The organism is Mesorhizobium sp. M0016 (assembly GCF_040324035.1).
GTDB lineage: Bacteria > Pseudomonadota > Alphaproteobacteria > Rhizobiales > Rhizobiaceae > Mesorhizobium.
The window spans coordinates 166740-221226 of the sequence record NZ_JAMYVM010000006.1; the positions used below are offsets into that span (position 1 = coordinate 166740).

Sequence of the window (54487 nt, forward strand, 5' to 3'; positions counted from 1 at the left end):
AATTTCGGCTTCTCAGGCTCCTTGGTCGCGGCAGTGAACAGCGCGCCGGCAGCGGCCTGGACGCCGAAGGCGACCGATCCGCCGAAGGACGAGATGGTGGTGACGCCGTCCTTGGCGGCCCCTCCGTCTGCGGCCGAGCGGAGCGACAGCGACAAGGTGCCGACGGTGCGGGCAAGCGCCACTTTCTGCGCGCCTTCGGTCGTCACCTCGATGGTGACGGAATTGGCGATCTGCGGTGCGGTCTGGCGCTCGTCGGCGCCCTGCCCCACGGTCAGCACCTTAGCGTCGGAGACGACGATCTCGGAGGTAACGGTCGATCCGGCAGCGCCCTGCGCGTTCTTGGCCACTTCCTGGATTTCGCCCGCATCGCGTGTCAGCACCACGTCGACCCGGTCGCCCGGCATGACGAAGCCGCCGACACCGGCGATCTCGTCGGTGCGGATTGTCACCGCCCGCATGCCGGGCGTCATCATGTTGGACAGCGTCGCGCGGCCGTTCGGCCCCGACAATTTGCTGATCAGCACCGGCTCGTTGATCTCGATCGGCGACAATACCACGCGGCTGCCTTCGGCGAGCAATGCATTGACTGTGGTGAACGCGCCCTGCGGCACCGAATCCTCGGACCATGGGATTTCGCTGAGCTGCGCCCGGTCAAGCTCCATGCCGTAACGCAGCGGCGCGTTGGCCACCACGATGGTCTTGAAGACGACCTTGGGGACGGCGGGCGCCGGGATCGACGCCGTTTTCTCTTCGGCATCGGCCTTGGCCTGGCTTTTCACCCAGAAATCCGCGGCAAAGATTGAAATCGCGCCGAAGACGGCAGCGATGCCAATCATCGTTATGGCCTTGCCCCTCACAACCAACCCCTGACATTCGTGGTCTTTTGTTTTGTTGAGGCGACGCTAGGCCGCTTTGTTAAAGATTCAGGAATCGCGCCCGCTCCGCACGGACCTATTTCCGCCGGCTTGGTTATCGAAAGGTTTTAGGATAAGAAGGGTTTAATCCCCGAACGTAACAGGAACTTCCGTCGCTTGGCGCCGAAAAGCGTGGCAGTATCGACGGGTGATTCGCGGCACCGGATTCTATGGCAGGCATGGACGACAACAACGATCTTTTCGGCAATCTGGAAAAGCAGCCCCAACCGGCTCGGACACCTTCGCGCCCGGCCGACCCGCTGGTGCAGGCCACGAAGCGTCCTGCCGCGACCAAGGACGGCAGCGAGGGCTATAGCGCCGCCGACATCGAGGTGCTGGAGGGGCTGGAGCCGGTGCGGCGCCGTCCCGGCATGTATATTGGCGGCACCGACGACAAGGCGATGCACCATCTGTTTGCCGAGGTCATCGATAATTCGATGGACGAGGCGGTCGCCGGCCATGCCACCTTCATCGATGTCGAGCTGTCGGCCGACGGATTTCTGACCGTCACCGACAATGGCCGCGGCATTCCGGTCGATCCGCATCCGAAATTCAAGAAACCGGCGCTCGAAGTCATCATGACGACGCTGCATTCGGGCGGCAAGTTCGATAGCAAGGTCTATGAGACCTCCGGCGGTCTGCACGGTGTCGGCGTCTCGGTCGTCAATGCGCTGTCGGACCATCTCGAAGTCGAGGTCGCGCGCGGTCGCCAGCTTTACCGCCAAAGGTTCTCGCGCGGCGTTCCGGTGAGCGGGCTGGAGCAGCTCGGCGAAGTGCACAACCGGCGCGGCACCAAAATCCGCTTCCATCCCGACGAGCAGATTTTCGGCAAGGGCGCCGCCTTCGAGCCGGCGCGGCTCTATCGCATGACCCGCTCGAAAGCCTATCTGTTCGGCGGCGTCGAGATCCGCTGGAGCTGCGACCCATCGCTGATCAAGGAAAAGGACCAGACGCCGGCCAAGGCGGAGTTCCATTTCCCCGGCGGCTTGAAGGACTATCTCAAGGCATCGCTCGGCGATGATTTCCAGGTGACCCGCGAAATCTTCGCCGGCAAGAGCGAGAAGCAGGGCGGCCACGGTTCGCTGGAATGGGCGGTGACCTGGTTCGGCGGTGACGGCTTCGTCAACTCCTACTGCAACACAATCCCGACCGGCGAAGGCGGCACGCATGAGGCCGGCTTTCGCAATGTGCTGACGCGCGGGCTTCGGGCCTATGCCGACCTGGTCGGCAACAAGCGCGCCTCGATCGTCACCTCCGAAGACGTGATGATCTCGGCGGCAGGCATGCTGTCGGTGTTTATTCGCGAGCCGGAATTCGTCGGCCAGACCAAGGACAGGCTGGCAACGATCGAAGCCATTCGCATTGTCGAGACCGCCATCCGCGATCCCTTCGACCACTGGCTGGCCGACAATCCGCAGGAAGCCTCCAAGCTGCTGGAATGGGTGATTGCGCGCGCCGACGAGCGGGTGCGCCGGCGCCAGGAAAAGGAAGTGTCGCGCAAGAGCGCGGTGCGCAAGCTGCGCCTTCCCGGCAAGCTCGCCGACTGCACGCAGAATGCCGCCGCGGGCGCCGAACTGTTCATCGTCGAAGGCGACTCGGCCGGCGGCTCGGCCAAGCAGGCGCGCGACCGCGCCAGCCAGGCGGTGCTGCCGCTGCGCGGAAAAATCCTCAACGTCGCCAGCGCCGGCAACGACAAGCTAGCCGCCAACCAGCAGATTTCGGACCTGATTCAGGCGCTCGGTTGCGGCACGCGCTCGAAATACCGCGACGAGGATTTGCGCTACGACCGCGTGATCATCATGACCGACGCCGACGTCGACGGCGCTCACATAGCCTCGCTGCTGATCACCTTCTTCTACCAGGAAATGCCGAACCTGGTGAATGGCGGCCATCTCTATCTGGCGGTGCCGCCGCTCTATTCGATCCGGCAAGGCGGCAAGGTTGCCTATGCCAGGGACGATGCGCACAAGGACGAGCTGTTGCGCACCGAATTCACCGGCCGCGCCAAAGTCGAGATCGGCCGTTTCAAGGGCTTGGGCGAAATGATGGCCGCGCAGCTCAAGGAAACCACCATGGACCCGAGGAAGCGCACGCTGCTCCGGGTCGATGTCATCGACGCCGTGGCGGCGACCAAGGATGCTGTCGACGCGCTGATGGGCACCAAGCCGGAAGCCCGCTTCCGCTTCATCCAGGAACGCGCCGAATTCGCCGCGACGGAAGTGCTGGATATCTGAGCGCTGGCCAACTCTTCGTTTTGACGCAGTTCCGGGCGGAAAACCGTTTCACACTTTTCCTGGAACTGCTCTAGCCTGCGCTTCCGATACGGAGACCAGCTTATGATCTGGGCGCGGCTGAAGAGCTACTTCGAAACCAGTTTGGCGGGCCTGACGCAGCCGACGCGCTCGGATTGGATTTTCGCCCTGCGCACGGTTTCGGCCGGTCTGATCGCGCTTCTCGCTGCTTACGCGCTAAAACTCGACCACCCGCAATGGGCGATGATGACGGTCTTCATCGTCGCCCAGCCGGTCGCCGGCATGGTGCTGGCGAAAGGTTTTTACCGGCTGCTCGGCACGCTGGCCGGTGGACTTGCGGCGATCGGCATCACCTCGGTTTTCGGCACCAATCCCTGGCTGCTGGTCACGGCGCTGTCCGTCTGGATTGGGCTGTGCACGCTGGTTTCGTCGCTGCTGCGCAATCCGGAAGCCTATGGCGCCGCACTTGCCGGCTATACCGCGATGATCATTGGGCTGCCGGCTTTCGGCCAGCCGCATGTGATCGTCGATCTCGCTGTCGCGCGCTGCGCCGAGATCGTGCTCGGCATCGTCTGCGCCGGCCTGACCAGCCGGCTGATCCTGCCCAAGCTGGCCGCTGACGCCATCATCTCCAGGCTGAAGCGCAGCATCCTCGACCTTGCAACCTATGCGGGCGGCGCTTTTTCCGGCGGCGACCCGGCGAGACTGGCCGGCCTGCACGGCAAGCTGATCACGGACGCCCAGATGCTGGCCGAGATGCGCACCTATGCCCGGCTCGAAGCCCCGAGCTTCGCCACCCGCGCCCATCCGGTCCGCCTCACCATCGGTCAGCTTCTGTCGGCGCTGTCGGCGGCACGCGCGCTGCATTCTCACGCCGCGCCGAAAAACGCAGCGCTCATTCCGGTGCGCTCGGAACTGCAGTCGCTGGTCAGCGAACTGGCAGCCACGCCCGAGGCGCTGGAGGACACGTCGCCCTGGGTGACGCGGCTCGACGCGATTGCCGGCAAGGCCCGGCAAATGCCCGACGCCTCGACCGATCAGGGCGACGACAGGGTCGGCACCATCACGCGCCTCACCATCGCCGCCGATTTCGCCGAAGCCTTCAAGCAGGTGCTGCGCGGCCTCGACGCCCTGCGCGCACCGGTGACGCGCCCTATCCGGAGCAACAGGCAGCCGCCTGCGCTGGTGGTGCACCGCGATTATCCCGGGGCTTCGCGCAATGCCATACGCGCCGCCCTTGCCACGTTGGCGGTCGCCGCCTTCTGGCTGACGACGAAATGGTCCGATGCGGCCGGCACCGTCATCCTCGTTGCCGTCGTCTCCAGTCTTTTCGCCGCGCGGCCTGACCCGGTGCGGGTGTCCTGGGGCTTCTTCAAGGGAACGCTGCTGGCTTTGCCCTTTGCCTTCCTTGTCGGCCAGGTCGCGCTGCCTGCCCTGCCCGGCTTCGGCTGGTTCACGCTGTTTGTCGTGCCGATCCTGGTACCGACGGCGCTGGGCATGGCCAATCCACGCACCGTCGGCGTGGCGACGGCGTTTGCAATCAATTTCCTCGCCTTCCTCAGCCCGCATCAGGCGATGACCTATGCCCCAGGCCCGTTCTTCGCCGGCTCGGCGTCGGTGCTGGTCGGCATCCTGCTGGCCATCGGCGTCTTCATCGTGGTGCTGCCGGTCGATCCATGGCGCGCGGCCAACCGCATCGTGCGCGCCATGCGCGAGGATCTGGCGCGGCTGTGTCTGCACGAGCGGGTACCGCGGCGTTCGGCCTTCGAGAGCCTGGCCTATGACCGCATCAACCAGCTGATGCCGCTCTTGCAGAATGCCGGCAGGAAAGGCGATGCGATCCTGGGCGGCGGGGTCGCCGCCGTTACCGTCGGCCTCGAAATCCTGCGCCTGCGCGCCGCGCAGCAGAGGCCGTCCACTCCTACCGACACCGCGCTCTCGATCGCCAATTTCCTGCGCGGCCTCGCGCGTGAACTGCTCTTTCGCGCAACCGGCGATCCACAGACGGCGACCATCACTGTGGCCCGGCAATATGCAGCCGGCCTCTCAGAGCGCAGCGGTAGTGCCGACACGCTGCAGATCGCAGCCTCGCTGCGCATCATCGCCGCCGCGATCGAGGATTTCCCGGATTTCTTCACCAGGGACCGTGGCTAGGGCGTCAGGCCGCGGCTATCGCCAGCGCATGCCCGCGCGCGTTTTCCCGCAGCGCGTCGAGGTGGATCGACTTGACCAGGCCGGCGAGATCGCCCTCGGTGGCCGGACCGCCGAGGTCCTTCAGCATCAGCCAGCTGACTTCCTGCACGCCGGCGAGGCGCTTGCCGTTGGCGACTTCGCGCCAGATCTTGAGCGCGCGCAGGATGATGGCATGGGTGGAAGCGGCAAGGCCGGCGCTGCGGAACAGCGCCTGCAACGCAAGGTCCTGGCCGCCGGCGAGCAAGGCCCGCACCCGCTGCTCCGACTGCTGGCTGAGCGCGACCAGGGCCGAGCCGAAAAAGTCGACCTTGCCGTGGGCAATGGTGCGGATGATGAAACTTGCGGTCAGGTCGCCGCGCAGGCGCAGATGTTCGATGAGTGCCGCATGTTCCTCCGCGCGCGTGCCTTCGACCAGCCGCACCGAAGCCTTGACGCAAGCATCGCGCGTGACGCGCTCGGCTCTGGCCGCCCCCATCAGCGCCATCACCAGCGGCGAAGCCTTCAGCGTTTCGCCGAGCTTGACCAGTAGCATGTGCCGGCAGTCGGCCGGCAGCCGCACATCCGTGACCATTGCCTCGCGCAAATGAGCGATATGGCCATGCCGCTCGGCCATGCGGCGGAAGCTGAGCGACGCGATATCGGCGCCGTCATTGGCGAGCAGCGCCGCACACGCTTCCGGTTCGCCGATCTCGGCGATCGCCGCGGCAACCGCCATCGAAACGACCGGCCGGTCGGCGATCAGTTTTTGCGTCGCCTTGTGCCCGGCCGCGACGCGGTCGATCAGGTCGGCGTCCGTCAGCAGCGGGGAGCGCGCCAGCACCAGGGCTGCCACTTCCGGCTGATCGGAGGCAAGCGCGCTGATGATCTGCAGCGGCGCGTGATGGCTCATCGACAGCGCTTCGGCCATAGCCAGCCGCACCTTCGACGAGGCGTCGTCGAGCAGCAGCGTCAGCGCCGCTTCGGCCGCGCAACGGTCTTCGAAAGGCAGGTCGGAATTGACGTAGGCGCGGGCCAGCGCGCTTGCCGCCGCGGCGCGCTCCGAAACTCTCGCGGTGTAGATCCATTTGAGAAAATGCGAGACAACCATACTGCCTGCTACGCCCCTTGCCGGAAAACTTCCGGCCCCAGGAATGACCCTAGGCAGAAATGGTTTACGAACGGTTCACCATGTTTATTAACTGGCTTGCGGGTGGCATGGGCAGCGCCTATCAACCGTCAGGCAGCGGAGGAGAAAAACGATGCCCGGGCTTTATCTCGAAGAGTTCGTCGTCGGACATGTCTTTCGGCACACGCTGCGCAAGACCGTCACCGAAAGCGATAACATGCTGTTCTCGGTGATGACGCTGAACCCGCAGCCGCTGCACATCGACTTCGACTTCGCCGCCAAGAGCGAATGGGGCAGACCGCTGGTCAATTCGCTGTTCACGCTCGGCCTGATGATCGGCATTTCCGTCAATGACATCACCGTCGGCACCACAATTGCCAATCTCGGCATGAGGGAGACAGTGTTTCCGCACCCGGTCTTCCATGGCGACACCATCCGTGTCGAAACGACTGTGATCTCGGTCAGGGAATCGAAATCCAAGCCGGACCGCGGCATCGTCGAGTTCGAGCATCGCGCCTACAATCAGAACGATGTGCTCGTCGCCAAATGCACGCGCCAGGCGATGATGATGAAAAAGGCGGCCTGATGCGCTCGCTGCTGTTTGTGCCCGGCGATTCCGAAAAGAAGCTGGACAAAGGCTTTGGCGCCGGCGCCGACGTGGTCATCGTCGACCTTGAGGATTCCGTGGCGCCACAAAACAAGGCGTCGGCACGCGACATCGCGGCACGCTTTATCGGCGGCAACCGGCAGCAGACAAGCTCCGCCATCTATATCCGCGTCAACGATCTCTCGACCGGGTTGACCGATGACGATCTGGCCGCCCTGGTTCCGGTCAAACCCGACGGCATCATGCTGCCGAAGTCGAACAGCGGCCAGGATGTCCAGCAGCTATCCGTAAAGCTCCGCGTACATGAGGCCGAAAACGGATTGCCGGATGGCGCGATCAAGATCCTGCCGATCATTACCGAGACCGCTGCTGGGTTGCTGGCCGCCGGGACCTATGCCGGGGCAAGCGCCCGGCTTGCCGGCCTCACCTGGGGTGCCGAAGATCTGTCCGCGGCGATCGGTGCGCGGGCTGCGCGCGACGACAACGGTCGATACACCGATGTCTTCCGCCTTGCCCGCACCATGACCATCCTCGCCGCCGGCGCAGCCGAAGTCGCGGCGATCGATACGGTCTTCCCTGCCTTTCGCGACATGGCCGCCTTCGAAGCCGAATGCACGGAGGCCGAGCGTGACGGCTTTACCGGCAAGATGGCAATCCATCCGGCGCAAGTGCCGGTCATCAACGCCGCCTTCACGCCATCGGCGGAGGCAGTGCAACGCTCGCAGGCCATCGTCGCGGCCTTCGAGGCGGCCGGAAATCCCGGCGTGGTCGGCATTGACGGCAAGATGTATGACCGGCCGCATCTCAGGCTCGCCGAACGGCTTCTGGCTCGCGCCAAGGCAGCCGGGGTTTAGTCCCGCGCCAGCACGATGACCCGGTCCTCCGGCAGGTAGGCCAGCGCTTGCGACTTCAACGGGTTGACGGTGACGCCGCCCAGAGCCCGCTCATCATTCTGCGCAGCGCGAACGCGCCTATGCCCGATGGCGATCTCGCCGCGCAGACGCGCCGATTCCGCGATCGTCCAGAACGTCACCGGATGGTCGATGGCGACATAGTCGCCGACCGGACGCATGTAGATTTCGGAGCCCTCCTCGTCGAGCAGATCATCGAAGATCGCGGCGAGATGCTGGTTCTCCGATGCCTGCGCCAGCATCAGGCTGACCAGCCGGTTGCTGACGACGAAATCATCGGCCTTAGTCACCGCCGCCAGCTCGCGGTTGCGCACGTCGATCATCTCGCTGACGATCGAGATGTGCGTGCCGGCATCGTCTGCGATTTTGCGCAGATGCAGCAGCGTCACCAGCGTGCGCGTATCGGCGGGCTGCGCTGCCATGGTCTCGCTGTAGCCAAGGACGAGCACGTGGTCGTAGGAAGGCACGTCCAGGCTTGCCAGTGCTGTGCTGCTCGACGTGTCGGTGATGCGGCAGGAAACCGACAGATTGTCGCCGACGACCGGCAGGCCGGCAACTTCCTGCTCGAGGCCTGGCGTATCGGCGGCGATGGTCAGGATCGAACCCGGCGCGACGTAGCGCGACAGTTCATAGGTGATGATCGGACCGCGCCGGTTCCAGCCAAGGATCAGCGTGCGCTCCGGCTTCGCGTCGACAAGCTGATGGCGAAGGATTGCCGCGGTATCGATCTTGGCCCCCGCGCCTCCCAGCTTGATAGCGGCATCGTCCTCGGCAATGATGATGGCGCGCATGTCCTTGCCGATCACCAGATCCGACGGCGGGTTGAGATTGACGCGCCCGGTTTGGTCGCAGAGCCCGATCAGCGTGCAATGCTCATACGCCATCACCGCCTCACCGAAGGTCTTGCCGGTGAGATCAGGCTGCTCGGTCGTGTAGATTTCGCAGCCGTCGAAATCGAGCAGTTCCGAATAGACGCCGCTGAGACCCGACTGCCGGCTCGAATGCACGACGATGCGCGAGATCAGCTGGTCGGCCAGCACAAGCTGCACCTCGGCCCCGCCAACGACGCGGGCGACCTCGGCGTTCTTGCCGTCGCGGATCTCGGCGGCGATGTTGTAGGCCGCCGTGCGCCGGTTCGGGTCGTTGGCCAGCGCGAGCACTGTCTTGATGACCTGCGAATCCGGGTCGTCGCCCTCCGGCGACAGCACGATGATCGAGCGCGAGCTCTGCGGGTTGACGATGGCTAGGTCGTAGAGGTCGGTCGGGTCGCCGCTGCGGCAGATGATGCGCGTATTGCCCAGTTTGTCGACCTTGGCCGCGATCTCGTCCTCCATCGCCACCTTGTCCATATTGGCCATGACGACAATGCGCGGATGGCGGCGGCTGGCATTGGCAATGACGAGTTCGGAGATGACGTCGAAGATCGACGGCGACCAGTTGAGGATGATGGTGTGGTCGCTCTCAAGCACCCGAGAACGACCCTTGCGCAATTCATCGAGCTTGCTGTCGACGCCGGCGCTGAGCACGCCGATGAGGGCCGACACGACGAAGATGCCGGCAAGCGTGACAAACAACATGACGAGACGGAAGGCCCAGCCGGTGTCGCCGCCCATCGTGCCCGAATCGAGCGTGCGCATCAGCGATTCCCAGAACGCTTCGAAGAAGTTCAGCGGTTCGCCGCCCTCCGGCGCGATGCGGGTCACCGCAAGGAAAGCCGCGGCGGCGATGATGATCAGCAGGGAAGCGACGGCGAGCCAGCCGATCAGCGCGATAGGGCCGGCGGCCATGCTCTTGTCAAACCCGTAGCGCAGCCGGGTTCCCAGCGAGTCTCGTTTCTTCATGTCGCCGGCGACCCCCAATATCCTATGATCGATACGCCAACCCCACGCATCGCCAAGCCGCCGTCTTAGCCTGTGTTTAAATAAAGGGGAATCGCTTTCGGGTGTCAGCCGTTCCACGGCCCAGTATAATCGGCATAGAGCTTTGCCGGATCGGGCCGCGGCCGTTCCGGCGCCGGGCCCTGGTAGGAGCCGACATGGATGAAGCCGACGACGCGCTCCTGCGGCGCCAGCCCCAGGATCGCCCTGCCCTCCGCGACGTCGGAATACCAGTTGCTGATCATGTTGGTGCCATAGCCCAGCGCGTTGGCCGCGATCATCAGGTTCAGCGCCGCCATGCCGCCGGACAGGAACATTTCCCATTGCGGGATTTTTGGATTGTCCTTCGGAACCGACACCACGCCGATCACCAGCGGCGCGCGGGAAAACCGCGCAAGCTCCTGGTTGCGGCGGTTTTCCGGCAGCGGCCCTTCGCGCTGTTCGGCGAGCGCCGCCAGCTTCCTGCCGATCTCGAATCGCGCCTCGCCGCGATAAAGGATGAAGCGCCACGGCTCCAGTCGGCCGTGATCGGGCACACGGCTTGCAGCCGCGATCATGGTCGCGATATCGGCATCGCTGGGCGCCGGTTCCTTCAATTCAGGAATAGGTGCGGAGTTTCGGGTCAGCAGGAAGTCGATGATCGGCGACGCCATGGGGGCCAGGTCTCCTAAAGCACTCGATTTTGAGCTGAAGCGCGCCATTGCGGATCGGGGCGGCTCGGGCATTGGCGCGGGCGCGCCGGACGAAAGAACCTGTTGCCAAGGCGGTCGGACTCTTAAGCCTTGAAATTGCCACCGCCTTGGGCTTCAACGCAAGGCATGTTTGAGGGGACATCGCGCCTTTTCCTGATTTGGCTCGCCGTAGCGCTGTTTGCGCCGGCCTCGATGGCCATGGCGCAGAATGCCGACGGCATCGGCAATCTGAAACTCCCCGATATTTCGAGCTATGCACCGCCCAAGGGCGAGACGCCGCTGGCACTCGGTGGCGGCGGTGCCATAACGCTGTCGGCGCAGTTGACCGACAAGGGCGCCGACATCACGCGCGGCATCGTCTGGCGCGTCTTCAAGCCCGAGGCCGCGAGCGACGGCAAGCTGCCGATGGTGGCTTCCGCGCATGGCGGCAGCGCCGTGTTCCAGCTCGAACCCGGCAGCTATCTGGTCCACGCCTCATACGGACGCGCCGGCGCCACCAAGCGCATCACCGTCGGCAAGGACGCCAAGCGTGAAAGCCTGGTGCTCGATGCCGGCGGCCTCAAGCTCGACGCGGTGCTGTCGGGCGGCGTGCGCATTCCGCCGAAAAAGCTGCGCTTTTCCATCTATGAGGGCACCGCCGAGGCCAATGGCGACCGCGCTCTGATCATCCCCGATGTCGAGCCGAACAGCGTCGTGCGGCTCAACGCCGGCGTTTATCATGTCGTCTCCACCTATGGCGCGGTCAATGCCGTTATTCGCTCTGACATCCGTGTCGAAGCCGGCAAGCTGACCGAAGCCACCGTCGAGCATCGCGCGGCGGAGGAGACCATGAAGCTGGTGCGCGAGACCGGCGGCGAAGCGATCGCCGATACATCCTGGTCGCTACTCAACGAATCCGGCGACCCGATCAAGGAAGCCGTCGGCGCCTTCGCCTCGATGGTGCTGGCCGAAGGTCAGTACACCATCATCGCCAAGAACCGCGACCGCATCTACCAGAAGGATTTCACCGTCGTCGCCGGCCAGAACCAGGAGATCGAGGTTCTGGCCACCGAAGCCTCGGCGATCGATCCCGAGGAAGGCGCCGACTAACCGGCGCGTTTGCCGCTCTATTGAAGTGGTACCCGTTTCGTCAGGCTGCCTTGCGCATACGGCGCGGCAGGAAGTGGACGCGGCTGCGCGGTGCGTCGGGCGCCAGATCGAAGACGCCGCGATGAAGGCGATCAAGCAAGGTCTTGCGGTCGCGCAGCGGCTCCAGCTCATCCCAGCGCAGTACGTTGCCGACGCGAACGTCGATCGCTTTGCCGGACAGCCGCGCGAATTCGCGGATGAGCATTGAAAGGCGCAACGTCAGCGACGCCTTGCCGACTAATTTCGCCAGCCTTCCTTCGCGCTCCCCCATGTTCATCGGGCCGCTGACCAGATGGAACAGCCGGCCGTTCTGCCCGGAAAAATGCATCGGCACCACCGACGCCTTGGCGTCCTGCACGAGGCGCGCCGGAAACATCTTCCACGGCAGGTCTCGCGCCCGGCCAAAGCCTCTCGGCGCGGTGGCGACGCCGCCGGCCGGAAATACCACGATGGTGACGCCCTCTTTCAACAGCCGCACTGCCTCGTGGCGCACCGCCATGTTGTTCTTCACCGCGTCCTTGGTCTCGGAAAAGTCGATCGGCAGCGAGTACGGTTCCATTTCGCGGACCTTCAGCAGATCCTTGTGGATCATGACGCGGAACGGACGCCCGAGCTGCTCGACCAGCGACAGCACGGCAATGCCGTCGCCAATGCCGAACGGGTGGTTGGCGACGATCACCAGCGGCGTGTCCGGCAGCCCCGCCGGCGGCCACCGATCGGTGCTGCGCACCTTGACGTCGATCAGCTCCAGCATGCGGCTGAACACCCGCTCGCCCGTCGGCGCCACCTGGCGGCGCCAGAAATCGTAGAGCGCGGCATACCGGTCGCGCCCCGAGAGGCCTTCAATGGAATGGATGAACCAGCGCGTCAGCGCCGGTTGGCTCGCATTGGCATAGGAGAGTTCGGGAAACGGTCTTTCCCGTATCTTCAGCTTGAGCATGGGGGCTCGTTACAAGGTTCGCGTGACAGGCATGTGAAAATGGCGGTGGATCGCTCCACCGCCATTTCTCCGAAACATTGTTTGCTCAGGCCGCGCTTCGCCTGCGGTCGGGCGAAACAGCCTCGTCAGAAAGCAGCTTCAGCGCCTCCGCCAGCTTGAGCGATTCCTGATCGCGCGAGCCGAGCCGGCGGATGTTGACCGTCTCCTCCTCCGCCTCGCGCTTGCCGCAGACGAGGATCACAGGAACCTTGGCCAGCGAATGCTCACGCACTTTGTAGTTGATCTTCTCGTTGCGCAGATCCGGTTCGGCCAAAAGTCCTGCCGCCTTCATCTGTGCGACAACCTTTCGCGCATAATCGTCAGCATCCGAGGTGATCGTGGCCACAACCACCTGCAGCGGCGCGAACCACAGCGGGAAATGGCCGGAATAATGCTCGATCAGGATGCCGAGAAAGCGTTCCATCGAACCGCAGATGGCGCGATGCACCATCACCGGCTGCTTCTTTTCCGAATCCGAACCTATGTAGAAGGCGCCAAAGCGTTCCGGCAGATTGAAGTCGACCTGCGTGGTGCCGCACTGCCATTCGCGGCCGATGGCGTCCTTCAGCACATATTCGAATTTCGGCCCATAGAAAGCGCCCTCGCCCGGATTGATCGAGGTCTTGATGCGGTTTCCCGAGCGCGTCCTGATTGTATCCAGCACGTTGCCCATGATCGCCTCGGCATGATCCCAGGCCTCGTCGGTGCCGACGCGCTTATCCGGCCGCGTCGACAGCTTCACGCTGACATCGTCGAAGCCGAAATCGGCGTAGGTCGACAGGATCAGATCGTTGATGCGCAGGCACTCCGCGGCCAGCTGCTCCTCGGTGCAGAAGATGTGCGCATCGTCCTGCGTGAAGCCGCGCACGCGCATCAGCCCGTGCAAGGCGCCGGACGGTTCGTAACGATGCACATTGCCGAATTCCGCAAGCTTTACGGGCAGATCGCGATAGGATTTCAACCCATGCTTGAATATCTGCACGTGGCCCGGACAATTCATCGGCTTCAGCGCGAACACGCGGTCGTCGTCGGTGTCGTCGCCGGCCACCGTCACCTTGAACATGGCATCGCGATACCAGCCCCAGTGGCCTGACGTCTCCCACAGGCTCTTGTCGAGAACCTGCGGTGCGTTGACCTCCTGGTAGCCTTGCTCGTCGAGGCGGCGGCGCATGTAGTTGACCAGATTCTGGAACATCTTCCAGCCCTTGGCGTGCCAGAAGACGACGCCCGGCCCCTCTTCTTGGAAATGGAACAGGTCCATCTCGCGGCCGAGTTTGCGGTGGTCGCGCTTCTCTGCCTCTTCCAGCATAGTCTGGTAGGCATCGAGTTCAGCTTGCTCGGCCCAGGCCGTGCCGTAGATGCGGGTCAGCATCGGGTTGTTCGAATCGCCTCGCCAATAGGCGCCGGCCACCTTCATCAGCTTGAACGCGTTGCCGATCTGGCCGGTCGAGGCCATGTGTGGGCCGCGGCAGAGATCGAACCAGTCACCCTGGGAATAGATCTTGAGATCCTGGTCTTCGGGAATGGCGTCGATCAGTTCCAGCTTGTAGCGCTCGCCCTTGTTGCCAAAGACCTTTTTCGCCTTGTCGCGCGACCAGACTTCCTTGGTGAACGGCTTGTTGCGCGCAATGATCTCGCGCATCTTCTTTTCGATCACCGGGAAATCGTCAGGCGTGAACGGCTCGTTGCGGGCGAAGTCGTAATAGAATCCGTTCTCGATCACCGGCCCGATGGTCACTTGCGTTCCCGGCCACAGTTCCTGCACGGCCTCCGCCAGCACGTGTGCTGCATCATGACGGATGAGCTCCAGCGCGCGCGGATCGCTGCGGGTGATGATCTCGACCTTGCCGGACTTGCCAAGCGGGTCGGAAAGATCGCGGACGGTGCCGTCGATGGCATAGGCGACAGCCTTCTTGGCCAGCGACTTCGAGATCGATTCGGCGAGGCCCGCACCGGTCATCGCCGCGTCATAGTCGCGGACGGAGCCATCGGGAAATGTCAGGGAAACGGAATTCAGCATCGGGTATCTCCTATCCAGTCCCGCAAACGAGCGCGGGTGGTCGTGGTGTGAAGCCGGAGGCATCCGGCAGCGGGCGGGTTTTAGAGGCCACGCGGCATCAGGTAAAGAGCCGTCGTTGGCGCAGCTGTCAGGAAATGGCGCGACAGATGTCGCAGGCCAGTCGCACAGGCTTGCGAATTTCCCCGACACGAGGTTGGAATCCCCGGCATGGAAGACGCAAAACCCAGCCGAACCGCCTTGGGCGTCGCGCGTATGCGAGCCCTCCACCAGTTCTCGCAACAGGCGGCGCTGTTTCGCGACCCATATGCGAGTGCGATACTGGGCGATGCCGCACCGACGGCGCAGGAACTCGAGCAGGAAGATGAGCGCAGCCAGCGCATGCGCCTATTCGTGGCGGCGCGTGCCCGTCTCGCCGAGGACTGGCTTGCAGCGGCGGTGTGCCGGGGCGTTCGGCAAGTGGTGGTGCTCGGCGCCGGCCTCGACACTTTCTCGCTGCGCAATCCGTACCCTGATGTCGCGGTGTTCGAAGTCGATCACCCGGCGACACAGGCCTGGAAACGGAAATGCATCGCCGATGCTGGTCTTGCCGAACCGCGGGCCACCATGTTCGTGCCGGTCAACTTCGAGCGCCAGCGCCCCGCGGATGAACTGGCATCGGCCGGTTTGCGGCAGACCGAGCCCAGTTTCTTCATCTGGCTGGGTGTCGTTCCGTATCTGAGCCAGGACGCAATCTTCAGCACCCTGTCCTGGATTGCCGGCATGCCCGGTTCGGAGGTCGTCTTCGACTACAGCGAGCCGGCCGAGAACCGCGATGCGGCTGGACAGGCTGCCCTCTCTTTCCATGCGGCGCGCGTCGCCGCTGCCGGAGAGCCCTGGATCAGCTTCTTCGTGCCCGCGGCACTGGCGCAATCGCTGCGCGAGCTCGGCTTCGATGAGATCGAAGATCTGGAAAGCAGCGACATCGCCGCCCGCTTCTCCAGGACGCCAAAGGCGGAGACAAGGAATTCCGGCGGCCACATCCTTCGTGCCCGCCGGAGCACTTGAAGCTAAAGCAAGTTCACTTCACCAGTTGCGGCAACTCCCTCAGTAACGCCGCGCGTGTCGCCGGGCCTTTCGGCATGTCGATCGGCTTGGGGTCGACGACCAGCCGGGCGAAGACGATCCGCCGGCCGCCCTTTTCGGCCCAGCCGACGAACCAGCCCAGCGCGCGCTTGTCCTTGCTGTTTCCCAGCCTGGTGCTGCCGGTCTTGCCCTGCACCGTCCAGCCGTCGGCCTGGAAACTCGGCAGGATGGCTCGGGTCATCTCATGTGCCTTGGCAGAAACCGGCATCTTGCCGGCGAGCAGCCGGCGCAGGAAGGCTGTCTGTTCGACCGGCGATATCTCAAGCGAGGAATTTATCCAGGACTGCGTGAGCCCGTTGTCCTTGTCGGCATCGCCCGAGACATCCATGTTGCCGTAGCCGAATTTCGAGACGTAGAGGGCAAAGCTTTTTGCGCCGAGCCGGCGCACGATCTCGCGCGAATACCATACGATCGAGTCGCGCTCCCAGATCGTCGGGTCGACGGCCTTGTGGTCGCGCTTCACGGCGTTGAACTCAGGCTTGTAATCCCAGCTCGGTGTATGCGCGTCGCTGAGGACACCGCTGTCGTAGCCGATCAGCGCCAGCGGCACCTTGAAGGTCGACGCCGGGCTGACGCGTTGGTCGCAGACGCCGCTTTGATAGAGCGTCTCGCCGCTCGCCGCGTCCTGGATAAGCGTGCAGGCGAAATCGCCAAGCGGCGCCGATTGCGCCCGCATCGGAAATCCCAGAAACCAGGCCAGCAGGAAGAGGACCGCGGCAATGATGAAGGGATGGGTTTCGATCCGACGCATGTGGGCTCTCCTGGGAATGACAGGAGGCGCTTAGCGAAGTGTCTTGGCCCGATTTTGACTCAAATGCGCAGTCTTTGTGCAGGTCGTTGTTAACCTTACCGGATTGTAAAGAAATGCCGCGCTGGCGACCTGGATCAGGGACCAGCGCACCCGCCGTCAGGCCTCGCCGCGCTTCCTGCCGATCTGCCAATAACGCCATGGCGTGAACCAGACGTAGCGCGGGGCGAGCACCTCCGGCACGCGGTCGATGCCGTGCGTTCCGAACGGCCCGCAGCGCAGCACGCGAAAAAGCCCCATCCAGCTGCCGGCCCACAGGCCATGGCGGGCGATCGCCTCATGCGCGTATTCGGAACAGGTCGGCAGATGCCGGCAGGAATTGCCGACAAAACCGGACAATGTCAGTTGATAGAGGCGCACCAGCAACGTGCCGAAAACGCGGCTGGGTGTTTTGCGCCAGGGACCGGGCCAGTTGCGCCCGCGCTGGATCCGTCCGGCGGCATGCACATGCCGATGCTGGTCGCCCACCGCAGTCTCTTTCCGAACGCGACCCCGAAACCGGCTTCCGGGTCAGCTTGCGTTTCCAAACTGATAGATGTGAGCTTCGGCCGGCAAACGCAATCCTCTTCACTCACTCGCCTCTGTGTCGGCTTCAGGGTCGCGAGCGGCGAAAGGGATGCCGCTCCGATGGAGCCGCCCAGCGGGTGGCCGGCCTTTGCTCGGTGCGCTGCACATGATGCCGCCTGTGGCCATGCCACTGAAACGTCGCGATCCGCATCACATCGCAAAAGATTTCCAGTAACTGGATCATGGCCGCATCTCCTTTGAGGCGGATTAGACGCCCGCTGGCCTTCGCCTTCAAACGAGTATAATTTCCGGTTCGGATAACTTCGGGTTATGCGAAATGAAGCGCGGACGGTTGCCCCTGACGGCGTTGCGAAGTTTCGAGGCAGCCGGCCGGCAATTGAGCTTTAGCCGGGCCGCCGAGGAGCTGTTCGTCTCCCAGGCCGCCATCAGCCGGCAGATCCGCGAACTCGAGCAGTTCCTGCACCAGCCCTTGTTCCACCGTCATCACCGTCGCGTCGAGTTGACCTAGGCCGGCCAGCGCCTGCTCGATCAGCTGGTCAGGAGTTTCGATGACATCGACAGGCTGGTTTCGGACCTGGTGGCGGCCCCGGCACAGTCGGTGGTTCGCGTCAGTGTCGAGCCGTCGCTGGCCTCGGTATGGCTGTTGCCGCGGCTCAACCGGTTCAGCCAGTTGCGGCCTGATATCGACGTTTCCCTCGAAGTCGACCCAAGGCCGATCGAGTTCCGCAGCGATCAGCCTGAACTCGCCTTGCGCTTCAGCGCGCGCGCCACCTCGTGGCCGCGCAGCGAGGCCGAATGGCTCGCCTCGACCGTCGATTCACCGGTCCTGTCGCCCGCCTTGCTGGCATCGGGCCCTGCCCTCGAAAAGCCGCTCGACCTTGCCCGCTACACGCTGTTGCACGAGGAGAATCGTCAAGGCTGGGCGCGCTGGTTCGAGGCAGCCGGCGTCGCCGCCGACACCATTCCGGCGCGCGGCCCTATGCTGGCGGATGTGTCGCTGTCGAAGCAGGCGGCCCTGCTCGGCCACGGCGTGGCGCTGGGCGACCTCTTGCAGATCGGCGAGGAGATTGCATCCGGCGCGCTGATCAAGCCGTTCGACATTGATGTCGCATCGGGCGCCTACTGGCTGGTCGCCAGGAGTTTGAAGGACCTGGCGGAGCCGGCCAAGGCCTTCGCCGACTGGGTGAGAAGCGAATTTGCCGAAAGCAGACGGGCGCAGCAAACCAAGGCATGAGCCCGGTTACGTGAGAAGCTCCTCGACGTGTTCAGCGCCCAATTTTGACAATTCACCGGCTGTTGGAGGAGCCGTCATGTACCAACATCACGCTGCTTCTTCTGCGCGTTTCTTCTCGATCTGACCGATGGCATCGACGACCGCATCGAAGGTCAGCATGGTCGAGGCATGGCGCGCCTTGTAGTCGCGCACCGGCTCCAGATATCTCAGATCGGCAAAGCGGCCTTGCGGCGGCGCGCCGTTTTCCTTGAGCATCTTCAGCACGGTGTCGCGCACCGCCCGCAATTCGTCGGCGCTGGCGCCGATGACATGTTGAGCCATGATCGAGGACGAAGCCTGGCCGAGGGCGCAGGCCTTCACGTCATGAGCGAAATCGGTGACGACGCCATTGTCCATCTTGAGGTCGACGGTTACCGTCGAGCCGCACAATTTGGAATGAGCCTTGGCGCTCGCATCCGGATGATCGAGCCGGCCTATGCGGGCGATGTTTCCGGCAAAACCCAGAATTTTCGCATTGTAGACGTCGTCAATCATATTTTTCCAATCCGTCGCCGCCAAGCGAACAGCGATTGCCGCTGTGGCGTCTTTCATTCGCTGCGCACGACCATATATAATGCTGGCAGTCGGGTATCGACAAGGCAACGCAGAGCCATCGTCCTTGCCCATTTCGTTCACGCCGCTTGCGGGCTGGAAACCGGGCGAGTTTTCAGCACCCGAAAGGTCGTGGTCCGTTCAACTCGTTCCTCCTGAGAGAGGAACTACGGGAGACGCCTTTATGGATGCCGTCATCAAGAAAATCATGCCCCCTTCCGACTATCTGGACAAGCCGGTCACCGACAGGCCGAGCGAAGCCGAGGTCGAGGCCGCCGTGCGCACGCTGTTGCGCTGGACCGGCGACAATCCGGACCGCGAGGGCCTGATCGACACGCCCAAGCGCGTCACCAAGGCCTTTCTCGAAATGTTCAACGGCTATGACATGTGCCCGGCCGAAGAACTCGGCCGCACCTTCGAGGAAGTCGCCGGCTATGACGATCTCGTCATCGTCAGGGACATCCAGTTCCACTCGCATTGCGAGCACCACATGGTGCCGATCATCGGCAAGGCGCATGTCGGCTACCTCCCGGACGGCAAGGTCGTCGGCCTGTCCAAGATCGCGCGCGTCGTCGATATCTTCGCCCATCGCCTGCAGACTCAGGAGGCCATGACCGCACAGATCGCCGGCGTCATCCAGGACGTGCTCAATCCGCGCGGTGTCGCCGTCATGATCGAGGCCGAGCATATGTGCATGGCCATGCGCGGCATCCGCAAGCAGGGCTCCACCACGCTGACCTCGACCTTCACCGGCGTGTTCAAGGACACGCCCGAGGAACAGGTCCGTTTCGTCACCATGGTGCGCGGCCTCGGGGCGTAAGCCCCTCGCCGGCATCGCTAGATCAAGGACCCGCGATGTCGGCACTAACATTTCCCACGGCTCCATCAGACAAGAAGGCTCTCGAAGAAGGCGCGGTGTTTTCCCCGCGCTTCGATGCTGCCGGGCTGGTCACCGTCGTCGTCACCGACGCCGCTGACGGTATGCTGCTGATGGTCGCGCATATGAATCCCGAGGCGCTGGCGCTGACGCTCGAAACCGGCATCGCGCACTACTGGTCGCGCTCGCGCAGCACGCTGTGGAAGAAGGGCGAAACATCAGGCAATTTTCAGACGGTCGTCGAGATGCTCACGGATTGTGACCAGGACGCCATATGGTTGCGCGTCAAAGTGTTGGGCCACGACGCAACTTGTCACACCGGCCGGCGTTCATGTTTTTATCGGACGGTGGGGCTAATCGGCGGCAAGGCAACGCTTGCCGGCGATGGCAGCACGCCGCTGTTCGATGCGGAAAAAACGTATCGGAAGCCCGCGTGAACCATTCAACAGTCGCAAACCACTCATATTCACTATTCTCAAACGTCCTTCCTGTAGAACGGACGCGGGACAAGGGAGATCATGATGCTCGAGTGGGCGTCATTGCGTAGCAGACCGGACGTGCGGGAGGCCAATGGCCCCTCATCGTCCGGCGGCGTGCCTGACCCGCAACCTGCGGGCAAGACAGGCATTTCGCTCGCGCTGGGCGGCGGCTGCGCACGCGGCTGGGCGCACATTGGCGTGCTGCGCGCGCTCGACGAAGCCGGCATCGAAGTCTCAATGATCGCCGGCACCTCGATCGGCGCGCTGGTTGGCGGCTGCTATCTCGCCGGCAAGCTGGACGAACTCGAGGAGTTCGCCCGCAGCCTGACCAAGCGGCGCATCTTCGGCCTGCTCGATCTCAATCTGCGCGGCAGCGGCCTGTTCGGCGGTATGAAACTGGACGTCAGGCTGCGCGAGCACATGGCAGGCATCCGCTTCGAGGATCTGACGAAACCGTTCGTCGCCGTTGGCGCCGAAATTCGCACCGGCCATGAGATCTGGCTGTCCAGCGGTTCGCTGATCACCGCGATGCGGGCTTCCTATGCGCTGCCCGGGGTGTTCGAACCGGTGAATTGCAACGGCCGCATTCTGGTCGACGGCGCGCTGGTCAACCCGGTTCCGGTTTCGGTCTGCCGCGCCTACGAGCAGCCGCTGGTCGTCGCGGTCAACCTTCACTACGATCTGTTCGGCCGCGCCGCCGTCATCAAGCACAGCGCCGGCGAACTGCTCATCGAGAAGGACGCGCCCCGGCCAGGCCAGGCCAGCCCCGACCACCAGCCGCACCAAAGCCGTCTCGGCATCACCGGCGTCATGGTCGAAGCTTTCAACATCATCCAGGACCGGATTTCACGCGCAAGGCTGGCGGGCGATCCGCCCGACATGTCGCTCCAACCGAAACTCAGCCATATCGGCTTGACCGAATTCCACCGCGCGGATGAGGCGATCAGCGTCGGTTACCAGGCGACGATGGCGCAGATCAGCGAGTTGAAGCGGCTGCAGACGGTTCTCGCTTAAACCAATTCGGCAATGTCAGGCTTTGGCCGCATCGGTGATGCGGAACTGCACCGTGCGGTTGCCGTTCCAATAATTCCCCGACAGCGAGCCGGCTACATGGATCGTGTTGCCCCTGTTCTTGAACAGGAATTCGCCCAGCGCGGTATCGACGGATCGAAAGGCGATGCCCTGGATGCGGCCGCCGCTTTCCGACTGCAGATCAGCCCGGATGTGGTTGGTGCCGACGGCCCGCGCGTCGGCCAGCCGATGGCGCGGCAGCGCGAACACCGGCGCGACATGGCCGGCGCCGAAAGGCCCGGCCTTTTCCAATGCATCGAGCAAAGCAATCGTCGCGCCCTCGGCGGCGAGCGCGCCGTCGACGGCCAGACTTTCTTCGTCCTGCAGCCGGAACACTTCGGTCGCCGCGCGCTCCTCGAAGAAAGCACGGAGTTCGCCGAGCTTGGCGCGTTCCACCGTGATGCCGGCGGCCATGCCGTGGCCGCCGCCCTTGACGATCAGCCCGGCATCGGCGGCTGCGCGCACCAGCCGTCCGAGATCGAAGCCCGACACCGAACGGCCAGAGCCGGTGCCGATGCCATTGGCGTTGAAGGCGATGGCGAAGGCCGGCCGCCGCGCATGGTCCTTCAGCCGCGAGGCGATCAAGCCGACAATGCCGGGATGCCAATTGGTGCTGGCGGTGACGATGATGGCCGGCCCGTTGCCGCCGGCAAGTTCGGCGTCAGCCTCGGCGCGCGCCGCTGCCAGCATCTCCAGCTCCATCTGCTGGCGTTCCTGGTTGAGCCGGTCGAGTGTCTCGGCAATGGTCCCGGCCTCAACCGGATCGTCGGTGGCGAGCAGCCGGCTGCCAAGTGCTGCATCGCCGATGCGGCCGCCGGCATTGATGCGCGGCCCAATCAGATAGGCGAGATGAAAGGTGCTTATCGGCTCACCGATGCGGGACACCCGCGCCAGTGCGGCGAGCCCCTCATTCTTCTGCTGCCGCGCCATCTGTAGTCCCTTGACGACGAAAGCGCGGTTCACGCCGATGAGCGGCACCACATCGCAAACCGTGGCCAGCGCCGCCAAGTCGAGCAACGACAACAGGTCCGGTGGCGCTGCGTCGGGCAATCGGCTGCGCAGGACCCTCGCCGTCTGCACCAGAGTGAGGAAGACGACACCGGCGGCGCACAGATGGCCTTGCCCGGAAAGGTCGTCCTCGCGATTGGGATTGACGACCGCGGTCGCCTCCGGTAGCGGGCCGCCGACCTGATGGTGGTCGAGCACCACCACATCGGCGCCTGCGGCCTTGGCGGCATCGATGGAGACAGCGCTGTTGGTGCCGCAATCGACGGTGACGATCAGCGTCGCGCCGCGCGAGACCAGTTCGCGCATAGCCTCCGGATTGGGGCCGTAGCCCTCGAAGATGCGGTCGGGAATGTAGATCTCCGAAGGCACCGAGAAATGCGTCAGGAAGCGCTTGAGCAACGCCGAAGAGGCGGCGCCGTCGACATCGTAGTCGCCGAAGATTGCCACCTTCTCCTTGGCCATGACCGCTTCGGCGATGCGGGTCGCAGCCTTGCCCATGTCGGTCAGCGAAGCCGGATCCGGCAACAGATTGCGAATCGTCGGATCGAGGAAGCGCTCGGCCTGGTCGGCGGTGACGCCTCGCCCGGCGAGCACGCGAGCCACAATGTCGGGCACGCCGTGGCCCTGCGCTATGGCAAGCGCGGTCATGTCCTGCCGCTCGCTCAACCGGTGTTCCCAGGAAACACCGGTCGCCGACTGCCTGATATCGAGGAAGAGGCGTTTGTCGCCCGTCATAGGAGGCGTAGTCTACAGATTGTCATTTCCGGCAATATGCGACGGCTAAACAGGAAAGTCTCAAAACTTTTCCACATCCTGGTGACGCGCCTTGATCTCGCGGCTCACGCCTCCGCCAGAGCCCGATGATGATTGGTGGGTTCGACCTGAAATCTCAATCCGGCTCCAAATCAAAGAGATAGAGCACTATGGCGTCTGAACCACTTTTCAGCAGGAATATCAAATCGGTTAAGGAGAAAAATGACTTGGCCTAGCCAGCGCGCTCAATGCGGATAACCTGCGGCTTGTCTGTGAGGTGGCCGTCCTTGGTGATGCCGTCGACAGCCTTGCGCACCGCTGCTTCCGTCGTCTCGTGGGTGACCAGGATCACCGTCTTTTGCGCGTCCGTCTCGCCGCTGACGGCATGCTGGACGATCGATTCCAGCGAAATGTCGTTGTCCGCCATGCGCTTGGCGATCGCGGCGAAGACGCCGATGCGGTCGTGCACGGTCAGCCGGATGAAATAGCCGCCGGCATGGCTGCGCATCTGCGCCTTCTTGTAGGGACGCAATTCCTTGGCCGGCAGGCCGAACACCGGACCGTGCTGGAAGCCCGGCCGGCTCTTTGCGATGTCGGCGATATCGCCGACCACGGCGGACGCGGTGGCGTTGCCGCCGGCACCGGGGCCGGAGAGCAGCAGTTCGCCCAAAATGTCGGTTTCGATGGCCACCGCATTGGTGACGCCATGCACCTGTGCGATCACCGAAGCGGTCGGCACCATGGTCGGGTGCACGCGCTGCTCGATGCCGCTGTCGGTGCGCTGCGCGACACCGAGCAATTTTATCCGGTAGCCGAGATCGGCGGCAGCGCGGATATCGGCCTGGCTGATATTGGAAATGCCTTCCATGTAGATGTCATTGGCGGCGATCCTGGTGCCGAAGGCCAGGCTGGTCAGGATCGACAATTTATGCGCCGTGTCATGGCCCTCGATATCGAAAGTCGGATCGGCCTCTGCATAACCCAGCCGTTGCGCGTCCTTCAGGCACTCGTCGAAGGAGATGCCCTCGGCCTCCATGCGGGTCAGAATGTAGTTGCAGGTGCCGTTGAGGATGCCGAAGACGCGGGTGACCGAATTGCCGGCCATCGCCTCGCGCATCGTCTTGATGACCGGGATGCCGCCGGCAACCGCCGCCTCGTAGTTGAGCAGCACGCCCTTCTTCTCGGCGATTTCGGCAAGCGCCACGCCGTGCTTGGCCAACAGCGCCTTGTTGGCGGTGACGACATGACGTCCGGCTTCAAGTGCTGCCTTGACCGACGCGCGCGCTGCCCCTTCGTCGCCGCCGATCAGTTCGACGAAGAGGTCGATATCGGCGGTCTGCGCCATCTTGATCGGATCGTCGAACCATTTGGCGGCGCTGAGGTCGACGCTGCGGTCGCGCTTGGCATTGCGAGCCGAAACAGCGGTGACGATGACATCGCGTCCGCACTGGCGCGTCAGTTCCGCTGCCTTGTCGCGCAGCACGCGCGCCACCGAGGCGCCAACCGTACCCAGACCCGCAATTCCAACACGCAACGCTTCAGCCATGTCCGGCGACGCCCCTCAAAAAATCTGCTCGAAAAAGATGTGCGGCGACTTTAGCGATGCGCGGCGAGCGGCACCACATTGTTCGGCTGCTTGGCGCTGGACGCCAGGAAGCGCTTGATGTTGCGCGCCGCCTGCCGGATCCGGTGCTCGTTCTCGACCAGCGCGATGCGGACATGATCGTCGCCATGCTCGCCAAAGCCGATGCCCGGCGCCACCGCCACGTCGGCGTGCTCGATCAGGAGCTTGGAAAACTCAAGCGAGCCGAGATGCTTGAACGGCTCCGGGATCGGCGCCCAGGCGAACATCGAGGCAGCCGGTGCCGGAATGGTCCAGCCGGCGCGGCTGAAGGCGTGGACCATGACGTCGCGGCGCTTCAAATAGACCTCGCGCACTTCGGCGATGTCGGCGCCGTCGCCATTCAGCGCATGCGCCGCCGCCACCTGGATCGGCGTGAAGGCGCCGTAATCGAGATAGGACTTCACCCGCGTCAACGCCGAGATCAGCCGCTCATTGCCGACGGCGAAGCCCATGCGCCAGCCAGGCATGGAGAAGGTCTTCGACATCGAGGTGAACTCGACGCAGACATCGATGGCGCCCGGCACCTGCAGCACCGAAGGCGGCGGATTGCCGTCGAAATAGATCTCCGAATAGGCAAGGTCCGACAGGATGATGATGTCGTTCTTCTTGGCGAAGGCGACCACGTCCTTGTAGAAATCGAGCGAGGCGACCAGCGCCGTCGGGTTCGACGGATAGTTGAGGATCAATGCCAGCGGCTTCGGGATCGAATGACGGACACCGCGCTCGAGCGCCGGGATGAAGCCGTCATCCGGCTCGACCTGCAGCGAACGGATGACGCCGCCCGACATGATGAAGCCGAAAGCATGGATCGGATAGGTCGGGTTGGGGCACAGGATCACGTCGCCCGGCGCGGTGATCGCCTGCGCCATATTGGCGAAGCCTTCCTTCGAACCGAGCGTCGCCACCACCTGCGTGTCGGGATTGAGCTTCACGCCGAAGCGGCGCTGATAATAGGCGGCCTGGGCGCGGCGCAGACCTGGGATGCCGCGGGAGGAGGAATAGCGATGCGTGCGCGGATCGCGCACCACTTCGCACAATTTGTCGACGATCGCCTTCGGAGTCGGCAGGTCGGGATTGCCCATGCCAAGGTCGATAATGTCAGCGCCGCGCGAACGGGCGCTGGCCTTCAGCCGGTTGACCTGCTCGAACACGTAGGGCGGAAGCCGGCGGACCTTGTGAAATTCTTCCATGTCAGTTCCAGACGATTTAAGATTGGCTTCAGCACAGTTGGCTTGGCTAGGCGCCCTTGGCAAAGACCGCTTTCGGCGCGCGATATAGCCTTATTTGCAGGTAGGGTCGAGGGCGGGATCGCATTTGGCTTCGATCTGCTTCAGCGTGTCCTTGCCATGGTTCTTCGCCAGCGAATTCAGCGCCGCCGGGCTGGTGGACGGGGCACCGCCGCCGCCCTTGGCCACTTGCCCCTGCTGTTCGCCCTTCAACTGGGCAAGCTTGGCCTGCGTCTCCTCAGGGGTGAGTTGCTTTGCCGCCACCTGCGGTGGGATGTTGAGATTGGGATAAGAGCCGGTGTCCTGCGCGCCCTGGGTCAGGCCGACATTCATCCCGTTGCCGGTGTTGGCGCTCGTGCAGCCACTTGCCGCCAGCAGCCCTGGCGCCAGACAGGCGATTGCAACCGCGATGCGGCAAAAGCGGCCTGCCCCCGAAAAAATGGTCTCGCCGGTGTTAATCGTCATATTGTTTTCCTGGCAGCCGGGGTACAGCGCATTGGACCCGGTCAGATGTCCCATGATAATATGTCAAGAAAACGCCTCGGGAGGAACCCCGCGAGCCATGTCCAAAACACCTGATTCGAGCAAAGCGGAAGATGATCAATCTTCGACCGTCGAGCAATATCTGGTGAAAGACCCGGAACGCTTCGCGTTGAACATGGCGCGTATGGTCGAACAGGCCGGCAAAGCCGCCTCCGCCTGGGCCGAGCCGCGCGAAAAAGGCGAGGTGCGCGATCATGTCGCCGAACCCGTGGTCGACATGGTCAAAACCTTTTCCAAGCTCAGCGAATATTGGCTGGCCGACCCGCAACGCGCGCTGGAAGCGCAGACGCGACTGTTCGCCGGCTACATGACGGTCTGGGGCAACGCCATCCAGAAGGTTAGCCCGAATGCTGAAGCGCCGGACGATGCGGTCAAGCCCGAGCGCGGCGACAAGCGTTTTCAAGACCCCGAATGGGGTCGCAACGCTTTCTTCGATTTCCTCAAACAGGCCTATCTCGTCACCTCGCGCTGGGCGGCCGACCTGGTCGAGCACGCCGAAGGCCTCGACGACCACACCCGCCACAAGGCGAGCTTCTACGTCAAGCAGGTGTCCAATGCCATCTCGCCGTCGAACTTCATCCTGACCAATCCGGAGCTGTTTCGAGAAACCGTCGCCTCGAATGGAGAAAACCTGGTGCGCGGCATGAAGATGCTGGCCGAAGACATCGCCGCCGGCAAGGGCGACCTGAAGCTGAGACAAGCTGACTATTCGCCCTTCGAGATCGGCAAGAACGTCGCGACATCTCCCGGCAAGGTGGTCGGCCGCAGCGATGTCGCCGAAATCATCCAGTACGATCCGACGACGGAGACGGTGCTCAAGCGCCCGCTGCTGATCTGCCCGCCCTGGATCAACAAGTTCTACATCCTCGATCTCAACCCGCAAAAGTCCTTCATCCGCTGGGCGATCGAGCAAGGCCATACCGTGTTCGTCATCTCCTGGATCAATCCCGACGAGCGGCACGGCGCCAAGGGCTGGGAAGCTTACATACGGGAGGGCCTGCAATACGGCCTCGACACGATCGAGAAGGCGACCGGCGAGAAAGAGGTCAACGCCATCGGCTATTGCGTCGGCGGCACGCTGCTGGCGGCCGCACTCGCACTGCTGGCACAGGAAGGCGACAACCGCATCAAATCGGCGACCTTCTTCACCACGCAGGTCGACTTCACCCATGCCGGCGACCTGAAAGTCTTCGTCGACGAGGACCAGGTGGCAGCGGTCGAGAAATCGATGAACGAAAAGGGCTACCTCGACGGCACCAAGATGGCGACCGCCTTCAACATGCTGCGCTCGGGCGACCTGATCTGGCCTTATGTCATCAACAATTACATGCGCGGCAAGGATCCCCTTCCCTTCGACCTGCTCTACTGGAACGCCGATTCCACCCGCATGGCGGCCGCCAACCACTCCTTCTACCTGCGCAACTGTTATCTCGAGAACAATCTGACGCGTGGCGTGATGGAACTCGCCGGCCGCACTTTGTCGCTGGCCGACGTCACCATCCCGGTTTACAACCTGGCGTCGAAGGAAGATCACATCGCGCCGGCCCTTTCCGTGTTTCTCGGCTCGCAATATTTCGGCGGTGACGTCGAGTTTGTGATGGCTGGTTCCGGCCACATTGCCGGTGTCGTCAACCCGCCGGCAGCCAAGAAATACCAGTACTGGACCGGCGGCAAACCGACAGGCGATTTTGACCAGTGGCTCGCCTCCGCGGTGGAGCATCCCGGCTCCTGGTGGACGCATTGGCAGCACTGGATCGAGACCCAGGACGACACCCTCGTTCCGGCCCGCAAACCGGGCAAGCACATGAAAACCCTGGGTGATGCCCCCGGCACCTATGTGAAGGTGCGTGTGTAACGGCCGGCACCTTTTGCAGGTGCCTGTGTGTAACGGAATGTAATGTCTGGTGAGTTGACGAGCCGGCAAAACGGGGCGAAATGGTGTCGTCAACCTTCAAGAAGCCTCAATTGGCCTCCAACGAGCAAATAATTCAGAGGCTTGCAGAATTGACACAAGTCTCGTTTCCGGTTTGGGAACACAAGGTTATTGGATGTGAACGTTTCGACGCCGCACCAATAGCATGCCGACCGGACACCGAGGGGGAATTTAGTTTTGAAATCAGTAGGATCGCGTCTCGCGGGGAGAGAAGGTCGCACTATAGCGGCAGCGCTTTTCTCCGTGCTTCTGGCGTCCTGCACCTCCGCTGGCGACCCCACAATGTCCGTCGGCATGCCTGGCTACAACGCGACCGCTTCTGACATCGCCGCGGCTTCCGGCGCCAGCCCTGCGGCGCCGGGCGATTCGACCGTGCAGGTCACATCCACCGGGCCGCAGATGATGATGACGGCAGCGGGCGATGCGACACTGCCCGAGCAGGTCGCCTATGTGCCGGTGGCCAAGCCCGGCACCGGCTTCCCGGTCAATGTTCCCGCCGGCTCCGAAACCATTGTCGGCCAGACGCCGCAGTCGCTGCAGCAGTCAGCACAGACCGCGGCCGCAACGGACGCCGTGGCGCAGAAGATCGCCGCCGCCGATGCCGGCGTGACCGCGCCGAAACCGACTGCCGCGGCACCCGCGCCCGGCGAGGTCTACGTGACCGCCGCGCCCCAGCAGATCGACACGCCGAAGAAGGGCTTCCTGGCCTCACTGTTCAGCACCACGCCAACCTCGGCGGCACCTGCTCCGCTGGTCAACTCGCGCTCGGGCGAACAGCCTGCGGTTGCTGCCCAGAAGGCCGCCCCGGCAAAGCCGATCATCACGTTGGCCTCAGCCAGTTCGGCCGACAAGCCCTTGCAGCTTGCCTCGCTTGGCAACGAGAGCAACCACATCACCGGCAGCGATGCCTTGCCCGGCGTGCGCCAGACGGCGCTGTTCGAGATCAAGCGCAAATCCGGCCTCGACGACGAAAGCGACGTCGACCTGAACGAGGACGAGGGTTCGGGCGGCGCCTATCAGGTGGCTTCCGCCGCCGGCCTCGCCCGGCTGGCGCCCAACGGCCTGTTGAAGCAAAACGAGAGCGTCGACGTCGCCTGCCTGAAGCCGTCGCTGGTGCGTGTGCTGAAGACCATCGAAGGCCATTACGGCCGCAAGATGATGGTCACATCAGGCTACCGCGACCCGGCCCGCAACCGGCGCGCCAACGGCGCCAAGAATTCGCTGCACATGTATTGCGCCGCCGCCGACATCCAGGTTCCCGGCGTCTCCAAATGGGAACTGGCGAGCTACATCCGAACCATGCCCGGCCGCGGTGGCGTCGGCACCTACTGCCATACCGAATCCGTTCACGTCGACGTCGGCCCCGAGCGCGACTGGAATTGGCGCTGCCGCCGGCGGGGGTAGCATCCCCATTCGGCAAACGGGCCGAGGGGCTGTTAGCAGCCCGCCGTTTTTTCCGATTACCTATCAGCGACGTTCGAGATTAGCCGAGGCACCCGCGACTTCGTCATCTTATGGCGAAGCAAGGAGCGCAGCGACGCAGCGCAGACGCGAGGATGACGACTGCGCGGCGCATTCGTCCAAAGATGTGCAACGACGCGAGGCCAGAAAACCTGCGCTTGCTCACCAAACTGGCCGTTTTCGCCCCTCTTGAAAAAAGTTTCCGCATCTGGCGGCTGATGGGTTGCCGGTTGGCAACAACGCAATTATAAGCCGCTTCGTCTGAGCGCGCCCATCGTCTAGCGGTTAGGACACCGCCCTTTCACGGCGGTAACAGGGGTTCGATTCCCCTTGGGCGTACCAGATATTTCAAGCACTTAGCGACATTCCTCCCTTCCATGTCCAATATTTGGCCAATATCCGGGTTTGAAAATGGCGACGAAGCTCGAATCAGATCAGGAAGCCATCGGGCGAATCCTGGAGGCTCTGCTCGATAATGGGCTCGGCAGCGCTCGCTTCGATTCATCGAGAGACGGCTTGAAATTGCTCCACATGGACGACGAGCAAAAGGCAATGGACATTTTTGACGACGTCCTCACATGGATGGCCGACGAGGGCCTGATTCGAGTTGCGAACAGATATCCCACCCTTTCCAGCGGCACCACTTGGATGGGAGTCCAATTAAGTTCCAAGGGGCTCGCTGCCCTGAAGAAAAAGCCGTCCGAAAACGAGAAGTCGGTCGCCGAGACACTCTCCGAAAAGGACGGTGATCTCGCACCGGCTGCCTACTCCAGGCTTGGCGCCTTGTTTGGCGGCTTTGTTGGCGGTGCTATCCAGACATTGAGTTAGGCCCGCCACCGTGAGGCAGCGCCTTGCCGTCCGGTGCCAATTGCGGCGCCAGTTCAATCCTGCGATTGTCCAAAGTCCGGGACGTTGGGGAGAGGCGGACAATGGACGTAAACCCAGACTTGCTGAACCTTGCAGTCGCAACTGTCGCACTGATCGTCTCGGCGGTGGCCTTAGGTTTTTCCATCTTCTTTTGGTACCGTCAGTTTCGCCCAATCATCACGGCGATGGTTGAGACGCACCACGGCGGCAACGAGGCGATCGCGTACGACCTGATCATCCTTAACTCCGGATCGATCCCGGCAAAGAATATCAAGCTCTTCGTTAGCGATCAGACAGCGCTTGAGGCGGCGCTTGGCGCCGGAGCCAACGACGAGAACAAGGGCCTTTGGTTGGCTTGTTTCGAGCCTTCCAGGGTGATCCGTCTCCTCCACAACGGTGCTCGGACGTCATGCTCTTTTGGTCTAACCCATAGAGATCCGCGTCAAAGCTTTTGGATCGCGCAGGCCGAGTTTCCGATTGAGATCGAATATGAAAGTTGGTTCGGAAAGAAATATCCAAGAGAGGTGAACGTTTTGCAGATCGCCGATTCTGACAGTTTTACAGGCGGTATGTGGGGACCACCCAAAACACTCGCATTAGTCCGGCCCAGTAAATGAAAAGCCCGCCACCGTGAGGCAGCGCGCCAAAAAAAAGCGGGGAGTAGGTCGTTTGCCAATCGCAATGCAATGGAGCGTACTAGCTGTCGCCGCGCGGCTGTGATTGTGTTCAGCGCGAGCTTCCTTTCGTTCACGGAAAACGACAATGTTCTCGACAATCATACTGCACGTGCTGGCGTCGCCGTTCTTGCCCCTTACCTTCGTACTACTGCTCGTTTGGGGGGTGTATCGCTTGCAGCGTAAATTCAAACGTGATGAACGGGCACGTATTGAGGCGTTGTGGCGTGATCAGCGGAACGACATCGAACCAGGCTCCAAGAGCTCCGGCCCAGTCCTTGAGAAAAAGTGTCCCGATTGTGCCGAGATGGTGAAGGCGGACGCCCGCATCTGCCGGTTCTGCCGACACGAGTTCTGATTGGAGGTTCTAGCAGATGGTCATTCCGTATCTTTCAATTGCCACCAGCTTTGTCGCGGCAGGCCTTGGCATCAGAGCTGCAACCATCCCTATAAGAGACAGCATTGACGACATGATGCCCGACATCGGCCGGCAGGGAAAATGGGCAAGCTGGGCAGCAGTCGCGGCCGGCGTGTCCGTGGTGCTGCAGTCCCTGGATAGGCTTTGGCAGTAGCTCTCTACATCGCCGCCATCACCTCCTCGATGCTTGCCGGCGCGATCTGGCGCTACCGGCAGCGTGACATGATCGGTATGGCCGCAAGCTTGATCATGGCTGGTTTGGGGCTGTATCTGCTGCTGCTCTGAAAGTGAGGATTTGCTGTGAGTTTTTTGCCGCCGCCGGACAAATCCATAAAAGTTACCAAGCAATCAGGAGCGTTTTGGCAAGTCGAAGCGGCTATTGAAGCCTTCGAATTGGGGCGCTTTGAGTGCGCCGTAACTTTGGCTGGCGCGGCAGAAGGGATGCTTCCGGAGAATCCCAATCAGGCGATTTTTAGCGGGTTAGTTGACCACCCCAAAAAACCGACATCAATTACGCGCAAGGATTTTATTGCGGTCATCAATCTGGAGCGCGATTGGCTAAAGCACCTAACGCCTGATGTTGCCGCTGAAATGGAAATCACTCTATTTGACGCGGCCTTCATGGTGGTTCGGGCGATGGCTCGCTTGGAACAGTGGTCCCCCAAAATGGAGGATTTCAAGTCTTGGTACATGGCCTTTATCCGTCCTTTGTAAACCAAAGATAGCGGGCGACGGAGATGCCCCAAGCCTACTAGCGTAGATCTGCCCCGGCGATGCGCCGCGTGAATGCCCGCTCGACTCCAGCAACAGCCTCATCCTTCATTTCGACTGTTCCGCGCGCGCCGCCGTCATGGCAGGTCCAGAACCAAGTGCCTGCGGCTGGGCCGTGCATCGTCTTCATGATGCGGCCGACCTTTTCCTGCTGGAACGCTGCGGCGAAATCGAAGGGCGCCGTCTGCCCTCCTATGACGGTCCGCGACCATGCCAGCCACACGCGAGCACCCCGCTCGAGCACGAACTTGAACGCCTCGTCCTGTTTCTCGAACGTCTGGAGGATCGCGCTTCCGTCGAGGACCTGAAAGCCGATTTGATAGGCGAAGCGGACGGTAAGGCGATCTGCTGGCATGGCTTCGATATACCGTTCAATCTTCCTCGCGGAAATCCTGCAGCGAGGCATGCCTAAGGTCTTCCTCGCCGCGCAAGTGCTTCACGCGGCCAATCAGCCCCGACTTAACCCATTGCGTTGCCGGTCGCTTCATTCCCTTCGGCGCCGGCCCGGCGTGCTCCTGGACGCGCTTCCATAGGCGTTCGCGAATAGGGCGGCTGGAGTTGATGAACGCCGAGCCGACATACTGCCCGGTCTTCCGATCGGCCATGAGCGCAAAGGCCGGCTTGCCCGGTTCCCGCTCGACACCGAGCAGGTCGTATTCCTCCACCATGTAGCTTTTGATCTTCAGCCAGGCGGTCGACCGGCCGCTGCGGTATTTGCTGTCACGGCGCTTCGATACCATGCCCTCAAGGCCGGCTTCATCGATCAGGTGGAATATGGCTTTAGCGTCTCCGGGCAGCGCCTGGCTGAATTGGATGCGAATGTTGGCAGGGATCATGCTTTCAAGGATCTCACGCCGTTCCTCCAGTGCCATGTCGCGCAGATCGTGGCCGTTGAGGTGAAGGAGATCGAAGGCGACGAAATAGAGGTCGTGCTGCCGGCGTGTGATCGCCTTGCGCAGCGCGGCGAAATCGGAAAGGCCGGCTTCGTTCAGGACGATGATTTCTCCGTCTATGATTGCGCTCTCGGCTCCGAGCTCTGCGCTTGCGGCCACGATGTCGCGGTATTTGGTTGTCCAGGCGAGCCCGCGACGGGTGTAGATCCGCGTCGCGTCCTCGTCGATGATCATCTGGGAACGGTAGCCGTCAAACTTCACCTCGTGAGTCCATCCATCGCCCTCGGGAGGCTTCTCCACCAAGGTCGGCATCAAAGGCTCGATGAACTTCAAACGCATGCACTGACCCACACCCGGCGATTCAAGCCGCGAGCTCGAAATCGGTTCCGGAACATTTTAGCTCAAATGCATGTTTCAATGGTTATGAAGATCGAAGCCGACGAATGCCGGGCAGCGTTGACGCTCATCCGGCGCACAATCGAGGACCACTGCCCGCCCGGCGCGCTGCCCAGCGAGGAAGCGGTAAACGGTCTCTATGGGCCGGGGCTCATGGATGAGGCGGAAGCCATCGCCGTTGCGATCGTATCGACCGTCGACAGGCTTCATTTGAGGTCCATCACAAAACCGCCCTCGCCGAGCATCAGGTCGTCCTAGGCTGACCCGTGGGAGCCTCGCCAGCACATTTTTCCAGAGCGCGAAATCATCGGATCTCCTGATGTGTCCTTGTGCCTGCGTTCCGATGATGATTTTCTGTTGTGGATCATTGGGGAGGAATAAATGAACGCGGGAAAGTGGCTCCAGGCCAATTTTGCTGGATATGAACGTCTTTCTCGATCAGAGAAAACGGAGATCAAAGACTTCCCAGTGCTGTGGTCGATTTTTGAAATGACGGCCACAATGAAACGTGCAAAACCGCAGACTATTATTGATGCCGTTGACCAAATTGCGCGGCCTTTCAGGTTCGACGGGCCCTTTCTAGCGGCGCTGGATTTTTATCGGGACAGGTTCTATCGCGACGGAGAAACCACACCCTACTTCGATGGCCTCAGCCTTTGTCGCATTGCCCGTCCTCTCGTCTTGCCTGTGCTGACCGGGGAAGCGACCCGGAAAAGGCAAAAACTGACGGCGCTGTTGCTCATCATCAATCGTCTCCGCAATAATTTTCTGCACGGCGAGAAGGCTGAATATGCTTTCGAAGGGCAACTCGGAAACTTCCGTCATGCAAACCGAACGCTGATGGCAGCAATTCCGTTGTGGCGCTGATGGTTTAGCAGTGATCCTCGTCATGTTTGGCCTTGTGGCTGATCGCTGCCGTCGCGATCAGACGCTACTGATATTTATCCCGCCATCTTGCGGAAGATCGCCATGGCGGTTGCCGGCGGCAATTCATCGAACCAAGTCCAGAACTCGTCGGCATCTTCCTCGGTCATGGCGTCGGTGAGGCGCTTCGCCCTGGCGCGCAGCATTGCAACCTTTTCAGCGGCGTAAGAGCCCCATTCGGCGGCAAGCAGCTTACCGGCTGCCGTGGTGGCGAAATGCTTCACCTCTGCCGGTGAAGCCGGGGTAACGTAAACCGTGCCGGCGGCGATCTCGCTGTAGATGGCATAGCGGGCGCCCTCGGGTACTTCGCTGTCGAAGCGTTCCATGAAAACGCGCTGCTCACGATTGCCGCCGAGGGCGCGCACGATATTGGCGGCATCGCGCTGGACGTTGGCAAGGTGAGCGCGAAACCCGCCCATCTCGTCCCAGTCGGAAACCAACCTGCGGCCGGCCTCCGAACTGCAGAGAGCGGTGCGGGATTGATCGGCATCCATCGGCCGCGTCGGATTGATCAGGTCGGGGTTAATTTCCGACTGCTCGGCCTCCAGCAAGGCAGCGTATTCCGCGTCAAGTTTCTCGTCATAGTACCGGTGGATGTCGGTTGCCATGATGCGGGCGATTTCTGCCTTACGACCGGGGTCAGGAAGCCGAGAGGCAAAATCAGCCCCCTGGTTCCCGGTCGTAAGGCCTTCCGTCGCTGAGCCTGCTCGGGCCGCGCCAGAATTCTCGGAAACTGTCAGTTCGTTGCTCATTTGTTGCCCCCTCTCGCGTGCAGCCACACACTGATTGCCGTGGTGCCGTCCCCTGCCGTGACGCTGGGGCGGATCTGGTGCGACAGCATACCGATTGGCTTCATTCCCGCCGCTGTGAACGTCAGCGCGTTGCCAAGAGGATCGGTCAGCGTGGCCCAAGTCGTGCCGCCGTCATTCGATCCCTGGATCGTGACCGACCCAGCCGCGCCGAAGGTGCCAAACACCTGGACGGTTCTGTCCTGAAAGGTGTTGAGGGAAACCGCATTTCCCTGATTGCCGTTCGGGATCGCAAGCCATTTGTAGCGGGTGGCGTGAATATCGGGATCGCTGACGGCGGCGCCGTTGGTCGTTGCCATTATGCGGCCCTCGTCGGGTAGAGCTGGGCCAAGAGCCGCGCCGCTAAATCAGGATTCGCGGTCACCTGGGTCATCTCGTGACCATCGGCCTTCCGTTCCGTGACGTAGCCATGGCCGTTGAAGACGACGCGGTAGTTTTCATCCTGGAAGAGCTGGTCATAGCGCGCGGGCATGGTCGTGAGGCGCGGCTTCGCCAACGTCACGCTCTTGGCATCGGCGCCGGCGACGAGGGCTTCAGCCACCCAGCTTTCGTCAAAGGCCACGATGGTCAGCCTGTCGAACTTCTTCAGCCCGAAACGGCCGGTCTGGACCTTTTTCCAGATCGACGGTTCCTTCAAATCGTCCGCGACGAAATCCTTCGGAACCCTGACCAGAAATTCACTCCAAACCTGGCCGGCCGACTGGCGCTGGACGCGTGCAGGATCGATATCGGGGGTTTGCCTGCTGGCCGATTTCAGAGTGGCCGGGTCAATTGCCTTGTTCATCAGAATACTCCCTTTGCGAGCAGTTCCTTGGCGCGGGCTTTCGCCTCTTCGAACGATGCGCGCTTCTCCAGCCGGTCACCGTTGGGGTGGCAGATCCAGTGTTCGATCACGTAGGATTCGATTGCTGCCTTCCCCTTCAGGATGGGCGTCAGCGGGTTGTTGTTCTTCACTGCATGTCTCCTTTGAGAGCTTTGGAAATGTAGCGGCCGGCAATCGCCTGTTCTTCGGCGCGCCAAGGCTGGTCGTAGGGGCTGCGAGCTTCCGGAAAGACGATTTGGCCGAAGCGGCGGACATGGCCAACTAGCGGCTTCAGCGCCGCCGTGAGGCGCCAACTCATCCGGTGGTCTGTCTCATCGAGAGCAAGGACGTTGTTCACGCCAAGCGCACGAAGCAGGCGTGCAGCATCGGCGCAGCGGTGACGGTGTTCCTTCAGGGCCTCTGCCAGGTCTCGTGCGGCCTTTTCAGCGCGGTCAGCGGCTTCGAGGCGGTGTTCTTCCACAACGATCAGGGTTTGCCGCAAGCCTTCGAGGCGGGCCTCCTCGATCTTGGCTGCTTCAAGGCGCTCGCGGCGGACCGCTTCACCTTCGGCGGCCTCAAGGCCGGAAAGCTCACGCTCGACATCGGCCATTTCGGCAAGGTCGAAAGGCTTGCCATCAAGCATGGCGATGCCGTGCATGTGTTTCAGTTCTACAAGGCGGCTTTCCGCCTCCTGCCGGCGTGATGCGAAGTCAGCCATTGCGCGATGGTCCTTTCATTTGCACAGGGCCGTATCGTCCTGTTTTTGCCTTCATGTTGGCGTGGGACAGATTGACGACTGGCGTGCGGTTGCTACCGCCATAGTGGTTCGCGTCAGCGCGGTTCAGGGACGGCACATGCATGATGGCGCCAAGCGCCGCGTTGCAGAGATCGTCGGAAGCCCCGGACATATGATCAATATTGTCTTTGCCGGTGCGCGTGGTGCGCCGCTCAAGCAGTGAAATCTGGCCGACAAGCCGGATGTTATCGAGCAGCGAGGCGGTTCCGCCCATGAGCTGCGGCAGCGAGTCCAGATAGATTTCCGAGCGGGATCTTTCAGAAGCTACGTAGCGAATTCCTTCCTTGCGGAATGCATCCGAAACCCACGAGCCGGCATATCGATCGCCGGTCACACTAGTGATCTTGTAGACGTTCAGGACGCGGCAGAACTCACCGACGACATCAGCCGGGGCAAAGGGCGGCTTCACCTCTCGCAGGCAGTCCAAAACGCCCCTGTCGCCTTCCCTGTGGGCAATGCCAAGGGTCATCGAATCGTGGGCGCCGCCGCTCGGGTCGCAGAAGCCCACGTAGCGGTATTGCCGCAGGTACGGGCGCTCATGGATGCCGATATCAACGCAGCGCTCCACCACGGCCCTATCAACGAATGTGGACAGGTCACCGCGAAACTTTGCATCCCATTCAGCAGCAGCCGATTCCGGGTCATCCCGGTGCGCCTGGTCGATGATGTCTGTGTCGATGGTCGGGTTGAAGACCTTGGTCCCGGCCTGCACCACCAGAACCTGTGCATCGTCCTTGCCGTAGCAATCCCGGTGCTTGGTGTAGAGCAGGCCACGCTGGGCATATGGCGACGAGATGCCGATCAGCATCCCGCCAGTGGTGGCCAAGGCAGGCAGAACGGCACGATAGGTCTCGACATCGGGCAATGACGTGGATTCGTCACGCCAGAAGCCCACTTCGTCAAAGATGCAGGCAATCAGGGTGCGACCGCGAACCGTGCGGTAATTGTTGGTGTGAACCGAGATGCCGATGTTGCCGGCAAGCTTGATCTCGTCATTGGTCACGCTCTCGACAAGCTGAGAGAGGATTGGCGAAGCTTCGAAGAATGCCTTGATGTAGTCATAGACGCCCCGAGCCTGCCGTTGTGATGCAGCCAGAACGAGGATGGTGCCTGTTTCGCCTGGGGCAAGCTTGCCACTGTGGTCTTGGAAGGCGGCAATGAAGTCAGCAAGGGCAGCCGCTACACGCGACTTTCCCGAGCGGCGGCCGATGATGCACCAAAGCTCACGAACGCGCTTGACGGGCGGCGCCCTGCCACCGGCAACGGCATTGAAGGCGGTAAGCTCGTCGGGGGATAGATCCAGACCATAGGCAGCGCGGAGGATGGCAATCCATGTGTCCCACGTCACTGATGGGCCGAGAGCAGCACCAAGCAGGTTCGGGTCACGAAGCGCCGTATCGATGGTGATGTTGGCCAGGCTCACGAGGAAGCACCTGCGTACCTAGTGGCGGCGTAGTCTCGCAGCGTCGGGGTGATGTCCTTCAAGGCACGGCGCTCTAGACCGAGATCGGCCAGCAGCCGGCGCTGTGCGTTGGTCAGGGCCATGAACTCGGTGATGTCCACTTCTTCGCCTGTGATGTAGCTGGCGGCGCTGTCCTTCAGCATGGCGCCAAGCACGGCCACGTTGTCGATAAGCTCCAGCTTCATGCTCGACAGATTGGCCTTGCCACCGAGATCGGCAGCCAGGGTGTCACGTAGCTCGAACACCACGCGGGCAGCAGTCGTGCGGCGGTCCAGATCGTCCAGCGTCCTAAGCCGAACCTTTCCGCCCTGCTTCGGGCTGGACTCGCCTTCCATCTCTGCTGCGTCTGCTTGCATTTTCCGCCTCGAATTGGCTAAACGTTGGACAGAGTACCAGTGTACACCCGACAAGTCATTGTTTTTGCTAGTCTATGTGCGTTCAAGTGAGTGCAATTTACCGCCTTGATACAGCGGCAAGACAACTGAACGCTACTGATTTGGCCTTAGCCATGTCTCAGGAGAAAACATGCTCCGGATGCTCGGTGCACTCAGGCACTCAGGCGATCACCTTCGTCCCGATCACGTTTGCAGCCGCTTTTTTTGCGTCCTCCAGGGAGTAGTGGATGGAGTAGGCCCGCCACCTGCCTTCTTCGTAGACCTGGAGTTCGTACATCTCAGCGATACGATGGCACGGCACAGTGCGAACACCTTGGCTGGGGAATGGCACTACCTCACCCATGACCTGCACCCCGAGATATAGATGTAGTGGTGGAATCCGCACTAAGCCCTGTAGTGGTGGAATCCGCACTAAGGATTTCCTGTTTGTGGTGCACAATCCGCACTGAAATCTGGCGTTTTCCGCCACTGGAGTTTTGTTTCTCAGATGCAGCTCTGGCCGCTCTCGCAATCATCTCTGCAGCCTCCAGGGTATCGATCTGGCGCCAGTCATTTGTCGGCTCTGCCTTGTCGAGATGGCGATAGGTCAGCCTGAATAAATTAGGGCGGCGCCATTCAGCATTGCCAGCCCTGCCTTCCTGCGTGATCTCAACGAAGCCGAGCGCCACCACCTCACGCACCGCTGGCGCGATAGCGTGTCTGTGGATCCCATAATCCTCGAACTGGTCGAAGGTCGTCGGCAGCTTGCCGTTGTCGTTCCCACCGTGGTGGCCTAGTTCGATCTCAAGCCGGTCCAGCACCCGGTGGCCAGATTGCGAGAGTACCCGATAGGCCGGGGACTCCTGCATTTCGACAAGGCGCCATGAGAACTGACCTGCGATCTTGGTCTTGCGGCCCTTGCGCGCTACGCCCTCAGCCATCGGCGGCCTCGCACTTCAGCCGGCGGTGTTCACCCTTATGATGCTTCCGGCACAACCACACGCCATCCAGCGGCCGGTCATAGTGATCCGGGTCGTGATGGAAGTCTGTCTTTGAGATGCCGCAGACCGCGCAGTCCTGCTTGACCAGGAGTCCGCGCTTGAGAGCGGACTGGACAGCGATGTGAGCCCAGCGCGCCAAGGGGTTGGCCAGACGCCATTTCTCTTGCGGAGTAAGCGCAGCAGCGATAGAAGTATGGGGTGACGTTTTTCCATTGCCGCCGCTCCGATGCCAGTCGGTCGCGGCGGTTTCTATTTCAGCGCTTCTCATTGGTGAGCCCCCTGATGCGGGCGCTCTCGCGCATCGACTCCACTGCTTCTGCAGCCGAGAGACCGAACCTCTTGCGCAGGAACGGCACCAGCGGGCGCTCAGCCTTGAACCAGTTGGCGGCGAGCCAGACGGCAGCCTCATCGGCCTTGTCGGACAGTTCGTGATCGACACCGCTGTTCATGCCGCCACCTCGACGGCATCCTGTTCGCGGGCAAGCCGCCATTCCGCGTTGGCCTCGGGCGAGATCAGGACGCGGTTGCCGACGATCATCAGGCGCGGCGCCTTGCCGGCCTTCTTGAGATTGTAGAAGCTGCCCCGGCTGATGCGGTTCGCCTGGCAAAATTCCGGGATAGTGAGAGCCGCCGTGACGGTGTTCATAGTAATCCTTTCCGGTTCAAGTGAACCAATGAAGAGGATGCCTATTTGAACCATGCGGAGGCACGGAGCATCTGAGAATAACGGAGGCTCCGTTATTCTCCGGGGTATGTCTTCTTGTAAAGGTCGCTAAGGCGCCGAACGATGCTGGGTTCAGTCGTCGTCTTGGATTGGAGGCTAGGATTTCCCGCAATCACCTTTCTCGCAGCCTCGGCCATGCTGTTTGCCTCTTTTGACGCCAACAGATCTCGCATCATGGTGACGAATGGCGCGTCTGTTGTCGTCTTCCCCGTTCCCGGCTTCCGCCCGTAGGCCGGCTTCGGTTGCGTCGCCACATGGCCTCCTGAAAGACGGTCAAGCCATGCCAATAGGCTAGGGAGATACACCCTGGTCATCGCATAGCGATCGGCCGCACTCATAAATGCTGCGCGCGTGTTTAGGTGATAGTCGGTCCAAGCATCGGAATTGGAATCGTCATCCGCATCGCCGGGAAAGCTGCCTTTGATCCTCTTCCGCCGTATGACATCCCATAGCCTGGACGCGGGATTGGAAACTTTGCGGGCCTCGACATAGGCGAGCGCCTCATCGAAGGAAATCCAGTCCTCAGACATTGGTCGCCTCCATAGGGAAGACATTGGTGTCCTCAATTCCAAACCTTGGTGCGCCAGCCCTCACCGCGTCGGCAATGTAGGACTTAGACAGATGGCCGTAGTGCTTTTCAACCATGCGGGTGTCTGTGTGGCCTAGCTGTGCCGCGACCACGAGCAGCGGCATTCCGTTCATCACAGCCAAGCTCGCCCATGTGTGGCGCAAGCCATGGAAGCCGATCACCGGATTGATCTTGGCGGCAGCGCACGCATCCGTCATCGGCCGCGACTGGTGAGACTTCCCCCAAGGGTTACCGGCAGCGTTGGTCATCAACAGCGCCGTGCCTTCCTTGCCGCTGGCGAGTTGACCAAAGAGCTTCTTGCCTTCCTCGGTCAGGACGACGTGCCGGACTTCCCCCGACTTGCTTTCACCAATGGTCAGCGTACCGACATCAGAGTTGAAATCAGCGACGGTGAGCCGAGCCAACTCCCCATACCGGGCGCCGGTTTGAAGTGCGGCCTGGACAATGCTGCGAAAATCAGGCTCGCAGGCGTTTACCAGGCGCTTGGCCTCGGCAATGGACAGATATCTCACCCTGGCAGTCTCTACGTCCTCGAATGGCTCCACGCGCCGCCATTCCTTGTCCGAGTCTACCTTCCCCTCACGCCATGCGTAATTCAAGGCCGCCTTGAGAATGGTCAGGACACGGTTTGCAGTGGCGCGGCGTTGGCGGATCGATGCGCTGTCGGTGCCAAGCTCTCGGTAGCGCTGCTCTTTCCCCTCCTTCGTTCTTAACCGTGGCGGCGTTTCTGAAACTTTGCGGTGCCATTTCCGGATTTCATCGGCGGTGAGTTTGGCAACTTCTTTATCGCCCAGCTCGGCTTCGATCAGCTTGCGACGCCACTTGGTGTCCCTCGCCGACTTCCTCTTGCCCTCCATCCAATGGACATAGGCATCCAGAGCGTCGTTGACGGTGTAAGGCCCCGCCTTGGGTGTAGGCGCGTGACGATCGGCATGAAGCTGGCGCGCACGATCCTGGGCCTGGGAGAACGTAAGGACAGTGGTGCCGTTGGCCTCCAGCTTGTCGTCGGCGTCGGCGATGGTTTCGACAACGTAGTCCTGTCCACCGATATAGTGCCGTGCGACCCACCGGCCGCCAGTCTGGCCCTTTCGGTATCCAAGGTGCAGGCCCTTGGCGATTGTTCGATAGTAAGGCTTTCCCCTCGCCGGCAATGCCTTGCGGGCATTAGCGGTGTCCATCTTCCTGTCACGTACCTTCTCGACCATTTGCCGGCGCCTTCCGTGTCCAACACTTTGTCCAATATATACCCCTCAACAGAGTTGGACAAGCATAAACACAAGTGAACATCACACGGCTAACCGGCTGATTTTATTAAATACGTTTGCACACGGTTGGAAGTGATAGCGACCCTTTCACGGCGGTAACAGGGGTTCGATTCCCCTTGGGCGTACCAGATCTTTCAGGAAAACAGGAAGCCTCGCGGCAGCCGCCGAACTAGCAGCGGCTGGAAGGGTGGCGCGGCGCATCGGTTGAAACGGCGAACAGCGGCTGCCGTGCCGAGGTTTCCCTCGGCGCCTGCTCGCGGCAATCTCCGGCCACTCACCCCTGGTCGTGCGCTACCTGCGGCCAGCGCTGTAACGCCGCGTGGCCACCCTCGGTCAGCGCGTAGACGCCGCGCTCGGCCCTGGCGAACCAGCCATAGACATTGTCCAATAGGATGCTGGGCGCGCGCGGCGAAATCGCTTTCAGATCGCGCGGGCGTTTCGGCCCGTCGGTCATGGCTGCGGCGCAGGCCAGCGCATCCTGCCGGTAGGCGGTCATGATCGGGGCGCGCGAGCCACCGCCGACCACCGGATCGCCGCGCCGGCGACGGTGTTCCTCCATCAGTCGGGAGCGGCGCTTCGGATCGCGACGCGGCGGCAGAGCCGCCGGGCTGAGCAGCACTTCGACCTCCCCCTTGCCGCTGACAGCCAGAAGCCCGAAGCCGAGCCGCCGGCACAGCGCGCGAAAACGGCGGTCGTGCTCGCGGCCTTTGCCACGCGCCGACATGCGCGCGGCCAGCCACACTTCGTCGCATGCCGCCGCGCGATCGACACCTTGCAGCACCAGTTCGAGGTTGAACTGCAATTTCAGTTCGCAGATGACCAGCACAGGCGGCTCGCCGTCGCGCACCGCCACGATATCGCAGTGGCCGACTTCGCCCTTGACCGTGAATTCCAGGCTCTCGAGAAACCGCTTCACCGGGATGTAGAGAGACGTTTCCTGCATCGCGCAGGCATAGCCGATTCGGATCGGGTCGGCACAGGGATCGCCGAGAGGCCGACGCCTTGCGCTAAACCGCCTCGATCCCACCATCTGCAAAAGCCATCCGTCAGGCAGGTTCTCCGGCGTGACGGTCCCGCCATAGCGCTCGACGATTTCCTTGGCGATGACCGACGTCGCCAGGGCCGAGCGCGACCAGTATTTCATCGCCTGTCTCGCGTTCAACAAGGCGCTCGCCGTGGCTGGGACGGCACGATCGACAGCGTAAGGCCCGAGATTCGTCGACGCCAAGACCGGTCCACGGTTGGCCACACAATGATGAGCGCGTGTGTGCTCTGTTTGAGGCTAGGGGCGGGTGCGCGTCCGGCGCTGCCCCGGTGCGGCATCGTCCGCCTTGAAATGCATCTCGTCCTGGACCGCGGCAAAAAACCGGCGGACATCGTTGGCCGCCGAAGCTGCATCGCTGCCGGCTGCGACCGCCTTGTCGAGGAGTTCGCGCGCCGTGGCCTTCCAGAACGACGTGGCCGTGTCGCCGTGCAGTCTGCCCAGCCTTGCGGCGACCTCGCGCACCAGCACGGTCTGCCGATCTAGCGGGAAGGTACGCACATTGGCTGAAGACATGTTCTGCACCATGAAACCGACGCAACGAATCAGACGCTGCTCTATGGCTCATGCCTAGCTGTGAAGTCGGAAACGGAACCTTAACGCCGCGGAGTCCGCGCCGATTGGAACGAGTCGGTTGGCCGGCCTCCAGGCCAAGCAGAACTCTAGACCCTCAGGCCCCTCGCCTCGCCGGCGCGCTTGGCCGTAACCATCATATCCCTGGCCAGCAGGCCACTGACCCGGCAAAACGCCATGAAGGCGCGCCAGGCATCCTCAGTCTTGACCACATCCACCGTGGCCCCGAAGCAGGCATTGAACGCCGCCTCATAGACCTTGCCCTGTCGCTTCTTTGGCCAGTCATGCAGGATATCCAGCGCCTGTTCGACGCTGTATATTTCCTCTACCGGCAGCCCGGGCGCGGGCGCGATGCGCACCGGCACCTCGAATTGCAATCTGTCCATTCTATATCTCCCGAACTGGCGTCGACCACAGCAACGCCGTTCGTCGTCAAAAGTTGCTTTGGCTGCTTTTGCGCGAAAATGTGTCGTCAGTGCGATCTCGGCATTCGGAGGAGATCGCGCACCTGGATGTCATCTGAGCGGCCGCGCAAGCCAGGAATATCGCCAGTATCAGTCCATTGCCGGCAGTTCTTCCTTGAACCTTGCGGCTTGCAGTGCCAAATCTGAGGAAATTTTCTAACGGGCTGGTATGCGCCGCCCGCTTACAGGCAAACGGACACTATGGTCACCTATCTCGACGCCGCCACGGCACCCCTCAGGAATACCGGCCAGATCCGCCTCTACGGCGAAGAAGGATTTGCCGGCATGCGCAAGGCCTGCGATCTCACCGCGCGCTGCCTTGATGAACTGGTGCCGATGGTCCAGCCGGGTGTCACCACCGAGACCATCGACCGTTTCGTCTTCGAATTCGGCATGGACCAAGGTGCGCTACCGGCGACGCTCAACTACCGCGGCTACACCAAATCGTCCTGCACCTCGATCAACCACGTCGTCTGCCACGGCATTCCAGACAACAAGCCGTTGAAGGATGGCGACATCGTCAACATCGATGTCACCTACATCCTCGACGGCTGGCACGGGGATTCCTCGCGCATGTATCCCGTCGGCACCATCAAGCGCGCCGCCGAACGCCTGCTCGAAGTCACCCACGAGTGCCTGATGCGCGGCATCGCGGCGGTCCGGCCCGGCGCCCGCACCGGCGCCATCGGCGCCGCCATCCAGACCTATGCCGAGGCAGAGCGCTGCTCGGTGGTGCGCGATTTCTGCGGCCACGGCGTTGGCCAGCTGTTCCACGACGCACCCAACATCCTGCACTATGGCACCGCCTCGGAAGGCGTCGAGATGCGGCCGGGCATGATCTTCACCATCGAGCCCATGATCAATCTTGGCCGGCCGCATGTGAAAGTGCTGTCGGACGGCTGGACGGCGGTGACGCGCGACCGCTCGCTGTCGGCGCAGTACGAACACACGATCGGCGTCACCGAAACTGGCTGCGAGATTTTCACCCTGTCGCCAAACAAGCTCGACCGCCCCGGCCTGCCGCCGGTCAGCTGAAAACAAGATCGCCTCAAAGCCGCAGCTTTGAGGCGCCGTCGCCGAAAAAACTCGACCGCGCGCTGCTTACCGCTCTAATCTGCCGTCGAAGCCTTCGGGGAGTGTGGGGGATGGATGGGGAACAGCGGTGACGACGAACGGGGGTTCTTCTCCGAGCGGTGGCTTGAACCACCGGCGAAGGACAAGGCACCAAGAGACAAATCGACGGAGAAGCCACACTATCACGGCCATCGCGACCGTTTGCGCGAGCGCTTCGTTGCCGGCGGCGCGGACGCCCTGCCCGACTACGAACTTCTCGAACTGCTGCTGTTTCGCCTGATCCCGCGCGTCGACACCAAGCCGATCGCCAAGGCCCTCTTGGCGCGCTTCGGCACTTTTGGCGAAGTGCTTGGCGCACCGGTGGCGCTGCTGCAGGAGGTGAAGGGCATCGGCCCCGCCGTGGCGGTCGACCTGAAGGTGATTGCCGCTGCCGCGCAGCGCATGGCGCGGACCGAGGTTCGCGACCGCGAGGTGCTGTCCAACTGGACGCAGCTTCTTGCGTACTGCCGCTCGGCGATGGCGTTCGAGAACCGCGAACAGTTCCGCATCTTGTTTCTCGACAAGAAGAACGTGCTGATCGCCGACGAGGTACAGCAGGTCGGCACCGTGGACCACACGCCGGTCTATCCGCGCGAAGTGATCAAGCGCGCGCTGGAACTATCGGCCAGCGCCGTCATCCTGGTGCATAATCACCCATCAGGTGATCCGACACCATCGCGTGCGGACATCGAAATGACCAAGCAGATCATCGACAGCGCCAAGCCGCTCGGCATCGCCGTCCACGACCACATCATCATCGGCAAGAAAGGCAACGCCTCGATGAAGGGCCTGCTGCTGATCTGAGCCTGATGGGCGCCGGTGCCGTCATCCCAAACGCCACCGCTCGCGAGCCAATCAGCAACATTCCGGCTTGGCTCAAACGCCCACGCTTGCGGTGTAGAAGTGATATTGCGACGGAAGCGCCCGCTTCGGCGACAATGTCGTAGACTCGCGAATACGAAGCAGCCAGTTCCCGTCAACCATTGCAGGAGATCTATTCAATGACGCTCGAATGCATAAATCCAAATGATCTGCCGATTCCGGAAATGTACTCCCAGGTCGTCGTTGCGACAGGAAGCAAGCTGGTGTTCGTCTCGGGCCAGCAGCCAGAAGACATACACGGCAAGCTCGTTGGCCATGGTGATTTCGCAGTCCAGGCGCGCCTGGCGTTCGGGAATCTCGGCCGAGCGCTTGCTGCCGCCGGCGCTCGGCCTGAGCAAGTCTGCAAGATGACGATCTACATCGTCGATTACAAACGCGACGAACACGTGCCGATCATCGAAGCGGCCCAGATCGAGCTGTTCGGCGATCACAAGCCAGCAAACGTGGTGGTCGGGATAGCTGTAATGTCTCCCGGCTACCTGATAGAGATCGATGCGATCGCGGTCATCGACCCGTAGGCCAAGCGAGGACGCGTCAAGTCGCCCAAACAAATCCCGGAACTCGCTGCGAGATTGCCACGACCTTGATCTCTCCATCCATCCACGATCACATCGTCATCGGCAGGAATTGCGATGTCTCGATGAAGAGCCTGCTGCTCACCTGATCAACGTCGGAAACAGGAAACACGCAATGCCCCAGCCCGGCGACGAACCATGGCCGTTCGACAAGCAACGCGCAGCCCTCCTGGTCATCGACATGCAAAGCGACTTCGTCGATGAGGGCGCCGTCATGGAAGTGGCCATGGCCCGCCATCGCATTCCGGCGATGCGGCAGGTGGTCGAGCTTTGCCGCGCGCAAGGCGTCCCGGTGATCTACACCCAGCATGTGCTCAGCGACCATTTCGATATCTCGCCGCTGGAAACCAGCTATCAGCCGAAGCTGAAAACCAAAGGCATGCGGGAAGGCAGCGCCGGCGCCGAAATCGTCGCCGCGCTTGCGCCCTTGCCTGGGGATGTCGTCATCAAGAAGCACCGCTACGATGCCTTCCACAACACGCAGCTCGAGACCGTGTTGCGCAACATCCGTGGCGCAGGCCGGGTCGACACGGTGATCATCATCGGCACCGTGACCAGCATCTGCTGCGAATCCACCGCGCGGAGCGCCTTCATGCGCGACTACAAGGTGGCTTTCATCAGCGACGCCAATGGCGGACTGGACGAGGCATCGCACAATGCAACCCTCGACATCATAGGCAAGGTGTTCGGGCGCGTGATGACGGTTGCCGAGCTTGGGAACCTGTTGCGGAGTTGAACCCCAGCGTCAGCTGGCGTGCGTCTCAAGCTCCGGCGCCGAGCCTGCCCTCAAGAAGGTCGCGCCGCTGCTGCAATTCGCCGGAGACGAATTTGGTGAAGGCGTGGACGCGCGCCGTGCGGCGCAAATCGTCGTGCACCAGCACCCACAGCGCCGAGCCGATCTCCTCGATCAGCCCTCCGACCCTTACAAGCCCGGGCAGGCTGTCGCCGAGATAACAGGGCAGCGCCGCAACCCCGATTCCGGCGCCCGCCGCATGCGACATCGTCACCAGGGAATCGGCGCGTATGGCGATCTCGACATCGGGCAGCGACGACCGCATCCAGCGGGCGACGCCGGTGTTGGCCAGGCTGTCGTCGGGCGCGATCCAGCGCAGCGCACCCAGTCTCGGCTCCGGGGGTAGCGTTTCGGCATAGGAACGTGTCGCGTAGGCGGCGAAGGCGACGCCCGAAATGCGCCGGCCGACCAGGATTTCCTGCGGTTGCGACACCGGCCTGATCGCCACGTCTGCATCCCTTTGCGTCAGGTTGGCGATGGAATTCTGCGTCATCGCCTCGACCCGTATGCCGGGATGGAGCTTATGAAACGCCGCCAGGATCGGCGGCAGCACCGATGCCATCAGCGTATCGGTGGTGGTGACCCGCAACCTGCCTTCGAACCTGAGATCCTGCCCCGACAGTTTGCGCGCCAGTTCATTGACCGTCTCGGCCATTGTGCGTGCCGCGCCCAGCAGTTCCTCGCCGCCCGCGGTGAGGGCATAGCCAGTCGGCAGCCGATCGAAAAGGCGGATACCCAGCCGCGCCTCGAAGGCGTTGACGCGCCGCAGCACAGTCGTGTGGTTCACGCCTAGGATCCGAGCCGCCGCCGCCAGCGAAGCGCCATCGGCGACGGCCAGCACCATGCGCAGATCTTCCCAGTCGATATCGCGTGAGCTGTGCATTCTTGCAGAAAGATAAAAGAAAGCGCTGCGCTCTGCGAGTCAAAATGACGCTTCGCTGTGCAAAAACGCAGAGTAAGCGGGCGAATCGGCATGTCGATCTGCGCATGCACGCACGCCATATGGAGTCCGACGACAAAAGAAACAGTCGCGGAGAAGAGCCATGACGCCGATAGAACTCTACACCTGCCAGACACCCAACGGGCACAAGGCCTCGATCATGCTGGAAGAGGTCGGCCTGCCCTACTCGGTCCGCTTGGTCGACATCGAAAGGGGCGACCAGACCAAGCCTGATTTCCTGGCGCTCAATCCCAACAACAAGATCCCGGTGATCGTCGACCGGGACGCCGGCCGCACGGTCTTCGAATCCGGCGCCATCCTACACTACCTGGCGCGACGGTCGGGCAAGCTTCAGCCGGTGGGCGCGCAGGAGGCGGACGATACGCTGACCTGGACCTTGTTCCAGGCGGCCCATGTCGGCCCGACGCTTGGCCAATTGTGGAATTACAAAATCTTCGCGCCGGAAAAAATCCCTTATGTGATCGAGCGTTTTGAGCGCGAAACCGGACGCGTCTTCCGAGTGCTCAATAGCCGGCTCAAGAACTATGAGCACATCGTCGGCAAAAGCTACGGCATCGCCGATGTGATGACATGGCCATGGATCAACGCGGCCGTCACCAGGCTCGGCCTCAGCCTCGATGACGCGCCAGACCTGGCGCGTTGGTATGCCGCCATAGGCCGACGCTCCGCAGTTGTCAGAGGCATTGCCGTTCCCGCCCTGCCCGAAGCATCGGCTGCCGCTTAGATCATGATGAGATTTGGTTGAAATCTCATCATGACCTAACCCTTTGTTGGAGCATGATCTTTTCCAAAAACCGGCACCCACTTTTTGGGATCATGCCCTAGCCGCCGCACCCCGCATTCAAGGAATACGATCGTGGAAATCCTCTTCGTCCCTCTGGCGCTTGTCGCCGGTGGCCTGCTTGCGGTGCAAGCCGGCGCCAATGCCCAACTTTCAAAGGCGGTCGGCTCACCCTTTGCCGCGACCACGCTTCAGCTCGCGGTCGGCGCCATCGTGCTGTTGTCGATCACGGCCCTCACCGGAACGACACCGGCTCTGCTTGCCGTTCGGCAAGCCGAATGGTGGCATGCGATCGGCGGCATGGCTTCGGCCTTCTATGTCGTTTCCACCATTCTTCTGTTCCCTCGCCTTGGCGCCGTCGTGTCCGTCGGGCTCTTCATCGCCGGGCAGATGCTTGCATCCTTCGCCCTCGACACGTTCGGCTGGCTCGGGATCCCCGAAGCAGGACTGCGAGCCGGGCCTGCCTTTGGCATGCTGGTCGTGCTTGCCGGTGCTGCCCTCATCGTTCTGGGACAGAAGGGCGCGGCGGACAATCTGGCGCCCTCGAAACCAGGGTGGATCGGACTGGCGCTGCTGGCAGGCGCCGTGCTTCCGGTGCAAGGCGCTGTAAACGCTTTGCTTCGGCACGACCTTGGCGGCGCGCCGTTTGCGGTCGGCACCATTTCATTCCTGGTGGCGATGCTGGCCATGGCCGCGGTGCTTCTGATCGCGCTTGCCCCGACGAAGACGCCCCGCCCTCGCCTCGCCGGCCTGTCGTCGATGCCCTGGTGGGGCTGGCTCGGAGGTTTTGCCGGCGCCACCTATGTCACGACCGTGTTCACCGCCATCCCCGTCATCGGAGCGGCAGCTGCCGTCAGCCTGACGGTGGCCGGCCAGCAGGTCGCCGGCATCTTCGTCGACACCTTCGGCTGGTTCCGCCTGCCGCAGCGGCTTGTCTCCGGCATGCGGCTCGCCGGCGTCGTGCTGCTTTTGGCCGGCTGCATCATCATCAAGGCGCTTTGATCCCGCTGGAACAAGGCAAGCCGAATCAAACCAGCCCCTGCCCTCCCTGATTTGGGGGGTCAGGTGTCGCTCCGGCGTCACCAACGAAGCAAGGTCCGGGCGCCGCAGAAGCAATTTTTCGCTCCTTCCACAACCGGCTCTAGAATTTCGATCGCAAATCACGCATGATGCACTTGGTATTTTCCCGGGACGGCTTCGCGCCCCCTGAAATACCGGGAGGAACGGGACATGCCCATAGTGGTTGTACTCGTTTTGATCGTCGTGGGCTCGGTGTTGTTCCACTTCCTGAGCCCATGGTGGTGGACTCCGATTGCCTCGAATTGGGACTATATCGACAACACCATCATCATCACCTTTTGGATTACCGGCGTCGTCTTCGCCGCGGTCGTCCTATTCATGGCCTATTGCGTTTTCCGCTTCCGCCACCGCGAAGGCAACCAGGCGGCCTACGAACCGGAGAACAAGCGGCTCGAATGGTGGCTGACGATCGTCACCGGAGTGGGTGTTACCGCCATGCTGGTTCCCGGCCTGTTTGTCTGGAGCCGGTTCGTCAACGTTCCAAGCGACGCAACCGTGGTCGAAGTCGTCGGCCAGCAATGGCAGTGGAGCTTCCGCTTGCCCGGCAAGGACGGCAAACTCGGCACATCCGACACCCGCGACGTCACCGCTGAAAATCCGCTGGGCGTGATCGCCAAGGATCCCAGCGGCCAGGACGACGTCGTGGTCGAAGCGGCCGACCTGCATCTGCCGGTCGGCAAGCCGGTCAAGATGCTGCTGCGCTCGATCGATGTGTTGCACGATTTCTACGTTCCGGAATTCCGCGCCAAGATGGACATGATACCGGGCTCGGTCACCTATTTCTGGTTCACCCCCACCAAGACCGGGACCTTCCAGGTTCTGTGCGCCGAACTGTGCGGCCAGGGGCACCCGATGATGCATGGCATCGTCATGGTCGATACCGAGCAGGACTATGTGGCCTGGCTCGACCAGCAGCAGACGTTCGCGCAGTTGTCGGCGCCGCAGCAGACGGGCTCGGTGGAACAGGCGCCGGGCAACGCGACGGCGTCAGCTCTAGAAGTTGCGGCAAAACTCGAAACTGTCGGGTCCCGCTGAAGGGCACGGAGGTGCTCCGCCTATGGTCGATATCACGCCTGCAGATGCCGTCCCGCCCGCCGAAGTCGCGGAAATGGAGCTTTACCATCCGCACAGCTGGTGGACGAAGTATGTCTTCTCGCAGGACGCCAAGGTCATCGCCATCCAGTATTCGGCGACCGCAACGGCCATCGGCCTGGTCGCGCTGGTGCTGTCCTGGCTGATGCGGCTGCAGCTCGGCTTCCCCGGCACGTTCGATTTCATCACCCCCGAGGCCTACTACCAGTTCATCACCATGCACGGCATGATCATGGTGATCTACCTGCTCACCGCACTCTTCCTCGGCGGCTTCGGCAACTACCTGATCCCGCTGATGGTCGGCGCCCGCGACATGGTCTTTCCCTATATCAACATGCTGAGCTACTGGATCTACCTCCTTGCCGTGCTGGTGCTGGTGTCGAGCTTCTTTGCGCCCGGCGGACCGACCGGCGCCGGCTGGACGCTCTATCCGCCGCAAGCCATCATGACCGGCACACCTGGCGGCCAGGAATGGGGCATCATCCTGATGCTCGTCTCGCTGATCCTGTTCATCATCGGCTTCACCATGGGCGGTCTGAACTATGTCGTGACGGTGCTGCAGGCCCGCACGCGCGGCATGACGATGATGCGCCTGCCGCTGACCGTCTGGGGCATCTTCACCGCCACCGTCATGGCGCTGCTCGCCTTTCCGGCGCTGTTCGTCGCCTGCGTGATGATGCTGCTTGACCGCGCGCTTGGAACCTCCTTTTTCATGCCCGCGGTCGTCGAGATGGGGGAACAGCTACAGCACAATGGCGGCAGCCCGATCCTGTTCCAGCATCTGTTCTGGTTCTTCGGCCACCCGGAAGTCTACATCGTGGCGCTGCCGGCCTTCGGCATCGTCTCCGATCTGATCAGCACGCATGCGCGCAAGAACATTTTTGGCTACCGGATGATGGTCTGGGCCATCGTTGGCATCGGCGCGCTGAGCTTCGTGGTCTGGGCGCACCACATGTATGTCAGCGGCATGCACCCCTATTTCGGCTTCTTCTTCGCCACCACGACACTGATCATCGCCATCCCGACGGCGATCAAGGTCTACAATTGGGTGCTGACGCTGTGGCGGGGCGACATCCATCTCACCATACCGATGCTGTTTGCCATGGCTTTCATCGTCACCTTCGTCAATGGCGGGTTGACCGGGCTGTTTCTCGGCAACGTCGTCGTCGACGTCCCGCTGTCGGACACGATGTTCGTCGTCGCTCACTTCCATATGGTCATGGGTGTTGCTCCGATCGTCGTCATCTTCGGCGCGATCTACCACTGGTACCCGAAGGTCACCGGCCGGATGCTGAACGAGACGCTCGGCCGGTTCCATTTCTGGGTCACATTTCTCGGCGCCTACCTGATCTTCTTTCCCATGCATTACATCGGCCTGATGGGCGTGCCGCGGCGCTATGCCGAACTGACCGACGTGACGGTCATGACGGAGTCAGCGCATCACCTGAACTCGTTCATCAGCATCATGGCGTTTATCGTCGGCTTCGCCCAGATCGTCTTCCTGTTCAATCTTATCTGGAGCATCCGCCATGGGCGCGAGGCCGGTGGCAATCCATGGCGAGCCACGACACTCGAATGGCAAACGCCGCAGACGCCACCGGCGCATGGCAATTTCGGCAAGGATCTGCCGATCGTCTATCGCTGGGCCTATGACTACAGCGTGCCGGGCGCCAAGGAGGACTTCATTCCGCAAAACATGCCGGGCACGTTCGGCCCCTCCAGGGAGCCGGCATGAGCGTCATCCTGGTCTTCCTTCTCGTGATCGCCGGCTTTGCCGGCTGGTGGCTCTCGCATCAGCGGCTGATGGCGAAACCATGGCTCGAGCAAGGTGTGGCAGGAGATTTTGTCGCCTTCGACCGATCGAGCCTGCCGACCGCCAAGATTGGCCTCGGTGTCTTCCTCGCCGTGGTCGGCTGCCTGTTTGCGCTGTTCACCAGCGCCTACTTCATGCGTATGGCGCTGTCGGACTGGCAGCCGCTGCCCATCCCACGCCTGCTCTGGCTCAACACCGGCATGCTGGTGCTGAGCAGCGTTGCCCTGCAATGCGCCTCGATCGCGGCGCGCAAGCGCCAGATGGACACGGTCAGGCTCGGCCTTGCCGCGGCTGGGCTCACCGCGATCGCCTTCCTCATCGGGCAGCTCATGGCATGGCGGGACCTGACCGCCGATGGCTATTTTCTGGCCTCCAATCCGGCCAACAGTTTTTTCTACCTGATAACCGGGATGCACGGCCTGCATATAGTGGGAGGGCTGGTGGGCCTGGGCAGGACAACCGCCGGCGCCTGGAACGGGGCACGGCCGGAACGGCTTCGCCTCAGCGTCGAATTATGCGCCATGTACTGGCATTTCCTGCTTTTCGTCTGGCTCGCCATCTTCGCTCTTTTAGCCGGCTGGGCCGCGACGTTCATCGATATTTGCCGGCAGTTGCTG

60 protein-coding genes, 1 tRNA gene and 1 pseudogene (2 of these 62 only partly in view) are annotated in these 54487 nt (G+C 62.2%); 30 read left to right on the top strand and 32 right to left on the bottom strand.

Annotated elements, in window-relative coordinates:
- Nucleotides 1–836, bottom strand: partial view of a Flp pilus assembly protein CpaB gene (gene cpaB, locus NKJ88_RS11610; protein ID WP_352444085.1) — the 5' portion only. 70 nt of this gene lie to the left of the window's left edge; only the first 836 of its 906 coding nucleotides appear in the window; it begins with the start codon at nucleotides 834–836; its stop codon lies off the left edge, out of view.
- 257 nt (nucleotides 837–1093) lie between these two features.
- Here cpaB and parE point away from each other — a divergent pair, with 257 nt between their 5' ends.
- Both parE and NKJ88_RS11620 read left to right on the top strand, forming a co-directional pair.
- On the top strand, nucleotides 1094–3148 hold the full coding sequence (gene parE, locus NKJ88_RS11615; RefSeq protein WP_023691142.1) for a DNA topoisomerase IV subunit B: 2055 nt from the start codon (nucleotides 1094–1096) through the stop codon (nucleotides 3146–3148).
- Nucleotides 3149–3250: 102 nt separating this feature from the next.
- The gene (locus tag NKJ88_RS11620; protein WP_352444086.1) at nucleotides 3251–5320 is read left to right on the top strand and encodes an FUSC family protein; all 2070 of its coding nucleotides are present in this window, start codon (nucleotides 3251–3253) and stop codon (nucleotides 5318–5320) included.
- A 4-nt stretch (nucleotides 5321–5324) separates the two neighbouring features.
- On the opposite strand, the gene NKJ88_RS11625 is transcribed toward NKJ88_RS11620, so the two are convergent.
- The gene (locus NKJ88_RS11625) at nucleotides 5325–6446 is read right to left on the bottom strand and encodes a DUF2336 domain-containing protein (RefSeq protein ID WP_352444087.1); all 1122 of its coding nucleotides are present in this window, start codon (nucleotides 6444–6446) and stop codon (nucleotides 5325–5327) included.
- Between the two features lie 91 nt (nucleotides 6447–6537).
- On the opposite strand from NKJ88_RS11625, the gene NKJ88_RS11630 reads away from it, so the two are divergent.
- Together NKJ88_RS11630 and NKJ88_RS11635 are read left to right on the top strand one after the other, a co-directional pair.
- Complete coding sequence (locus NKJ88_RS11630; RefSeq protein ID WP_460221791.1) at nucleotides 6538–7050, top strand: MaoC family dehydratase; 513 nt, start codon at nucleotides 6538–6540, stop codon at nucleotides 7048–7050.
- A complete protein-coding gene (locus NKJ88_RS11635) occupies nucleotides 7050–7925 on the top strand; it encodes an HpcH/HpaI aldolase/citrate lyase family protein (RefSeq protein ID WP_352444088.1) in 876 nt (291 codons plus the stop codon). Before NKJ88_RS11630 ends, NKJ88_RS11635 begins: the two co-directional genes overlap by 1 nt.
- On the opposite strand, the gene NKJ88_RS11640 is transcribed toward NKJ88_RS11635, so the two are convergent.
- Both NKJ88_RS11640 and NKJ88_RS11645 read right to left on the bottom strand, forming a co-directional pair.
- The gene (locus NKJ88_RS11640) at nucleotides 7922–9823 is read right to left on the bottom strand and encodes a CASTOR/POLLUX-related putative ion channel (protein WP_023825664.1); all 1902 of its coding nucleotides are present in this window, start codon (nucleotides 9821–9823) and stop codon (nucleotides 7922–7924) included. The two genes, NKJ88_RS11635 and NKJ88_RS11640, sit on opposite strands and share 4 nt — an antisense overlap.
- 104 nt (nucleotides 9824–9927) lie before the next feature.
- Nucleotides 9928–10512, bottom strand: coding sequence for a nitroreductase family protein (locus NKJ88_RS11645; RefSeq protein WP_023667611.1), 585 nt, complete (start codon nucleotides 10510–10512; stop codon nucleotides 9928–9930).
- 165 nt (nucleotides 10513–10677) lie between these two features.
- On the opposite strand from NKJ88_RS11645, the gene NKJ88_RS11650 reads away from it, so the two are divergent.
- Entirely contained in the window at nucleotides 10678–11640 is a 963-nt protein-coding gene (locus NKJ88_RS11650) for an RgsD C-terminal domain-containing protein (RefSeq protein WP_352444089.1), read from the top strand.
- Between the two features lie 40 nt (nucleotides 11641–11680).
- On the opposite strand, the gene NKJ88_RS11655 is transcribed toward NKJ88_RS11650, so the two are convergent.
- Complete coding sequence (locus NKJ88_RS11655; RefSeq protein ID WP_352444090.1) at nucleotides 11681–12619, bottom strand: lysophospholipid acyltransferase family protein; 939 nt, start codon at nucleotides 12617–12619, stop codon at nucleotides 11681–11683.
- Between the two features lie 85 nt (nucleotides 12620–12704).
- Nucleotides 12705–14678 carry a threonine--tRNA ligase gene (gene thrS, locus NKJ88_RS11660; RefSeq protein ID WP_352444091.1) on the bottom strand — a complete coding sequence of 658 codons (1974 nt, stop codon included), beginning with the start codon at nucleotides 14676–14678 and terminating at the stop codon, nucleotides 12705–12707.
- Nucleotides 14679–14885: 207 nt separating this feature from the next.
- Here thrS and NKJ88_RS11665 point away from each other — a divergent pair, with 207 nt between their 5' ends.
- Complete coding sequence (locus tag NKJ88_RS11665) at nucleotides 14886–15722, top strand: SAM-dependent methyltransferase (protein ID WP_352444092.1); 837 nt, start codon at nucleotides 14886–14888, stop codon at nucleotides 15720–15722.
- Between the two features lie 13 nt (nucleotides 15723–15735).
- Here the strand turns inward: NKJ88_RS11665 and blaOXA are convergent, their stop codons facing one another.
- Both blaOXA and yidD read right to left on the bottom strand, forming a co-directional pair.
- A complete protein-coding gene (blaOXA, locus tag NKJ88_RS11670) occupies nucleotides 15736–16551 on the bottom strand; it encodes a class D beta-lactamase (RefSeq protein ID WP_352444093.1) in 816 nt (271 codons plus the stop codon).
- A gap of 156 nt (nucleotides 16552–16707) precedes the next feature.
- The gene (yidD, locus tag NKJ88_RS11675; RefSeq protein WP_352444094.1) at nucleotides 16708–17076 is read right to left on the bottom strand and encodes a membrane protein insertion efficiency factor YidD; all 369 of its coding nucleotides are present in this window, start codon (nucleotides 17074–17076) and stop codon (nucleotides 16708–16710) included.
- A gap of 376 nt (nucleotides 17077–17452) precedes the next feature.
- On the opposite strand from yidD, the pseudogene NKJ88_RS11680 reads away from it, so the two are divergent.
- Nucleotides 17453–18370, top strand: a pseudogene (locus tag NKJ88_RS11680) (LysR substrate-binding domain-containing protein).
- An 87-nt stretch (nucleotides 18371–18457) separates the two neighbouring features.
- Here the strand turns inward: NKJ88_RS11680 and NKJ88_RS11685 are convergent.
- The gene (locus NKJ88_RS11685; RefSeq protein WP_023710657.1) at nucleotides 18458–18904 is read right to left on the bottom strand and encodes an iron-sulfur cluster assembly scaffold protein; all 447 of its coding nucleotides are present in this window, start codon (nucleotides 18902–18904) and stop codon (nucleotides 18458–18460) included.
- Nucleotides 18905–19145: 241 nt separating this feature from the next.
- On the opposite strand from NKJ88_RS11685, the gene folE reads away from it, so the two are divergent.
- From folE to NKJ88_RS11700, 3 genes are all read left to right on the top strand, one after another.
- Nucleotides 19146–19781 carry a GTP cyclohydrolase I FolE gene (gene folE, locus NKJ88_RS11690; RefSeq protein ID WP_023667622.1) on the top strand — a complete coding sequence of 212 codons (636 nt, stop codon included), beginning with the start codon at nucleotides 19146–19148 and terminating at the stop codon, nucleotides 19779–19781.
- Between the two features lie 35 nt (nucleotides 19782–19816).
- Nucleotides 19817–20275, top strand: a complete 459-nt coding sequence (gene hisI, locus NKJ88_RS11695; protein ID WP_023710659.1) for a phosphoribosyl-AMP cyclohydrolase — start codon at nucleotides 19817–19819, stop codon at nucleotides 20273–20275.
- An 84-nt stretch (nucleotides 20276–20359) separates the two neighbouring features.
- Nucleotides 20360–21331, top strand: coding sequence for a patatin family protein (locus tag NKJ88_RS11700; RefSeq protein ID WP_023667624.1), 972 nt, complete (start codon nucleotides 20360–20362; stop codon nucleotides 21329–21331).
- A gap of 15 nt (nucleotides 21332–21346) precedes the next feature.
- On the opposite strand, the gene recJ is transcribed toward NKJ88_RS11700, so the two are convergent.
- The 4 genes from recJ to NKJ88_RS11720 all read right to left on the bottom strand — a co-directional run bounded on the left by recJ (nucleotide 21347) and on the right by NKJ88_RS11720 (nucleotide 26464).
- A complete protein-coding gene (recJ, locus tag NKJ88_RS11705) occupies nucleotides 21347–23131 on the bottom strand; it encodes a single-stranded-DNA-specific exonuclease RecJ (protein ID WP_352444095.1) in 1785 nt (594 codons plus the stop codon).
- A 250-nt stretch (nucleotides 23132–23381) separates the two neighbouring features.
- Entirely contained in the window at nucleotides 23382–24695 is a 1314-nt protein-coding gene (locus NKJ88_RS11710) for a homoserine dehydrogenase (RefSeq protein WP_352444096.1), read from the bottom strand.
- Between the two features lie 50 nt (nucleotides 24696–24745).
- Nucleotides 24746–25963, bottom strand: a complete 1218-nt coding sequence (locus tag NKJ88_RS11715) for an LL-diaminopimelate aminotransferase (protein ID WP_352444097.1) — start codon at nucleotides 25961–25963, stop codon at nucleotides 24746–24748.
- 90 nt (nucleotides 25964–26053) lie between these two features.
- Nucleotides 26054–26464: a hypothetical protein gene (locus NKJ88_RS11720; protein WP_023667627.1), complete on the bottom strand. Its 411-nt coding sequence runs from the start codon at nucleotides 26462–26464 to the stop codon at nucleotides 26054–26056.
- Nucleotides 26465–26561: 97 nt separating this feature from the next.
- Between NKJ88_RS11720 and phaC the strand changes: the two genes are divergently transcribed.
- From phaC to NKJ88_RS11765, 9 genes are all read left to right on the top strand, one after another.
- Nucleotides 26562–28397, top strand: coding sequence for a class I poly(R)-hydroxyalkanoic acid synthase (phaC, locus tag NKJ88_RS11725; RefSeq protein ID WP_023818132.1), 1836 nt, complete (start codon nucleotides 26562–26564; stop codon nucleotides 28395–28397).
- Between the two features lie 360 nt (nucleotides 28398–28757).
- The gene (locus NKJ88_RS11730; RefSeq protein WP_023691126.1) at nucleotides 28758–29879 is read left to right on the top strand and encodes a YcbK family protein; all 1122 of its coding nucleotides are present in this window, start codon (nucleotides 28758–28760) and stop codon (nucleotides 29877–29879) included.
- 324 nt (nucleotides 29880–30203) lie between these two features.
- Nucleotides 30204–30278 (top strand) — tRNA-Glu (locus NKJ88_RS11735).
- A 69-nt stretch (nucleotides 30279–30347) separates the two neighbouring features.
- The gene (locus NKJ88_RS11740; RefSeq protein ID WP_352444098.1) at nucleotides 30348–30764 is read left to right on the top strand and encodes a hypothetical protein; all 417 of its coding nucleotides are present in this window, start codon (nucleotides 30348–30350) and stop codon (nucleotides 30762–30764) included.
- Between the two features lie 101 nt (nucleotides 30765–30865).
- Nucleotides 30866–31420 carry a DUF8453 domain-containing protein gene (locus NKJ88_RS11745; protein ID WP_352444099.1) on the top strand — a complete coding sequence of 185 codons (555 nt, stop codon included), beginning with the start codon at nucleotides 30866–30868 and terminating at the stop codon, nucleotides 31418–31420.
- Nucleotides 31421–31565: 145 nt separating this feature from the next.
- Complete coding sequence (locus tag NKJ88_RS11750; RefSeq protein ID WP_352444100.1) at nucleotides 31566–31835, top strand: zinc ribbon domain-containing protein; 270 nt, start codon at nucleotides 31566–31568, stop codon at nucleotides 31833–31835.
- A gap of 16 nt (nucleotides 31836–31851) precedes the next feature.
- Complete coding sequence (locus NKJ88_RS11755; RefSeq protein WP_352444101.1) at nucleotides 31852–32049, top strand: hypothetical protein; 198 nt, start codon at nucleotides 31852–31854, stop codon at nucleotides 32047–32049.
- A complete protein-coding gene (locus tag NKJ88_RS11760) occupies nucleotides 32040–32180 on the top strand; it encodes a hypothetical protein (protein ID WP_352444102.1) in 141 nt (46 codons plus the stop codon). The genes NKJ88_RS11755 and NKJ88_RS11760 overlap by 10 nt, the downstream gene beginning before the upstream one ends.
- Before the next feature lie 15 nt (nucleotides 32181–32195).
- On the top strand, nucleotides 32196–32609 hold the full coding sequence (locus NKJ88_RS11765; RefSeq protein WP_352444103.1) for a hypothetical protein: 414 nt from the start codon (nucleotides 32196–32198) through the stop codon (nucleotides 32607–32609).
- Between the two features lie 37 nt (nucleotides 32610–32646).
- Here NKJ88_RS11765 and NKJ88_RS11770 read toward each other — a convergent pair whose 3' ends face one another.
- Both NKJ88_RS11770 and NKJ88_RS11775 read right to left on the bottom strand, forming a co-directional pair.
- The gene (locus NKJ88_RS11770; protein WP_352444104.1) at nucleotides 32647–33072 is read right to left on the bottom strand and encodes a hypothetical protein; all 426 of its coding nucleotides are present in this window, start codon (nucleotides 33070–33072) and stop codon (nucleotides 32647–32649) included.
- Nucleotides 33038–33898 (bottom strand): ATP-dependent DNA ligase, encoded by an 861-nt coding sequence (locus NKJ88_RS11775; protein WP_352444105.1) that lies wholly within the window; start codon nucleotides 33896–33898, stop codon nucleotides 33038–33040. Before NKJ88_RS11775 ends, NKJ88_RS11770 begins: the two co-directional genes overlap by 35 nt.
- 78 nt (nucleotides 33899–33976) lie before the next feature.
- Here NKJ88_RS11775 and NKJ88_RS11780 point away from each other — a divergent pair, with 78 nt between their 5' ends.
- Entirely contained in the window at nucleotides 33977–34213 is a 237-nt protein-coding gene (locus tag NKJ88_RS11780) for a hypothetical protein (protein WP_352444106.1), read from the top strand.
- 123 nt (nucleotides 34214–34336) lie between these two features.
- Nucleotides 34337–34822 (top strand): hypothetical protein, encoded by a 486-nt coding sequence (locus NKJ88_RS11785; RefSeq protein WP_352444107.1) that lies wholly within the window; start codon nucleotides 34337–34339, stop codon nucleotides 34820–34822.
- Between the two features lie 74 nt (nucleotides 34823–34896).
- Here NKJ88_RS11785 and NKJ88_RS11790 read toward each other — a convergent pair whose 3' ends face one another.
- The 16 genes from NKJ88_RS11790 to NKJ88_RS11865 form a co-directional block, all read right to left on the bottom strand.
- Entirely contained in the window at nucleotides 34897–35487 is a 591-nt protein-coding gene (locus tag NKJ88_RS11790) for a hypothetical protein (protein WP_352444108.1), read from the bottom strand.
- Nucleotides 35488–35627: 140 nt separating this feature from the next.
- Nucleotides 35628–35987 (bottom strand): hypothetical protein, encoded by a 360-nt coding sequence (locus tag NKJ88_RS11795; RefSeq protein ID WP_352444109.1) that lies wholly within the window; start codon nucleotides 35985–35987, stop codon nucleotides 35628–35630.
- Entirely contained in the window at nucleotides 35987–36472 is a 486-nt protein-coding gene (locus tag NKJ88_RS11800) for a hypothetical protein (RefSeq protein WP_352444110.1), read from the bottom strand. Before NKJ88_RS11800 ends, NKJ88_RS11795 begins: the two co-directional genes overlap by 1 nt.
- The gene (locus tag NKJ88_RS11805; protein ID WP_023688255.1) at nucleotides 36472–36642 is read right to left on the bottom strand and encodes a hypothetical protein; all 171 of its coding nucleotides are present in this window, start codon (nucleotides 36640–36642) and stop codon (nucleotides 36472–36474) included. Before NKJ88_RS11805 ends, NKJ88_RS11800 begins: the two co-directional genes overlap by 1 nt.
- On the bottom strand, nucleotides 36639–37148 hold the full coding sequence (locus tag NKJ88_RS11810; RefSeq protein ID WP_352444111.1) for a hypothetical protein: 510 nt from the start codon (nucleotides 37146–37148) through the stop codon (nucleotides 36639–36641). The genes NKJ88_RS11805 and NKJ88_RS11810 overlap by 4 nt, the downstream gene beginning before the upstream one ends.
- 52 nt (nucleotides 37149–37200) lie before the next feature.
- Entirely contained in the window at nucleotides 37201–38709 is a 1509-nt protein-coding gene (locus NKJ88_RS11815) for a terminase large subunit domain-containing protein (protein WP_352444112.1), read from the bottom strand.
- A complete protein-coding gene (locus NKJ88_RS11820; protein ID WP_156935488.1) occupies nucleotides 38706–39104 on the bottom strand; it encodes a hypothetical protein in 399 nt (132 codons plus the stop codon). The genes NKJ88_RS11815 and NKJ88_RS11820 overlap by 4 nt, the downstream gene beginning before the upstream one ends.
- Before the next feature lie 374 nt (nucleotides 39105–39478).
- Nucleotides 39479–40063, bottom strand: coding sequence for a hypothetical protein (locus NKJ88_RS11825; RefSeq protein WP_023710671.1), 585 nt, complete (start codon nucleotides 40061–40063; stop codon nucleotides 39479–39481).
- Nucleotides 40056–40391, bottom strand: coding sequence for a hypothetical protein (locus tag NKJ88_RS11830; protein WP_352444113.1), 336 nt, complete (start codon nucleotides 40389–40391; stop codon nucleotides 40056–40058). Before NKJ88_RS11830 ends, NKJ88_RS11825 begins: the two co-directional genes overlap by 8 nt.
- The gene (locus tag NKJ88_RS11835) at nucleotides 40378–40572 is read right to left on the bottom strand and encodes a hypothetical protein (RefSeq protein WP_352444114.1); all 195 of its coding nucleotides are present in this window, start codon (nucleotides 40570–40572) and stop codon (nucleotides 40378–40380) included. Before NKJ88_RS11835 ends, NKJ88_RS11830 begins: the two co-directional genes overlap by 14 nt.
- Nucleotides 40569–40769 carry a hypothetical protein gene (locus NKJ88_RS11840; RefSeq protein WP_023688246.1) on the bottom strand — a complete coding sequence of 67 codons (201 nt, stop codon included), beginning with the start codon at nucleotides 40767–40769 and terminating at the stop codon, nucleotides 40569–40571. The genes NKJ88_RS11835 and NKJ88_RS11840 overlap by 4 nt, the downstream gene beginning before the upstream one ends.
- 92 nt (nucleotides 40770–40861) lie before the next feature.
- On the bottom strand, nucleotides 40862–41377 hold the full coding sequence (locus tag NKJ88_RS11845) for a hypothetical protein (RefSeq protein ID WP_352444115.1): 516 nt from the start codon (nucleotides 41375–41377) through the stop codon (nucleotides 40862–40864).
- Nucleotides 41370–42641, bottom strand: coding sequence for a tyrosine-type recombinase/integrase (locus tag NKJ88_RS11850; protein ID WP_352444116.1), 1272 nt, complete (start codon nucleotides 42639–42641; stop codon nucleotides 41370–41372). The genes NKJ88_RS11845 and NKJ88_RS11850 overlap by 8 nt, the downstream gene beginning before the upstream one ends.
- Before the next feature lie 334 nt (nucleotides 42642–42975).
- Nucleotides 42976–43644, bottom strand: coding sequence for a DUF2161 domain-containing phosphodiesterase (locus tag NKJ88_RS11855; RefSeq protein WP_023667651.1), 669 nt, complete (start codon nucleotides 43642–43644; stop codon nucleotides 42976–42978).
- 339 nt (nucleotides 43645–43983) lie between these two features.
- The gene (locus tag NKJ88_RS11860; RefSeq protein WP_023725693.1) at nucleotides 43984–44259 is read right to left on the bottom strand and encodes a DUF6074 family protein; all 276 of its coding nucleotides are present in this window, start codon (nucleotides 44257–44259) and stop codon (nucleotides 43984–43986) included.
- Between the two features lie 146 nt (nucleotides 44260–44405).
- Nucleotides 44406–44702: a DUF982 domain-containing protein gene (locus NKJ88_RS11865; protein WP_023667653.1), complete on the bottom strand. Its 297-nt coding sequence runs from the start codon at nucleotides 44700–44702 to the stop codon at nucleotides 44406–44408.
- Nucleotides 44703–44981: 279 nt separating this feature from the next.
- Between NKJ88_RS11865 and map the strand changes: the two genes are divergently transcribed.
- The 4 genes from map (at nucleotide 44982) to NKJ88_RS11885 (ending at nucleotide 48086) form a co-directional block, all read left to right on the top strand.
- Nucleotides 44982–45815, top strand: coding sequence for a type I methionyl aminopeptidase (gene map, locus NKJ88_RS11870; RefSeq protein ID WP_023681623.1), 834 nt, complete (start codon nucleotides 44982–44984; stop codon nucleotides 45813–45815).
- Between the two features lie 114 nt (nucleotides 45816–45929).
- Entirely contained in the window at nucleotides 45930–46697 is a 768-nt protein-coding gene (gene radC, locus NKJ88_RS11875; RefSeq protein ID WP_352444117.1) for a RadC family protein, read from the top strand.
- A 197-nt stretch (nucleotides 46698–46894) separates the two neighbouring features.
- Nucleotides 46895–47293, top strand: a complete 399-nt coding sequence (locus tag NKJ88_RS11880) for a RidA family protein (protein ID WP_023701658.1) — start codon at nucleotides 46895–46897, stop codon at nucleotides 47291–47293.
- A gap of 172 nt (nucleotides 47294–47465) precedes the next feature.
- Nucleotides 47466–48086, top strand: a complete 621-nt coding sequence (locus NKJ88_RS11885) for an isochorismatase family protein (protein WP_023751542.1) — start codon at nucleotides 47466–47468, stop codon at nucleotides 48084–48086.
- Between the two features lie 25 nt (nucleotides 48087–48111).
- Here NKJ88_RS11885 and NKJ88_RS11890 read toward each other — a convergent pair whose 3' ends face one another.
- The gene (locus tag NKJ88_RS11890) at nucleotides 48112–49026 is read right to left on the bottom strand and encodes a LysR family transcriptional regulator (RefSeq protein WP_023701662.1); all 915 of its coding nucleotides are present in this window, start codon (nucleotides 49024–49026) and stop codon (nucleotides 48112–48114) included.
- 160 nt (nucleotides 49027–49186) lie between these two features.
- Here NKJ88_RS11890 and NKJ88_RS11895 point away from each other — a divergent pair, with 160 nt between their 5' ends.
- From NKJ88_RS11895 to NKJ88_RS11915, 5 genes are all read left to right on the top strand, one after another.
- On the top strand, nucleotides 49187–49828 hold the full coding sequence (locus NKJ88_RS11895; protein ID WP_027050354.1) for a glutathione S-transferase family protein: 642 nt from the start codon (nucleotides 49187–49189) through the stop codon (nucleotides 49826–49828).
- 132 nt (nucleotides 49829–49960) lie between these two features.
- A complete protein-coding gene (locus NKJ88_RS11900; protein ID WP_352444118.1) occupies nucleotides 49961–50887 on the top strand; it encodes a DMT family transporter in 927 nt (308 codons plus the stop codon).
- Nucleotides 50888–51115: 228 nt separating this feature from the next.
- Nucleotides 51116–52000, top strand: coding sequence for a cytochrome c oxidase subunit II (locus NKJ88_RS11905; protein ID WP_023667661.1), 885 nt, complete (start codon nucleotides 51116–51118; stop codon nucleotides 51998–52000).
- A gap of 22 nt (nucleotides 52001–52022) precedes the next feature.
- Nucleotides 52023–53792 (top strand): cytochrome c oxidase subunit I, encoded by a 1770-nt coding sequence (gene ctaD, locus NKJ88_RS11910; protein WP_352444119.1) that lies wholly within the window; start codon nucleotides 52023–52025, stop codon nucleotides 53790–53792.
- Nucleotides 53789–54487: the 5' portion of a cytochrome c oxidase subunit 3 gene (locus NKJ88_RS11915; RefSeq protein WP_023688233.1), read on the top strand. It continues 6 nt past the right edge of the window; only the first 699 of its 705 coding nucleotides appear in the window; the start codon lies at nucleotides 53789–53791; its stop codon lies beyond the right edge, outside the window. The genes ctaD and NKJ88_RS11915 overlap by 4 nt, the downstream gene beginning before the upstream one ends.

Bases quoted from the DNA above. Each gene is read 5' to 3' on its own strand.
- NKJ88_RS11710 (WP_352444096.1), bottom strand. From the start codon at position 24,695: ATGGCTGAAGCGTTGCGTGTTGGAATTGCGGGTCTGGGTACGGTTGGC.
- NKJ88_RS11665 (WP_352444092.1), top strand. From the start codon at position 14,886: ATGGAAGACGCAAAACCCAGCCGAACCGCCTTGGGCGTCGCGCGTATG.
- NKJ88_RS11800 (WP_352444110.1), bottom strand. From the start codon at position 36,472: ATGAACAAGGCAATTGACCCGGCCACTCTGAAATCGGCCAGCAGGCAA.
- NKJ88_RS11775 (WP_352444105.1), bottom strand. From the start codon at position 33,898: ATGCGTTTGAAGTTCATCGAGCCTTTGATGCCGACCTTGGTGGAGAAG.
- NKJ88_RS11830 (WP_352444113.1), bottom strand. From the start codon at position 40,391: ATGAGAAGCGCTGAAATAGAAACCGCCGCGACCGACTGGCATCGGAGC.
- NKJ88_RS11795 (WP_352444109.1), bottom strand. From the start codon at position 35,987: ATGGCAACGACCAACGGCGCCGCCGTCAGCGATCCCGATATTCACGCC.
- NKJ88_RS11810 (WP_352444111.1), bottom strand. From the start codon at position 37,148: ATGCACGGCATCGCCATGCTTGATGGCAAGCCTTTCGACCTTGCCGAA.
- NKJ88_RS11625 (WP_352444087.1), bottom strand. From the start codon at position 6,446: ATGGTTGTCTCGCATTTTCTCAAATGGATCTACACCGCGAGAGTTTCG.
- NKJ88_RS11880 (WP_023701658.1), top strand. From the start codon at position 46,895: ATGACGCTCGAATGCATAAATCCAAATGATCTGCCGATTCCGGAAATG.
- thrS (WP_352444091.1), bottom strand. From the start codon at position 14,678: ATGCTGAATTCCGTTTCCCTGACATTTCCCGATGGCTCCGTCCGCGAC.
- NKJ88_RS11720 (WP_023667627.1), bottom strand. From the start codon at position 26,464: ATGACGATTAACACCGGCGAGACCATTTTTTCGGGGGCAGGCCGCTTT.
- NKJ88_RS11620 (WP_352444086.1), top strand. From the start codon at position 3,251: ATGATCTGGGCGCGGCTGAAGAGCTACTTCGAAACCAGTTTGGCGGGC.
- NKJ88_RS11650 (WP_352444089.1), top strand. From the start codon at position 10,678: ATGTTTGAGGGGACATCGCGCCTTTTCCTGATTTGGCTCGCCGTAGCG.
- NKJ88_RS11700 (WP_023667624.1), top strand. From the start codon at position 20,360: ATGCTCGAGTGGGCGTCATTGCGTAGCAGACCGGACGTGCGGGAGGCC.
- folE (WP_023667622.1), top strand. From the start codon at position 19,146: ATGGATGCCGTCATCAAGAAAATCATGCCCCCTTCCGACTATCTGGAC.
- NKJ88_RS11715 (WP_352444097.1), bottom strand. From the start codon at position 25,963: ATGGAAGAATTTCACAAGGTCCGCCGGCTTCCGCCCTACGTGTTCGAG.
- NKJ88_RS11890 (WP_023701662.1), bottom strand. From the start codon at position 49,026: ATGCACAGCTCACGCGATATCGACTGGGAAGATCTGCGCATGGTGCTG.
- NKJ88_RS11785 (WP_352444107.1), top strand. From the start codon at position 34,337: ATGAACGCGGGAAAGTGGCTCCAGGCCAATTTTGCTGGATATGAACGT.
- NKJ88_RS11820 (WP_156935488.1), bottom strand. From the start codon at position 39,104: ATGCAAGCAGACGCAGCAGAGATGGAAGGCGAGTCCAGCCCGAAGCAG.
- phaC (WP_023818132.1), top strand. From the start codon at position 26,562: ATGTCCAAAACACCTGATTCGAGCAAAGCGGAAGATGATCAATCTTCG.
- NKJ88_RS11750 (WP_352444100.1), top strand. From the start codon at position 31,566: ATGTTCTCGACAATCATACTGCACGTGCTGGCGTCGCCGTTCTTGCCC.
- hisI (WP_023710659.1), top strand. From the start codon at position 19,817: ATGTCGGCACTAACATTTCCCACGGCTCCATCAGACAAGAAGGCTCTC.
- blaOXA (WP_352444093.1), bottom strand. From the start codon at position 16,551: ATGCGTCGGATCGAAACCCATCCCTTCATCATTGCCGCGGTCCTCTTC.
- NKJ88_RS11825 (WP_023710671.1), bottom strand. From the start codon at position 40,063: ATGGCTGAGGGCGTAGCGCGCAAGGGCCGCAAGACCAAGATCGCAGGT.
- NKJ88_RS11755 (WP_352444101.1), top strand. From the start codon at position 31,852: ATGGTCATTCCGTATCTTTCAATTGCCACCAGCTTTGTCGCGGCAGGC.
- NKJ88_RS11850 (WP_352444116.1), bottom strand. From the start codon at position 42,641: ATGGTCGAGAAGGTACGTGACAGGAAGATGGACACCGCTAATGCCCGC.
- map (WP_023681623.1), top strand. From the start codon at position 44,982: ATGGTCACCTATCTCGACGCCGCCACGGCACCCCTCAGGAATACCGGC.
- NKJ88_RS11685 (WP_023710657.1), bottom strand. From the start codon at position 18,904: ATGATTGACGACGTCTACAATGCGAAAATTCTGGGTTTTGCCGGAAAC.
- NKJ88_RS11905 (WP_023667661.1), top strand. From the start codon at position 51,116: ATGCCCATAGTGGTTGTACTCGTTTTGATCGTCGTGGGCTCGGTGTTG.
- NKJ88_RS11865 (WP_023667653.1), bottom strand. From the start codon at position 44,702: ATGGACAGATTGCAATTCGAGGTGCCGGTGCGCATCGCGCCCGCGCCC.
- radC (WP_352444117.1), top strand. From the start codon at position 45,930: ATGGGGAACAGCGGTGACGACGAACGGGGGTTCTTCTCCGAGCGGTGG.
- NKJ88_RS11860 (WP_023725693.1), bottom strand. From the start codon at position 44,259: ATGTCTTCAGCCAATGTGCGTACCTTCCCGCTAGATCGGCAGACCGTG.
- NKJ88_RS11780 (WP_352444106.1), top strand. From the start codon at position 33,977: ATGGTTATGAAGATCGAAGCCGACGAATGCCGGGCAGCGTTGACGCTC.
- parE (WP_023691142.1), top strand. From the start codon at position 1,094: ATGGACGACAACAACGATCTTTTCGGCAATCTGGAAAAGCAGCCCCAA.
- NKJ88_RS11885 (WP_023751542.1), top strand. From the start codon at position 47,466: ATGCCCCAGCCCGGCGACGAACCATGGCCGTTCGACAAGCAACGCGCA.
- NKJ88_RS11790 (WP_352444108.1), bottom strand. From the start codon at position 35,487: ATGGCAACCGACATCCACCGGTACTATGACGAGAAACTTGACGCGGAA.
- NKJ88_RS11855 (WP_023667651.1), bottom strand. From the start codon at position 43,644: ATGCAGGAAACGTCTCTCTACATCCCGGTGAAGCGGTTTCTCGAGAGC.
- NKJ88_RS11730 (WP_023691126.1), top strand. From the start codon at position 28,758: ATGTCCGTCGGCATGCCTGGCTACAACGCGACCGCTTCTGACATCGCC.
- NKJ88_RS11895 (WP_027050354.1), top strand. From the start codon at position 49,187: ATGACGCCGATAGAACTCTACACCTGCCAGACACCCAACGGGCACAAG.
- recJ (WP_352444095.1), bottom strand. From the start codon at position 23,131: ATGACGGGCGACAAACGCCTCTTCCTCGATATCAGGCAGTCGGCGACC.
- NKJ88_RS11655 (WP_352444090.1), bottom strand. From the start codon at position 12,619: ATGCTCAAGCTGAAGATACGGGAAAGACCGTTTCCCGAACTCTCCTAT.
- NKJ88_RS11770 (WP_352444104.1), bottom strand. From the start codon at position 33,072: ATGCCTCGCTGCAGGATTTCCGCGAGGAAGATTGAACGGTATATCGAA.
- NKJ88_RS11645 (WP_023667611.1), bottom strand. From the start codon at position 10,512: ATGGCGTCGCCGATCATCGACTTCCTGCTGACCCGAAACTCCGCACCT.
- NKJ88_RS11845 (WP_352444115.1), bottom strand. From the start codon at position 41,377: ATGTCTGAGGACTGGATTTCCTTCGATGAGGCGCTCGCCTATGTCGAG.
- NKJ88_RS11745 (WP_352444099.1), top strand. From the start codon at position 30,866: ATGGACGTAAACCCAGACTTGCTGAACCTTGCAGTCGCAACTGTCGCA.
- NKJ88_RS11740 (WP_352444098.1), top strand. From the start codon at position 30,348: ATGGCGACGAAGCTCGAATCAGATCAGGAAGCCATCGGGCGAATCCTG.
- NKJ88_RS11640 (WP_023825664.1), bottom strand. From the start codon at position 9,823: ATGAAGAAACGAGACTCGCTGGGAACCCGGCTGCGCTACGGGTTTGAC.
- NKJ88_RS11840 (WP_023688246.1), bottom strand. From the start codon at position 40,769: ATGAACACCGTCACGGCGGCTCTCACTATCCCGGAATTTTGCCAGGCG.
- NKJ88_RS11835 (WP_352444114.1), bottom strand. From the start codon at position 40,572: ATGAACAGCGGTGTCGATCACGAACTGTCCGACAAGGCCGATGAGGCT.
- ctaD (WP_352444119.1), top strand. From the start codon at position 52,023: ATGGTCGATATCACGCCTGCAGATGCCGTCCCGCCCGCCGAAGTCGCG.
- NKJ88_RS11635 (WP_352444088.1), top strand. From the start codon at position 7,050: ATGCGCTCGCTGCTGTTTGTGCCCGGCGATTCCGAAAAGAAGCTGGAC.